The 56771-nt window shown below is 60.0% G+C and carries 51 protein-coding genes and 1 pseudogene (1 of these 52 cut by a window edge); 20 read left to right on the forward strand and 32 right to left on the reverse strand.

The window, feature by feature from the left end:
- Positions 1–470: 470 nt before the first annotated feature.
- On the reverse strand, positions 471–1439 hold the full coding sequence (locus K0F88_RS16855; RefSeq protein WP_010463147.1) for a LysR family transcriptional regulator: 969 nt from the start codon (positions 1437–1439) through the stop codon (positions 471–473).
- Positions 1440–1626: 187 nt separating this feature from the next.
- On the opposite strand from K0F88_RS16855, the gene K0F88_RS16860 reads away from it, so the two are divergent.
- The 4 genes from K0F88_RS16860 to K0F88_RS16875 all read left to right on the forward strand — a co-directional run bounded on the left by K0F88_RS16860 (position 1627) and on the right by K0F88_RS16875 (position 6568).
- On the forward strand, positions 1627–3138 hold the full coding sequence (locus K0F88_RS16860) for an efflux transporter outer membrane subunit (protein WP_219095776.1): 1512 nt from the start codon (positions 1627–1629) through the stop codon (positions 3136–3138).
- A 175-nt stretch (positions 3139–3313) separates the two neighbouring features.
- Positions 3314–5506, forward strand: a complete 2193-nt coding sequence (locus K0F88_RS16865; protein WP_219095777.1) for an FUSC family protein — start codon at positions 3314–3316, stop codon at positions 5504–5506.
- Positions 5496–5696, forward strand: coding sequence for a DUF1656 domain-containing protein (locus K0F88_RS16870; RefSeq protein ID WP_007896379.1), 201 nt, complete (start codon positions 5496–5498; stop codon positions 5694–5696). The genes K0F88_RS16865 and K0F88_RS16870 overlap by 11 nt, the downstream gene beginning before the upstream one ends.
- Before the next feature lie 11 nt (positions 5697–5707).
- Complete coding sequence (locus K0F88_RS16875; RefSeq protein ID WP_219095778.1) at positions 5708–6568, forward strand: HlyD family secretion protein; 861 nt, start codon at positions 5708–5710, stop codon at positions 6566–6568.
- Positions 6569–6623: 55 nt separating this feature from the next.
- On the opposite strand, the gene K0F88_RS16880 is transcribed toward K0F88_RS16875, so the two are convergent.
- From K0F88_RS16880 to yaaA, 17 genes are all read right to left on the reverse strand, one after another.
- Entirely contained in the window at positions 6624–7295 is a 672-nt protein-coding gene (locus K0F88_RS16880) for a hypothetical protein (protein ID WP_219095779.1), read from the reverse strand.
- Between the two features lie 214 nt (positions 7296–7509).
- Positions 7510–7908, reverse strand: a complete 399-nt coding sequence (locus K0F88_RS16885; RefSeq protein WP_094469020.1) for a DUF4440 domain-containing protein — start codon at positions 7906–7908, stop codon at positions 7510–7512.
- 51 nt (positions 7909–7959) lie between these two features.
- Positions 7960–8784 (reverse strand): SDR family oxidoreductase, encoded by an 825-nt coding sequence (locus tag K0F88_RS16890; RefSeq protein ID WP_219095780.1) that lies wholly within the window; start codon positions 8782–8784, stop codon positions 7960–7962.
- 35 nt (positions 8785–8819) lie between these two features.
- On the reverse strand, positions 8820–9284 hold the full coding sequence (locus tag K0F88_RS16895) for a multidrug transporter (RefSeq protein WP_219095781.1): 465 nt from the start codon (positions 9282–9284) through the stop codon (positions 8820–8822).
- Positions 9285–9581: 297 nt separating this feature from the next.
- Positions 9582–11033, reverse strand: a complete 1452-nt coding sequence (locus tag K0F88_RS16900; RefSeq protein WP_219095782.1) for a mannose-1-phosphate guanylyltransferase/mannose-6-phosphate isomerase — start codon at positions 11031–11033, stop codon at positions 9582–9584.
- A 207-nt stretch (positions 11034–11240) separates the two neighbouring features.
- Positions 11241–11894, reverse strand: a complete 654-nt coding sequence (locus tag K0F88_RS16905) for an alginate O-acetyltransferase AlgF (RefSeq protein ID WP_131063359.1) — start codon at positions 11892–11894, stop codon at positions 11241–11243.
- Between the two features lie 14 nt (positions 11895–11908).
- Positions 11909–13084 carry an alginate O-acetyltransferase gene (locus tag K0F88_RS16910; RefSeq protein ID WP_219095783.1) on the reverse strand — a complete coding sequence of 392 codons (1176 nt, stop codon included), beginning with the start codon at positions 13082–13084 and terminating at the stop codon, positions 11909–11911.
- An 11-nt stretch (positions 13085–13095) separates the two neighbouring features.
- Complete coding sequence (locus tag K0F88_RS16915; protein ID WP_219095784.1) at positions 13096–14661, reverse strand: MBOAT family protein; 1566 nt, start codon at positions 14659–14661, stop codon at positions 13096–13098.
- Between the two features lie 291 nt (positions 14662–14952).
- Positions 14953–16086, reverse strand: a complete 1134-nt coding sequence (locus K0F88_RS16920) for a mannuronate-specific alginate lyase (RefSeq protein ID WP_219095785.1) — start codon at positions 16084–16086, stop codon at positions 14953–14955.
- Positions 16087–16097: 11 nt separating this feature from the next.
- The gene (locus tag K0F88_RS16925; RefSeq protein ID WP_219095786.1) at positions 16098–17546 is read right to left on the reverse strand and encodes an alginate O-acetyltransferase; all 1449 of its coding nucleotides are present in this window, start codon (positions 17544–17546) and stop codon (positions 16098–16100) included.
- Positions 17547–17556: 10 nt separating this feature from the next.
- Complete coding sequence (gene algG, locus K0F88_RS16930) at positions 17557–19146, reverse strand: mannuronan 5-epimerase AlgG (RefSeq protein ID WP_219095787.1); 1590 nt, start codon at positions 19144–19146, stop codon at positions 17557–17559.
- 26 nt (positions 19147–19172) lie between these two features.
- A complete protein-coding gene (locus tag K0F88_RS16935; RefSeq protein ID WP_219095788.1) occupies positions 19173–20660 on the reverse strand; it encodes an alginate export family protein in 1488 nt (495 codons plus the stop codon).
- A complete protein-coding gene (gene algK / locus K0F88_RS16940; protein WP_219095789.1) occupies positions 20657–22162 on the reverse strand; it encodes an alginate biosynthesis TPR repeat lipoprotein AlgK in 1506 nt (501 codons plus the stop codon). The genes K0F88_RS16935 and algK overlap by 4 nt, the downstream gene beginning before the upstream one ends.
- Before the next feature lie 14 nt (positions 22163–22176).
- Complete coding sequence (locus K0F88_RS16945) at positions 22177–23346, reverse strand: alginate biosynthesis protein Alg44 (RefSeq protein ID WP_219095790.1); 1170 nt, start codon at positions 23344–23346, stop codon at positions 22177–22179.
- 36 nt (positions 23347–23382) lie between these two features.
- Complete coding sequence (gene alg8, locus K0F88_RS16950; RefSeq protein ID WP_370654476.1) at positions 23383–24864, reverse strand: mannuronan synthase; 1482 nt, start codon at positions 24862–24864, stop codon at positions 23383–23385.
- A 188-nt stretch (positions 24865–25052) separates the two neighbouring features.
- Positions 25053–26369 carry a nucleotide sugar dehydrogenase gene (locus K0F88_RS16955; RefSeq protein WP_219095791.1) on the reverse strand — a complete coding sequence of 439 codons (1317 nt, stop codon included), beginning with the start codon at positions 26367–26369 and terminating at the stop codon, positions 25053–25055.
- 809 nt (positions 26370–27178) lie between these two features.
- Positions 27179–27958 carry a peroxide stress protein YaaA gene (gene yaaA / locus K0F88_RS16960; protein ID WP_219095792.1) on the reverse strand — a complete coding sequence of 260 codons (780 nt, stop codon included), beginning with the start codon at positions 27956–27958 and terminating at the stop codon, positions 27179–27181.
- 265 nt (positions 27959–28223) lie between these two features.
- Here yaaA and K0F88_RS16965 point away from each other — a divergent pair, with 265 nt between their 5' ends.
- The 6 genes from K0F88_RS16965 to K0F88_RS16990 all read left to right on the forward strand — a co-directional run bounded on the left by K0F88_RS16965 (position 28224) and on the right by K0F88_RS16990 (position 33577).
- A complete protein-coding gene (locus K0F88_RS16965; RefSeq protein ID WP_094469004.1) occupies positions 28224–29348 on the forward strand; it encodes a polysaccharide deacetylase family protein in 1125 nt (374 codons plus the stop codon).
- A gap of 348 nt (positions 29349–29696) precedes the next feature.
- Positions 29697–31091, forward strand: a complete 1395-nt coding sequence (locus tag K0F88_RS16970) for a PhoH family protein (RefSeq protein WP_219095793.1) — start codon at positions 29697–29699, stop codon at positions 31089–31091.
- A 236-nt stretch (positions 31092–31327) separates the two neighbouring features.
- Positions 31328–31801, forward strand: a complete 474-nt coding sequence (gene moaC / locus K0F88_RS16975; protein ID WP_219095794.1) for a cyclic pyranopterin monophosphate synthase MoaC — start codon at positions 31328–31330, stop codon at positions 31799–31801.
- The gene (moaD, locus tag K0F88_RS16980) at positions 31798–32040 is read left to right on the forward strand and encodes a molybdopterin converting factor subunit 1 (RefSeq protein ID WP_094469001.1); all 243 of its coding nucleotides are present in this window, start codon (positions 31798–31800) and stop codon (positions 32038–32040) included. The genes moaC and moaD overlap by 4 nt, the downstream gene beginning before the upstream one ends.
- Before the next feature lies 1 nt (position 32041).
- Positions 32042–32494, forward strand: coding sequence for a molybdopterin synthase catalytic subunit MoaE (gene moaE, locus K0F88_RS16985; RefSeq protein WP_219095795.1), 453 nt, complete (start codon positions 32042–32044; stop codon positions 32492–32494).
- A 306-nt stretch (positions 32495–32800) separates the two neighbouring features.
- A complete protein-coding gene (locus K0F88_RS16990; RefSeq protein ID WP_219095796.1) occupies positions 32801–33577 on the forward strand; it encodes an ABC transporter substrate-binding protein in 777 nt (258 codons plus the stop codon).
- 114 nt (positions 33578–33691) lie between these two features.
- On the opposite strand, the gene K0F88_RS16995 is transcribed toward K0F88_RS16990, so the two are convergent.
- The 5 genes from K0F88_RS16995 to K0F88_RS17015 form a co-directional block, all read right to left on the reverse strand.
- Entirely contained in the window at positions 33692–34318 is a 627-nt protein-coding gene (locus tag K0F88_RS16995) for a transcriptional regulator (protein WP_219095797.1), read from the reverse strand.
- A gap of 89 nt (positions 34319–34407) precedes the next feature.
- On the reverse strand, positions 34408–35535 hold the full coding sequence (locus K0F88_RS17000; RefSeq protein ID WP_219095798.1) for an FAD-binding oxidoreductase: 1128 nt from the start codon (positions 35533–35535) through the stop codon (positions 34408–34410).
- Positions 35536–35672: 137 nt separating this feature from the next.
- Positions 35673–36620 (reverse strand): ornithine cyclodeaminase family protein, encoded by a 948-nt coding sequence (locus tag K0F88_RS17005; RefSeq protein ID WP_219095799.1) that lies wholly within the window; start codon positions 36618–36620, stop codon positions 35673–35675.
- Between the two features lie 127 nt (positions 36621–36747).
- Complete coding sequence (gene rhlB / locus K0F88_RS17010; RefSeq protein ID WP_219095800.1) at positions 36748–38235, reverse strand: ATP-dependent RNA helicase RhlB; 1488 nt, start codon at positions 38233–38235, stop codon at positions 36748–36750.
- 85 nt (positions 38236–38320) lie between these two features.
- Positions 38321–38977 (reverse strand): alpha/beta hydrolase, encoded by a 657-nt coding sequence (locus tag K0F88_RS17015; RefSeq protein WP_219095801.1) that lies wholly within the window; start codon positions 38975–38977, stop codon positions 38321–38323.
- Between the two features lie 468 nt (positions 38978–39445).
- On the opposite strand from K0F88_RS17015, the gene K0F88_RS17020 reads away from it, so the two are divergent.
- The 4 genes from K0F88_RS17020 (at position 39446) to K0F88_RS17035 (ending at position 43607) form a co-directional block, all read left to right on the forward strand.
- A complete protein-coding gene (locus tag K0F88_RS17020) occupies positions 39446–40477 on the forward strand; it encodes an amino acid ABC transporter substrate-binding protein (protein ID WP_219095802.1) in 1032 nt (343 codons plus the stop codon).
- A gap of 65 nt (positions 40478–40542) precedes the next feature.
- Entirely contained in the window at positions 40543–41724 is a 1182-nt protein-coding gene (locus tag K0F88_RS17025; protein WP_219095803.1) for an amino acid ABC transporter permease, read from the forward strand.
- Positions 41725–41734: 10 nt separating this feature from the next.
- Entirely contained in the window at positions 41735–42832 is a 1098-nt protein-coding gene (locus K0F88_RS17030; RefSeq protein WP_219095804.1) for an amino acid ABC transporter permease, read from the forward strand.
- 10 nt (positions 42833–42842) lie between these two features.
- Positions 42843–43607 (forward strand): amino acid ABC transporter ATP-binding protein, encoded by a 765-nt coding sequence (locus K0F88_RS17035; RefSeq protein WP_219095805.1) that lies wholly within the window; start codon positions 42843–42845, stop codon positions 43605–43607.
- A 154-nt stretch (positions 43608–43761) separates the two neighbouring features.
- Here K0F88_RS17035 and K0F88_RS17040 read toward each other — a convergent pair whose 3' ends face one another.
- The gene (locus tag K0F88_RS17040) at positions 43762–44220 is read right to left on the reverse strand and encodes a transposase (protein WP_219095806.1); all 459 of its coding nucleotides are present in this window, start codon (positions 44218–44220) and stop codon (positions 43762–43764) included.
- Between the two features lie 210 nt (positions 44221–44430).
- Between K0F88_RS17040 and K0F88_RS17045 the strand changes: the two genes are divergently transcribed.
- Both K0F88_RS17045 and K0F88_RS17050 read left to right on the forward strand, forming a co-directional pair.
- A complete protein-coding gene (locus K0F88_RS17045; RefSeq protein ID WP_094468989.1) occupies positions 44431–45090 on the forward strand; it encodes a FadR/GntR family transcriptional regulator in 660 nt (219 codons plus the stop codon).
- Positions 45080–46381 carry a CynX/NimT family MFS transporter gene (locus K0F88_RS17050; protein WP_219095807.1) on the forward strand — a complete coding sequence of 434 codons (1302 nt, stop codon included), beginning with the start codon at positions 45080–45082 and terminating at the stop codon, positions 46379–46381. The genes K0F88_RS17045 and K0F88_RS17050 overlap by 11 nt, the downstream gene beginning before the upstream one ends.
- A gap of 102 nt (positions 46382–46483) precedes the next feature.
- On the opposite strand, the gene K0F88_RS17055 is transcribed toward K0F88_RS17050, so the two are convergent.
- The 6 genes from K0F88_RS17055 to K0F88_RS17080 form a co-directional block, all read right to left on the reverse strand.
- Complete coding sequence (locus K0F88_RS17055; RefSeq protein ID WP_094468987.1) at positions 46484–47104, reverse strand: DUF1120 domain-containing protein; 621 nt, start codon at positions 47102–47104, stop codon at positions 46484–46486.
- A gap of 82 nt (positions 47105–47186) precedes the next feature.
- Positions 47187–48329 (reverse strand): DUF1120 domain-containing protein, encoded by a 1143-nt coding sequence (locus K0F88_RS17060; RefSeq protein WP_094468986.1) that lies wholly within the window; start codon positions 48327–48329, stop codon positions 47187–47189.
- A 10-nt stretch (positions 48330–48339) separates the two neighbouring features.
- Complete coding sequence (locus K0F88_RS17065; RefSeq protein ID WP_094468996.1) at positions 48340–50805, reverse strand: fimbria/pilus outer membrane usher protein; 2466 nt, start codon at positions 50803–50805, stop codon at positions 48340–48342.
- Positions 50806–50922: 117 nt separating this feature from the next.
- Complete coding sequence (locus tag K0F88_RS17070; RefSeq protein ID WP_219095808.1) at positions 50923–51639, reverse strand: fimbria/pilus chaperone family protein; 717 nt, start codon at positions 51637–51639, stop codon at positions 50923–50925.
- Positions 51640–51690: 51 nt separating this feature from the next.
- Complete coding sequence (locus K0F88_RS17075; protein ID WP_094468984.1) at positions 51691–52311, reverse strand: DUF1120 domain-containing protein; 621 nt, start codon at positions 52309–52311, stop codon at positions 51691–51693.
- Positions 52312–52377: 66 nt separating this feature from the next.
- Positions 52378–53007 carry a DUF1120 domain-containing protein gene (locus K0F88_RS17080; protein ID WP_094468983.1) on the reverse strand — a complete coding sequence of 210 codons (630 nt, stop codon included), beginning with the start codon at positions 53005–53007 and terminating at the stop codon, positions 52378–52380.
- Positions 53008–53361: 354 nt separating this feature from the next.
- Here K0F88_RS17080 and K0F88_RS17085 point away from each other — a divergent pair, with 354 nt between their 5' ends.
- The 4 genes and pseudogenes from K0F88_RS17085 to K0F88_RS17100 all read left to right on the forward strand — a co-directional run bounded on the left by K0F88_RS17085 (position 53362) and on the right by K0F88_RS17100 (position 55951).
- Entirely contained in the window at positions 53362–53994 is a 633-nt protein-coding gene (locus K0F88_RS17085) for a response regulator transcription factor (protein ID WP_094468982.1), read from the forward strand.
- A gap of 110 nt (positions 53995–54104) precedes the next feature.
- The gene (locus K0F88_RS17090; RefSeq protein ID WP_219095809.1) at positions 54105–54575 is read left to right on the forward strand and encodes a nuclear transport factor 2 family protein; all 471 of its coding nucleotides are present in this window, start codon (positions 54105–54107) and stop codon (positions 54573–54575) included.
- 40 nt (positions 54576–54615) lie between these two features.
- Positions 54616–54927 carry a GIY-YIG nuclease family protein gene (locus tag K0F88_RS17095; protein WP_094468980.1) on the forward strand — a complete coding sequence of 104 codons (312 nt, stop codon included), beginning with the start codon at positions 54616–54618 and terminating at the stop codon, positions 54925–54927.
- 88 nt (positions 54928–55015) lie between these two features.
- Positions 55016–55951: pseudogene (locus K0F88_RS17100) on the forward strand (glutathione S-transferase family protein).
- A gap of 163 nt (positions 55952–56114) precedes the next feature.
- On the opposite strand, the gene K0F88_RS17105 reads toward K0F88_RS17100, so the two are convergent.
- A complete protein-coding gene (locus K0F88_RS17105) occupies positions 56115–56465 on the reverse strand; it encodes a glutaredoxin family protein (RefSeq protein ID WP_094468978.1) in 351 nt (116 codons plus the stop codon).
- On the reverse strand, positions 56465–56771 hold the final stretch of the coding sequence (gene yejK, locus K0F88_RS17110; RefSeq protein WP_219095810.1) for a nucleoid-associated protein YejK. 698 nt of this gene lie beyond the right edge of the window; the window shows 307 of its 1005 coding nt (coding positions 699–1005); its start codon lies off the right edge, out of view; the stop codon is at positions 56465–56467. Before yejK ends, K0F88_RS17105 begins: the two co-directional genes overlap by 1 nt.

Raw genomic sequence — 56771 nt, forward strand, 5'->3', positions numbered from 1 at the left:
TTGCGCGCGGCAGGGGATCTGAGTGCGGCGGGGATGAGGAAATGATCCAGTGCGCGCTCGGCGGCATCGTGGAGTTTTTTGGAATCGAGGGATTCATACGGGGAAACGTCGTCTGTTCCCGGGGGATTCGGAGTTTCTTTAATCATTGGCAAAGATCCTTAGAGTCGAGGAGCTGCCACTTTTCGTTTTCCAGACGAAGGGGTGGCAGCTGTACGCGGACTGGAAAAACCGAGAAAGGATCAAACCCGGCAGACCCGGAGGTCTCCCACGCACAGCCGCCATAACTCAGATCGCGGTGCTGAAAAAGCGCCGCATTATGTCATGTGCATTGATCCTTCTTCGGGTTTTCCAGACCCGATCGCTGAAATGCCAGCGACCCACAAAGCCTACCCATTTCCCGTCTGACCCAACAACCGACAGAACCCGTCGGAAACATTCCCCAAAATCACCGCGTCTGTAGGACCGTGAAATCAGTTCGCCACCCGAACCCCGCCCAGACTCCCACTCAATTCATACGCCACCAGTTCCGCCTGATGCGCCGCCAATATTTCCGGCAACGACCCGCGCAGGTACTCGACCCAGGTCTTGATCTTCGCGTCCAGGTACTGCCGCGACGGGTAGATTGCATACAGATTCAGTTCTTGCGAGCGGTAGTTCGGCATCACCCGCACCAGCGTGCCGTTGCGCAAGCCTTCAATCGCCGCGTACACCGGCAACACGCCGACGCCCATGCCGCTGATGATTGCGGTTTTCATGGCATCGGCCGAGTTCACCAGGAACGGCGAGCTGTTGATGGTGACCATTTCCTGGCCTTCCGGGCCGTCGAAGGTCCATTTCTCCAGCGGGATCACCGGGCTCACCAAGCGCAGGCACGCGTGGTTGAGCAAGTCGCTGGGTTTGTGTGCGCAGCCGTTGGCTTTCACATAGGCCGGCGAGGCGCAGACGATGCTGTAGGTGATGCCCAGGCGCTGGGAGACGAAGCCCGAGTCTGGCAGTTCGCTGGCCAGCACGATGGACACGTCGTAGCCCTCGTCGAGCAGGTCCGGCACGCGGTTGGCCATGGTCAGGTCGAAGGTCACGTCCGGGTGGGTCTTGCGGTAGCGGGCGATGGCGTCGATCACGAAGTGCTGACCGATGCCGGTCATGGTGTGCACTTTGAGCTGCCCGGCCGGACGCGCGTGGGCGTCGCTGGCCTCGGCTTCGGCTTCTTCGACGTAGGCCAGGATCTGTTCGCAACGCAACAGATAGCGTTTGCCGGCCTCGGTCAGGGCGATGCGACGGGTGGTGCGGTTGAGCAGGCGAGTTTGCAGGTGGGCTTCCAGGTTGGAAACCGCGCGCGAGACGTTGGCCGTGGTGGTGTCCAGTTGCACGGCGGCGGCGGTGAAGCTGCCGGCCTCGGCCACGTAACTGAAGGCGCGCATGTTTTGCAAAGTGTCCATGGGGTGCTCTCGGGTGCGATGGCAAATTGTGACACAAGGTTTCAGAGACTGAGACCCCGACCAAGGGATTATCGCGTTAACGGTAACAAAGATTCACAGGATTCCCAGCTTATCGCCACTAAGACCCACCCCTAGAATTGCGCCCACCTCCTACAGGGGGCCTCTCCCACCTCAGGAATTTTCAGCAGTGCCGCGTCGCATCAACAGAGCGCTTCAGACGCTCAGTGTTCTGGCTTTATCCCTGACCCTCAGCGGCTGCATCGGAACCGGAGGAATTGCCCCGCAGGGCAAGGCACTGGAGGCCGATTCACTGGCCACCGACGACGCCATCCAGAGCGCCGCGCAGGACGCTCACTGGCCCACCGCGCAATGGTGGCAGGCCTATGGCGACCCGCAACTGAACCGCTGGATCGACCTCGCCGTGCAAGGCAGCCCGACCATGGCCATGGCCGCCGCGCGGGTGCGGCAGGCCAGGTCCATCGCCGGCATCGCCGAGTCCGCCGAGTCATTGCAGGTCAATGGCGAATCCACCCTCAAACGCCACAACTGGCCCACCGATCAGTTCTACGGGCCGGGCGAGTTGGCCAACACGACCACCTGGGACAACAACGCCGCGCTGGGTTTCAGCTACGCCCTGGACCTCTGGGGCCGCGAAAGCAACGCCACCGAGCGCGCCGTGGACTTGGCGCATATGACGGTCGCCGAAGCGCGTCTGGCCCAGCTCGAATTGCAGAACAACATCGTGCGCGCCTACATCGAACTGTCGTTGCACTACGCGCAGCGGGACATTGTCGAGGCGACCCTGAAACAGCAGCAGCAAATTCTCGATCTGGCGCAAAAACGCCTGAACGGCGGCATCGGCACCCATTTCGAGGTCAGTCAGGCAGAAACGCCCTTACCGGAAACCCATCGCCAGATCGATGCGCTGGACGAAGAAATCGCCCTGAGCCGTAACCAATTGGCGGCCCTCGCCGGGAAAGGCCCGGGCGATGGCGGGCAGTTGCAACGACCCACATTGTCATTGGCCGCGCGGCTGAAACTGCCGTCGGCGCTGCCCGCACAATTGCTCGGTCAACGCCCGGACGTGGTCGCCAGTCGCTGGCAAGTCGCGGCCCAGGCGCGTGGCATTGATGTTGCCCATGCCGGTTTCTACCCCAACGTCGATCTGGTCGGCAGCCTCGGCTACATGGCCACCGGCGGTGGGGCGCTGGAGTTTTTGACCGGCAAGAAACTCAACTACAGCGTCGGCCCGGCGATCTCGTTGCCGATCTTCGACGGCGGGCGCTTGCGTTCGGAGCTGGGCGAAGCCTCGGCCGGGTATGACATCGCTGTGGCCAGGTACAACCAGACGCTGGTCAACGCGCTGAAAAACATCTCCGACCAGTTGATCCGCCGCGAGTCCATGGACAAGCAGCAAACCTTCGCCGCCGAGTCGGTGGCCACTGCGCAGAAGACTTATGACATCGCGATGGTCGCGTATCAGCGCGGGCTCACCGATTACCTGAACGTGCTCAATGCGCAGACCTTGTTGTTCAAGCAGCAGCAGGTTCAGCAGCAGGTTCAGGCCGCACGCCTGAGTGCCCATGCCGAATTGGTGACCGCGCTGGGTGGCGGGCTGGGGGCGGGGACCGATGTGCCGACGGACAGCCAGACCCAGGCGCCGAAAACCCCGGCCCTTTTAAAGAGCCTCTCGAATTGAACACGATGTTCCAGGTTCATCCGCATTTGTGGCGAGGGAGCTTGCTCCCGCTTGAGTGCGCAGCACTCACAAAATGTGAGGTGGCTGCCCGAATATTGGGGCCGCTACGCAGCCCGGCGCGAGCAAGCTCGCTCGCCACAGAATCTCTTTTGCCTCACGTGCTTCCAGGATACTCATGACTCCCACGCCCGCACCTCTGCGCTGGCTGTATTCCCTTGAATGGCGCCGGGGTTTCTTTGACTGGGCACGCAGCGACGGCGTGACCTGGGTCTACATTTTCAAAGTGCTGTTCGCCGCGTTCCTGACCCTGTGGCTGGCAATGCGTCTGGAGTTGCCGCAACCACGCACGGCGATGATCACCGTGTTCATCGTCATGCAACCGCAAAGCGGCCAGGTGTTCGCCAAGAGTTTTTACCGCTTCCTGGGCACGCTGACCGGGTCGGCGGTGATGGTGGCGCTGATTGCCCTGTTCGCCCAAAACACCGAACTGTTCCTCGGCTCGCTGGCGATTTGGGTGGGCATTTGCTCGGCCGGTGCGGCGCGTTATCGCAACTTTCGCGCCTACGGTTTTGTACTCGCCGGGTACACTGCCGCGATGGTCGGTTTGCCGGCGTTGGCCCACCCGGACGGCGCGTTCATGGCGGCGGTCTGGCGCGTACTGGAAATCTCCCTGGGGATTCTCTGCGCCACCGTGGTCAGCGCCGCGATCCTGCCGCAGACCGCCAGCGCGGCGATGCGCAACGCCTTGTATCAGCGTTTCGGCGTGTTCGCTTTGTTCGTCACCGATGGCCTGCGCGGTCGCAGCAAACGCGAGGCTTTCGAAGCGAGTAACGTGCGCTTTATCGCCGAGGCTGTCGGGCTGGAAGGGCTGCGCAGCGTCACCGTGTTCGAAGACCCGCACATGCGCCGGCGCAACGGACGACTGAGTCGCTTGAACAGCGAGTTCATGGGCATCACCACGCGGTTCAACGCCTTACACCAATTGCTCGAACGCTTGCGCAGCAGCGGCGCTGACCATGTGGTGGCGGCGATCAAACCGGGGTTGCAGGACCTGGCAGAATTGCTCGACGGCTTCAGCGGTCGCGCCTTGACCAGCCCCGACGCCGCGCGCCTGGCCAGCGCATTGGCGACCTACAAGGAGAACCTGCCGGCGCGGGTTCGCAGCCTGCGGACGACCTTTCAGGAAAGTGATCCGAGCGACGCCGAGCAGCTCGATTTCCACACCGCCTACGAACTGCTCTATCGCTTCGTCGACGAGTTGCACAGTTATGCACAGACCCACGCGTCACTGGCCGATCACAGTCATGCGCGCGAGCAATGGGACGAGCCGTTCACCCCGCAAACCAACTGGATGGCCTCGGCGGCGTCGGGGATTCGGGCGGCGTTCATTCTGCTGGTGCTGGGCAGTTATTGGGTGGCGACGGCATGGCCGAGCGGGGCGACCATGACGCTGATCGCGGCGGCTACCGTCGGCCTTTCAGCCGCGACACCGAACCCGAAACGCATGGCTTTTCAGATGGCGTGCGGGACGTTCCTCGGGGCGCTGATCGGCTTCGTCGAGATGTTTTTCATCTTCCCGTGGATCGACGGTTTTCCGTTGCTGTGCGTGATGCTCGCACCGGTGATCGTCCTCGGTTCGTTCCTCACATCGCGGCCGCAATACGCCGGTGTCGGCCTCGGGCTGCTGATCTTCTTCAGCACCGGTTCGGTGCCGGACAACCTCACCGTCTACAACCCTTACGCGTTCATCAACGACTACATCGCCATGGTGCTCGGCATGCTGGTGTGCGCGGCGGCCGGGGCGATTATTCTGCCGCCGAACAGCCGCTGGTTGTGGCGCCGGCTCGAGCAGGATTTGCGCGGGCAAGTGGTGTATGCGATCAGCGGAAAGCTCAAGGGCCTGGCGTCGAGTTTCGAAAGCCGGACCCGGGACTTGCTGCATCAGGCTTACGGCCTCGCAGTGGGTCAGCCGCAGGTGCAACGGGACTTGCTGCGCTGGATGTTCGTGGTGCTGGAAGTCGGCCACGCGATCATCGAGTTGCGCAAGGAACAAGCGATTCTGCCGGTGCATCCGGCCTACGCCGAATCCCAGCCGTGGCGCCAGGCAATCCGCGTGATGGGCCGCTCGCTGGTGCGGCTGTTCCTGCAACCGAGCCAGAGCAATCTGGAGCGCGGCTTGATCGCGGTCGACCATGCCATCAGTCGCGTGCAGGCCACCGACGAACCGTTCGCGCCGCACTTCGACACCTCGGCTTTGCGTCGGGTGAAGAGTTATCTGCACTTCATCCGCACCTCGCTGCTGGACCCGCAATCACCGCTCTCCGCCTACGCCAGCACTTCGCCCCAAGGACTTGAACATGCCTCGTGAAATCGCCTTCCACGGCGTGTACATGCCGACCATGACGCTGATGTTTTTCATCGCTGCGGCGCTGGCCTGGGCGCTGGACCGGTTTTTGTCCGGGTTCGATCTGTACCGTTTCTTCTGGCACCCGGCGCTGCTGCGCCTGAGCCTGTTTACCTGTCTGTTCGGCGCCCTGGCGCTGACTGTCTACCGTTGAGAACGCTCCTCATGAAAAAGCTTTTCAGCCTGCTCGCCACCCTGCTGGTGCTGGCCCTCGCGATAGGGATCGGCCGCACCCTCTGGGTGCATTACATGGACACGCCGTGGACCCGCGACGGCCGGGTGCGCGCCGACATCATCAACGTCGCCGCCGACGTCACCGGCGAAGTGGTGGATGTGCCGGTGCGTGACAACCAACAAGTGAAGAAGGGTGATCTGCTGATGCGCATCGACCCCGAGCACTACCGCATCGCGGTCAAACAGGCGCAGGCCCTGGTGGCCTCGCGCAAGTCAACGTGGGAGATGCGCAAGGTCAACGCCCATCGCCGCGCCGACATGGACGCCTTGGTGATCTCGAAGGAAAACCGCGACGACGCCAGCAACATCGCCGACTCGGCCCTGGCCGATTACCAACATGCCCAGGCACAACTGGAAGCCGCTGAACTGAACCTCAAACGCACTGAGGTCCGTGCTGCGGTGGACGGCTATGTCACCAACCTCAACGTACATCGCGGCGACTACGCGCGCATCGGCGAAGCGAAAATGGCCGTGGTCGATATGAACTCGTTCTGGGTCTATGGCTTCTTCGAGGAAACCAAACTGCCGCACGTGCGGGTGGGCGACAAGGCCGACATGCAGCTAATGAGTGGGGAAGTGTTGAAGGGGCATGTGGAAAGCATCTCCCGTGGCATCTACGACCGGGACAACCCGGAGAGCCGCGAGCTGATTGCGGACGTGAATCCGACGTTCAACTGGGTGCGCCTGGCGCAGCGAGTGCCAGTGCGGATTCACATTGATGAAGTGCCGGAAGGTGTTCTTTTGGCGGCGGGGATCACGTGTACGGTGGTGGTAAAGCAGGGTTCCGAGTAACACAGATTTCGGCGAGCCATGGCTCTGGATTAAGGTGCCTGCACCTCACTTGCCGTCAGGCTTTGCGCAACGCATCGAATTCGGTGTCTGCATTTTGGCCATTGACCAGGAGGATTCCGGCAGTACCGAACTTTGAGCTGAGTGTCCCGTCCGGGTTCAGCATTGCCACAAAACCGTGTTTCATTTCGCCCTGCGCCAGCGCATGGCCGGCAACCAGGATCCGGCCGCTGGACAGGATGTGGCAATCGTTCAGAGCGGTGGAGGTTGTTGCATCGGGCAGTTTTATTTCAACCCGTCCCTCTTTTCCGAACGTTTTTACCGGGAAGCCCAATGCGTCAAATTTGAGAAGCGTCGCTGTTTCGACATCAGGCACGCCTGTCACGTAATTGGCCCCAACGATAATGCTTCCACCGGCAAGGGTGTTTATCACTGGCGATCCGCCAATGCAGGGATGGCGACCGCTTGTGTTTTTGACGATGACTCGCCCATTGTCACCGAAGTTTTTGTCCCAGCTTCCGCGGCTATCTATGCACAGAATCGCTATGTGTGGAGCCAGGCAGTCAGGTGATGTTGACCAGCCAACCATAAAGACCCGGCCATTGGCCGCGGCAGTTTTAACACCCCCGGCATTGCCTGGCGCAGCGAATTTAAGCTGGTCCGGGTTCCAGGTTTCATAACGGTCTTGCGCTTTATCGCTGGGAACATCGGGTAGGGACTGGGCCATCATGTCGACTCCCTCCTGCATCAAGGGTTAGTTGCCGGGGCGTAAATTGATCTCGGATGACTAATGGCGTCGAGCCCCAGGCCCTGTCCTCATTACTCACCTGTTTTCAGTGCCTCGACTTTGTGCTGACCTGATGGAGGTTGTCTACTGTCAACTCTGACAGTAGACAGGGGCTAAATGTTGTGTCTGAAGGGTGTGGTCCGACGCGACCCGCGTCTTACTCCTTGCAAAACGTCTCATGCAAATGCCGCCAGATTACTGGACCGGATGCCTGCTTTTCGAACACCACCGTTGATCGCCGATCCGAATGCAACCCCGTCGCATCCGTCTGCTGCTCGCGATAGCTCACCACCGCGCCACCGTCGTACAGCGCAATACCTCGCAACTCACTAAGCTCGATCCTGAAGCCGAGCTTCTTCCCGCCGGCCAGCAGGAACAACTCGCTCAATGCCTCAAAATCCAGCACCCGACCGAGGGGCGAGATCATGGAAAACTGCGGCGAAAATCGGGTCAGCAGGCGTTCAAGTGCGGACTCGTCCTGGTCCTCGGCCAGCCATTGTTCGATGGCGACGTGGGCCTGGATCACTTCGTCGAAGTACTCGGTGTAGTCGGTCATGGTTGTTTCCTGAGTTTTTGCGAGCCTGCTCGCGATAGCGTCGACTCGGTCTTAGAGTGACCCCTTCAACCCGAACCGCTTCATCAACCCCGCCTCCAACAATCCCTTAGGCAGCAACCCCGCCAACAACGGCAACGCCCGGCTGCCATTGCCCAGGCGAATCAGCCGCGGTGGTTTGCTTTGTTGCACAGCCTTGAGCAAACCAACGGCAAACTCTTTGGCCGGCGTCGGTTTGTCCTGTGAGGCCTTGGCCCGCGCACGAATGCCTTCACGCAGCGGAAACCACGGCGATTGCTCGGTGATCAACTGCTCCGCCTCATGCCCGGCATTCTTGGCGAAGCTGGACTCGATCGCGCCTGGCTGCACCTCCATCACACGGATACCGAACGGCGCCAGCTCCATGCGCAATGCATCGCTCAAGGCATGGACAGCGGCTTTCGAGGCGCAATACGCGCCGGCAAACGGTGTGACCAACACCCCCGAAACGCTGCCGATGTTCACCACGATCCCTTTGGCCCGACGCAGCACCGGAAACAGTGCGCGGGTCACACCGACAATCGCAAACACATTGGTTTCGAACTGCCGCTGCATCGCCGGCACACCGCCGTCCAGCAGCGGCCCCATGGCGCCATAACCGGCGTTGTTGATCAGCACATCAAGGCCGCCATGTTGCTGGTTGATTCGCTCGCTCAACTGTTCAAGCGCCGCGCCGTCGTTGACGTCCAGCTGCACGGCCGTGAAACCGGCGGTGGCTAATGCGGCCACATCTTCAGCCTTGCGGGCGCTGGCCCAGACTTCGTAGCCGGCACCTCTGAACACATCGGCGAGGGCGCGGCCAATGCCGCTGGAGCAACCGGTAATCAACGCAACGGGCATGGCGCGGTCCTTGTGCAAAAAGAAGTAGGGGGGGATCAGTCGGAGAAACTACCCTGCAAACGCTCGGCGCGAAACTCCAGGGTTTGCGGGCGATAGCCAGGGCGCAGTGGCGGCAGGGGCAAGCAGTCTTCCCAGTTGGCGCCGGCTTGCAGTTCGCCGGGGCCGCGATAGCGCGGGGCGGCGTATTGATTGTCGGCCAGATTGACCGTATCGCCCGGCGCATATGCGGCGACGCGCCAACGCAACTCGGTCAGTGGCACGTCGTTGCCGTTGTTCATGGTCAGCTTCAACGGTCGATCCGCCGGGCAGTGTTCCGGCGCGTAGGTGATGCGCAACTCCAGGCGCGCCAGTTGCTTGACCTCGCGGTTATCCAGCCAGATCACCCACGTGGCCACCAAACCCAGCCCGATGGCGGCCGCCACAGAGACGGGCAAGGCCTTGGCCGGGTAGCGCAGCAACAGGATCAGCCAGGTGATGACCAGCAAGACGCCGATGAACATGACGCAAAACCTCGGAAAGGGATGCGAGCATCCTACCTAAGCCTGGATGAGGTGGCGATGGGATTGATGCTGGCGGTGTTCTGACTGGCTCCATCGCGAGCAAGCTCGCTCCCACAGTGGACCGGAGTCGGCCCCAAGATCTGTGACTCACCGAAAACCCTGTGGGAGCGAGCTTGCTCGCGATGAGGCCAGCCGAGGCAGCGAAAAAACCAGACAAAAAAAAAGCCCCCGACCCACCCGCTGCGGATAGGGAAAACGCAGCGGACTGGACGGGGGCTTTTTGTTTTTACTTAACGCTTACTGCGCGATGGTTTTCACCGACACGCCACGTTCGATCGGGGTAGAGCGACCGTAGATATCTTCGAACCGCTCGATATCGTCTTCGCCCAGGTAGCTGCCCGATTGCACTTCGATGATCTCGAGTGGAATCTTGCCCGGGTTGCGCAGACGGTGAACCGAAGCGATCGGGATGTAGGTCGACTGGTTTTCGCAGAGCAGGAACACGTTTTCGTCGCAGGTCACTTCGGCGGTGCCGCTGACCACGATCCAGTGTTCGGCGCGGTGGTGGTGCATTTGCAGGGACAGGCACGCGCCCGGTTTGACCGAGATGTGCTTGACCTGGAAACGGCCGCCCATGTCCACCGAGTCGTAGGAGCCCCACGGACGATAGACTTCGCAGTGATTCTGGGTTTCGCTGCGGCCCTGTTCGTTCAGGGTGTTGACCATCTGTTTCACGCCTTGGACCGAGTCCTTGTGGGCGATCATCATGGCGTCCTTGGTTTCGACGACCACGATGTTTTCCAGGCCGATCACCGACACCAGTTTGCCGTTGCCGTGGATCATGCAGTTTTTGCTGTCCTGGATGACCACGTCGCCTTTGGTGACGTTGCCGTTGAGGTCTTTTTCATTCACTTCCCACAACGACGCCCAGCAACCGACATCACTCCAGCCGGCAGTCAGCGGTACGACGCAGGCGCGCTGGGTTTTTTCCATCACCGCGTAGTCGATGGAGTTGTCCGGGCAGCAGGCGAAGGTGGCTTCGTCGAAGGTGATGGTGTCGGCATCTTGCTCGCTGCGCTCAAGGGTCAGCAGGCAGGTGTCGTAGATGTCCGGATCGTGTTTTTTCAGCTCTTCCAGGAAGCGGCTGGCACGGAACAGGAACATGCCGCTGTTCCAGAAGTAACCGCCGGACTGGACGAACTCGGTGGCGCGTTTCACGTCCGGTTTTTCGACGAAGTGCGAGACACGGCTGACGCCTTCGGGCAGCAGCGAGTCGGCGGTCGATTTGATGTAGCCGTAACCGGTTTCCGGTTTGGTGGCCGGTACGCCGAACAACACCATTTCGCCGTTTTCCGCAGCGACGGTGGCCAGTGCCAGTGCGCGTTGCAAGGCTTTCTGGTCATCCAGCACGTGGTCGGCCGGCAGCACCAGCATCAATTCGTCACGACCTTCGTTGACCAGCATCATCGCGGTCAGGGCCACGGCCGGCGCGGTGTTGCGACCGAACGGTTCCATCAGGATGCGCTGCACTTCGAGCTTACGGGTGCTCAGCTGCTCGTTGACGATGAAGCGGTGGTCCTTGTTGCAGACCACGATCGGGGAGTCCATGCCTTCGAACACCAGGCGTTCCAGGGTTTGCTGGAACAGCGTGTGTTCGCCGGTCAGGGCGAGGAACTGTTTAGGGAATTGCTTACGCGAAAGCGGCCAAAGACGTGAGCCGCTACCACCTGACAAGATCACCGGAATCATGTTGTTACTCCTTGAAAATCGTATGGGTCAGAGCTACTGCGTTCTGTCGTTTCACTCTTGTTCTTATTCCGTGTCCGGATGACCTCGGTCCACTGTGGGAGCTGGCTTGCCTGCGATGGCATCACCTCGGTGCATCTGTTGCACCGAGTCGTCTGCATCGCGGGCAAGCCCGCTCCCACATCGAAACGGGTCAGCCGGACAAATGTGTTAGCGCGTCGAAACCGGGCGTTTTACCCAGACTGGCGACAAGCTGCTGCCTTTACCGGTGACGTACAGCACGGCGGCTTCACCGCGTTCCAGGGCAACCGGTTTCACGTCGCCGACTTTGGTCGCGCCGTCGTACAGGGCCAGGCTGACTTTGACCGGGTTGATTTCACGTTCGCCACGGCCTTTGGCCGCCACGGACGGGACCACTTCGGTCTTGCCGTCAGCGGTTTTCAGGGTCAGGGCCTTGTCGCTGAGGTTCTGCACGCGAACCAGGGATTTCTGCTTGTTCTTGAACGGCGGTTCTTCGATCAGTTGCGGCGCGCCGCTGGCGTTGTTGACCAGGGTGTAATAGTGGTCACCGGCCAGTTTCACCGGCAGGGTCTGGCTGCCGACCTTGGCGCTGTAGTCGCCGCCCGGCATGAAGCTGAAGTCAGTGCTGGACAGCGGCGCGACTTCGGCCAGGTTGGTGGTGCCGACGGTGGCGCTGACTTCAGCGTTACCGGCGTTGTAGACACGCACGAAGCTCGAACCTTTTGGTGCAGTCGGGCCATAGAGTGCGGCGTCGCCAGCGAAGGCGGACATCGACAACACGCTCATGCCTGCAACGAGTGCGAAGGTCTTGGCGAGACGGCGAGGAGTAGTAGTGAAAGTCATGGTGTACCTCTCTTTCAGTTTTGCGCCCGGTCGGGCGTCTCGGATTTAGTGTTTGCGGCTACGTTTTGTTGGCGGGCGCCGGCTTCTTTGAGCTCTGCGACCCACTGCGGGTCGGCGTCGCCGATTTCGTTGTTCACAGGCAGATAACGTTCAGGAAACTCCCAGATCAGCACCTGTGGCGGGCTGTTCTTGAAAGCATCACTTTTCAGGTAGCTGAGCATCGGCAGAATCGGGCCGTGGCCGTCTTCGGCGTAATTGACCACGTCGCTTTGCAACGCTTGTTTCAGCGCCCCGACGAAGTTCCAGTTAGGGTTGGCGCTGTAGCTGGTGCCGATCAGGGCCACCGGCACTTCGGTGTTGGCGAATAGCGCGTCATCACCGGCAGGCTGGTCTTGCGCCACCACGGTGTTGCGCTTTTGTAAAGGTTCAGTCTTCGGCATCAGGTTTTCGAACAGCGGGTCCAGCGGCAGGAACAACCGCAGGTCGCCCTTGTGCGTGACCTTCTCCGCAGGTTCGGTGACGAAGCGTTGCGGCTCGCCGCTGAGCGGAGTTTTCTCGGCAATGGTTTTGGCCAGGGTCTCGGCGGCGATTTGTGCGCCTTCCGGGGTCCAGTGGGTGTCGGTGCGCAAGAACACTTGCTGACCGTCCAGCTTGGCTTTCAGCATCGGACCGAACAGGTCGGGCGCGATGATCTTGTTGGCCGCCACGCGAGCGTGGAAGTCTTCATAGAGGTTGGCGTGAATGCTCGAAGGCTTCACTTCGCCCAGGTGTTCCGGGTACAGACGCGTCTTGGCCGGCACGATCGCCATCACCAGTTTCACGCCTTTGGCTTTGAGCTCCTGGCGCACGCCTTCGACCAGCGCGTAGTTGCCTTGCAGATTCAACTCTTCGTTGACGATCGGGTTGAATTCTTCATCGCTGTACAACCACTGATCGCGACCGAGCACCACGCCCGGACGACCCTCGTTGAACAGTTTAAAATCCAGCGCGGCCCAAAGGTTGGTGCCCAGGCGCTTGATCGGGAACTCTTCGTCGTAATGGGTTTCCACGGCTTTGGCCCAGCGGCCATTGAGCACCGTCGCATCGGCGTTGGTGCTGAAGCCGAAGAAGCTGCGCGTCGACCACAGCCCCAGCACCAGCAGGGTCACCATGAACAGGGCGATGTAGAAGATACGTAATGAGCGGGTCATGGTCAGATCCCTCAGAACTGGAAGTAAAGGAACGGCGAGAAGCTTTGCGCCGAGAGTTTGAAAATCGAGGCGATGAACAGCACCAGTACCAGCGTGCGCATCACGTAACGCGACCAGTCCGCCGTCCAGTAAGCCGGTTGCACAGTCGCTTCAACGCCGACGGTGTAACCAGGCTCGTGGATGCTGCCCGGGTTGTCGCCCGGCACGGCTTTGATCATTCCAGGCGTCGCGGTGGCCGGGCCATCGGCCTCGACGTTCACAACAGGCTTGGTCTTTTCAGGCGGCAGGTTGCTGTAGAAATCGCGGATGCCGAAGAACGCCAGGGTCATGTAAGCCACCACCAGGGTCGCCACTTGCAGGCCGGTGAGGCTGGCCGCGTTGAGTTCCGACAGTGACCATTCGCCGAAGCTGAACATCGCGCCGTACATGCGACCGGCGACGTGCAGGTTTTCCGAGCGGAAGATCACCCAGCCCATGACCACGAGCAGGAAAGTCAGGGCCCAGCGGATCGGGTTGATGCTGCGTGGCGAGGTGTTCAGGCCCAGGGCCTTTTCGATCGCCAGCCACATGCCGTGCCACGCACCCCAGACGATGTAGGTGATGTTCGCGCCATGCCACAGACCACCGAGCAGCATGGTCAGGAACAGGTTGCGATAGGTCATCAGCGTGCCTTTACGGTTGCCGCCGAGGGTGATGTACAGATAGTCACGCAACCAGGTCGACAGGCTGATGTGCCAGCGACGCCAGAACTCGGTGATCGACTGGCTGATGTACGGCTGCTTGAAGTTTTCCATGAAGCGGAAACCCATCATCAAGCCCAGGCCGATGGCCATGTCGCTGTAGCCGGAGAAGTCGAAATACAACTGCGCGGTGTAGGCGAGGGCGCCCAGCCAGGCGTCGCCCGTGGTCGGGTTCTGCAAGGCGAAGCAATGGTCGGCCACCACCGCGAGGGTGTCGGCGATGAAGACCTTTTTGATGAAACCCTGCATGAACCGCGTGGCACCTTCGGAGAACTTGTCGAGGGTGTGGGTGCGGTTGTTGAACTGGTCGGCGAGGTCGCGAAAACGCAACACCGGGCCGGCGATCAAGTGCGGGAAGATCGCCACGAATGCGGCAAAGTCGATCAGGTTGCGCGTCGCCGGGGTGTCACCGCGGTAGACGTCGATGATGTAGCTGATGGACTCGAAGATGTAGAACGAGATCCCGATCGGCAACAGCACGTGGGTCAGGATGAACGGCGACAGACCGACCGACGTCATCATCGCGTTGATGCTGTCGACGCCGAAGTTGGCGTACTTGAAGTAGCCGAGGATGCACAGGTCGACGGCCACGCCCAGGAGCAACCAGCGTTGTGCCGGTTTGGTCCGAACGCCTGCTGCACCGACTTTGAGGCCGATCCAGTAGTTCCACAACGTGACGGCTGCGAACAGCGCAAGGAAGTCCACACGCCACCAGGCATAGAACAGGTAGCTGGCGAGCAGCAGCAGCAGGTTGCGATAGCGTATTCCGCTCAAGTAGTACATGCCGAGAAAGATCGGCAGGAACAAAAACAGGAACACGTTGGATGAAAATACCATCCCGGTCTCTCCATGTTTAACCACAGTCAAGGGCCGCAGCCCCCCCAAACCCCCCATCGAAATCGAGGGGTAAAACGATGTTTCCTTGAGGGTGTGGTTGGCCTCAAGACCAACCCCTCACCCCCCGCCCTCTCCCTAGAGGGGAGAGGGCGCCTGATCTCTGTCGTTTTCAGAACCAGAGATCGACTCGATATTTCAGGTCGCCGGTACTCGAACAGACATCACGGTCAGTCCCCTCGCCCCTCCGGGGAGAGGGTTAGGGTGAGGGCTGGTTTTCAGCCCCACCACAACTCACGAACCTTTTTTGCCTTTTTCGTTGGCCGGGTCGTAGACCTTGGTCAGGTCACCCCCGAGGCGGAAGGTCTTGAACGGCTGCATCTCGTGTTTTTTCTCGAGCACATCCGGCGAGCAGGTGTAGAGCGTGCAGAACGGTTCGAGCCAGGCGAATTTCGAATCGACCTTGAGGTCGGTCATGTCCTGTTCTTTACCGTTCTTCTTCTCGAATTCGTCCGGGTCTTCTACCCCCGATAGCACTCGATCACCCAGGCGTTTCAGCGCGCCGTTGTTTTCCTGGCGCAAATCCACACCGTTGACCTGGGCGAAACTGGCGATCATCGCCAGCGGCGGCAGGGCGTAGTTGTGATAGGCGAGGGCGCGTTGCTGGCGCTTGAGTTCGTTGGGCAGGAAACCCTGGGCGTCAATTTGATTGGCGGCGACCTTGAATTCCTTCACCGACCAGTCGAACAGGTCGCGGCGGTTGGTGGCGATGGACGTTGCCATCACCGACCAGGCGGACCAGTACGAGTGGTTGTTGGTTTTTTCCAGCGGCAGGTTGTCCCAATCACTGACCACCTGATCCGCCATTTTGCTGAACCAGGCTTCGATCAATTGCGACTCTTGCTGATGGTTCGCCAACGGGTGCGAGTCAGAGAACTTCAGGCGAATGTACGACGAGGCCATGCTGCCCAACGCCCATTTGCGCATGGACTTGCCGGTGTGGTTGAAGTCCTTGGACATCAACGCATCGGCCTTGGCCCAGGCGGTCAACCAGTTCAAAGTGCATTCCAGTTGTTCCGGACGACCGTCACGCATGTACTGCATCACGCGCTTGCTGGTGCCGCGCTCAATCTTGGTGATGTCGGCGGTGGTGTCGCGGAAAGCTTTTTCCGAGGCTTCGTTCAGGGTCGAACGGGCCTTGTCGGAGCCTTCGTACTTGCTGCGAAATTGCAGCGAGCCGGTGTATGGCGTCGGCACCGCATCACAGCCTTCGCTCTTGTCGCCGGTTTTGACTTTTTCAATCGGCGCGAAGTAACCCTGTGGCGGACGCAGTGGCGCGGCGGCCTGGGTGGCGCCGGCGAACATCGCCAACGTCAGCAGGGAGGGCGCGAGTAACTTTTTCAAAGTTCGGGTTTGCATGCATGTCATAAGAGGTTGCCTCATTGCCCGGCTTGAGCGGTACGCTGCCCAGCGCCAGGGAATACATTGCGTTTGCAGATTTTCGCTTCGACTTTCTGTGGCGTGGCACCTGCTTCAGGGCCCTGGATTTCGACGGCCAGCAGATTCTGCGTGGCCCAGTCTTCGTCCGTGCGCAACTCAAAGGCAAAGCGCCCGTCGGTGTCGGAAGTTTCCGGTTTTTCGATTTTGATGTCCTCGTGGCGACCGTTCATGTACCAGAGGGTGGCTTGCAGAGTTTTCACCGATGGATCGGCGAAGCGGATGTCGACCTGGTGGCTGCTGTTCTGCAGGTTCAGGTTCTTGCTGTTGACCATCAATTCGTTCTTGCCCGGTTTCAACGTGGTGCTGCCGGTCATCTGTGCATCCTTTCCTTCGCAACCGTTGTCCAGCAGCGCCATCATCTGGCGGTAGATGGTTTCCTGGTCGAGGCGATAGAGCGGCGAGAATTCCCAGATCAGAATCTTCGGCGGCTTGGTCTGGAACTCTTCGCTGCCCAAATACTGCAGCATCGAACCTTCCAGGCCACCGCCGGGGAACGCCACGTTGAGGATGTCGGCGCCGATGGCCTCTTCGAGGAAACCGGCGAAGTTGTAGTTCTTGCCACTGTGGCTGGTGCCGACCAGGGTGATCTCGGGATTGCCGGAGTCACTGAACAGGTCGCCGTCGGCCGCTTCGCCCTTGGGCTCGGTGGTGAACTGATCCATGTACTGGATCGCGTAGCTGGTGCCACAGAGTTGACCGGCCATGTTGTGTAATGTTCCGGTCTTGCCCATGCGACCCGACTTATGGCTCTCGAATTCGCGCTTGGGAATGTCAGCGAACTCAGGCAATTGCTTGATTTTCTCGCCGACGATTTTCGCCGTGCGCTGGGCGCCATACGGCGTCCAGTGTTGGTCGCCGCGGAAGTAGAAATCGTGGGCCGGCAAGGTGTCGGGCAGCGATTCGTTGGTCAGCGGCGACAGGTCCGGAACCACGTAGCCCATGGCGGCGAAACGCCCGAGCATGGTCTTGTAGTTCTTCAGTGCCTTGTCGAAATCGAACTTGGCTTTGTCTTCGGGATTGAGCTTGTTGCGGTTCACCAGGCCACGGGTCGGCTGGTAAACGACGACCAGTTCTATGCCTTTGCTCTTGAACGCATCGTGCAGCTCTTTCATGCGTTTGTAGCCGGCGGGCGTGGTGTCGAATTCGGTGCGCAAGTCTTCCTGGGTACGGAACAGCCAATCGCCCTGAGCCTGCACCAGCGTGGTGAAGTTCTGCTGATAGCGCGTGGTGTAGTTCTTCGCGTCGTGGGCTTCGGGGCACAGGTTGCAGCACGGCTCGGCGCTGAAGCTCGGGGCTTTGACTTCATCGGCACGGACGCCGGCGCTGGCCGCGAGAATGCCAGCGGTCAGGGCCGACAGGCTGAGTAATTTGATCAAGTGTGGGTGCATAAAATTATCCTCAGTCCTGCATTTCGGTCTGGCGTTCGACAGGGTCGATCAGCACGGCTTTCTGCTGGCGCACCAGCAGGTCGAGAATTTCATCCTGACGCTCGCCAAGAATCCCGTTGAAGCTGATGCCACTGGATTTGGTCGGGGCGAGCATGGACACGCGGTACAACTCGACGCTCAGCGGCGAGTCGATGGACAGCGGTCCGCTGCCGTTGCCGGCCAGTTCGCCACCGACGATGATCAGTGAGACCTGGGCGTCGAACGGGTCGAGCTTGATGTCCCGGTCGGTGTCGGTCAGGTCCTTGATGTGGCCGTAGACGCCCGTCAGGCCGTTGGCCATGGCGAGGTTTTCGTAGAGGCGAATGTTCACGCTGTTACGAATACGGATGCCGTGGCGACGGTTGCTGATCACCTTGTTGCCGTAAATCAGATTGTCGCCACTCTCGTAGAGGGTGATGCCGTCCGTGTGGTTCTTGTAGATCTCGTTGTAGGCGATCAGGTTGTTCACGCTGTTACGGTCGATCACCAGGCCCGACAACTTGTTGTCGTAGCTGCGGTTGTTGAAGATGAAGCTGTTGTTGACCTCACGGGAAATAATGATCCCGTGCTTCTTCTTGGTCCCGTACACCGTGTTGTCGGCAATGATCAGACCGTGGGAGCGGTCATGCGGGTCGATGCCGTAGACGATGTTGTCTTTGTAGGTGTTGCCCTTGACCACGAAGTCTTGGGTTTCGTAGCAGTAGAAGCCGTACCACATGTCCGAGAACTCGGAGCCGACGATCCAGCCCGTCGGTTCAGGACGCTTGAGTACCTTGGCCATGTTCGGCGTGTACTGGGAAATACTCACGCCGTAGGACTTACTGTTGGCGTAGCCGAAACTGGCGATCTTGCTGTTGGCGATGTAGGTCTGGGTGCCGCCCCAGGACAGCAGGAACGGACGGAATTCTTTTGGCGACTTGAAGGCCGCCGGGCCGTTTGCCTTCTCGCTCCAGCCAGTGATTTTGGTATCACGCACGAATAGCTGACCGTCGTTGACCAGGAACGAACCGGACTCTTGGGACAGGCGCAATTCCTGGGTCTGCTTGTCGATTTCCAGGATGCCTTTCTCACCCACCACGATCGGCAACTTCGCCAGGAACACACCCGGCGAGGTTTCGCTGAAGTACTGCTTGGGTACTTTCTTGGCCAGGTCCTTGAGGTTCATGTAGCCGTCGTCGACGAAGATCGCCTGCGGGATACCGTGCTGACGCACCACCCATTCAGCCATTTTGTTGTCGCCGCCGATGAAGTCCTTCAGGGCGTTTTCCTGCATCATCCGGCGCACGCTGATTTTGCCGGCCTTAGTGCGCACGACTTTCGCGGCGATGGCTTCGGCGGTGTAGCCGGAGGTGTCCGGCAGTTTCGGTTTTTCCAGTTCCAGCGGTGCGGTCGGTGCGCTGCTGACGGTGTAGGTCTTGGCCTGTTGCAACCCTTTGGCAATGGTCGCCGGTTGCCCTTTTTGAACGGGCGAGGCCGGCTCCACTGTGGCGAAGGCTGCCGTGCTGGCCAGCAGCATCGCGCCGGCCAGCAAGGTTATCGAGCCTCTCTTCGGACTGTTCATGTCAGGAACTCCCTTAGCGGTTCGCATCAGAAGCGCCAGATCACGTCGATAAACGCGCGGTGCATGTACGAGTCAACGCCTTTGCCATACGCATCGCCTGGCTTGAACACACCGCCACGCAAACGCACGAGGGCCGAAGGCTCATCGATCGACTGACTGAGGGAGGCCGGCAGCAGGCCTTGCTTGAAGTACTTGGTGACGACTACGTCCATTTCCTGGCCGAGGTCCTTGCTACCGTCTTCCAGCGGCAGAGAGGTGCTGGAAAGAATCGCTCCGGTGCCGTCGTCGGTATTGTTCTCGACGGCGTTGATGCCGTTGCTGCCGACCGGCTTGTTACCGTCGACACGCCAGAATTTGTGGTAGATCACGCTGGCGTCGTATTCGTCGTTGAGCATCCACGAACCGAACAACGTAGCGGTCTGCATGTTTTGCATTTCGCCACGGAAGGCTTCGCCGAAACGGTGAACCCGCGAACGCGTACCGGTGTAGTTCGAACGGTTGCTTTCCAGGCCGTTCTGTTCGTAATCGGCGCTGGCGCGGGCATACGCTGCACCGACTTGCCATTGCGGATCGAGGCGCAGACGCACGCCCAGGTCAGTGGCCCAGCCATCAACGTTGCCGCTGGTTTTGGCTTGTGCCGGCGCGGTGCCGTCGGCGTTCAGCGGGTTCACCTCGTCGCGGTCGCCACTCATGCCGGTGACGCTGCCCCAGTAATTGACGGTGTTGGTGTTGCGCCAGTTGTAGGCATCGCTGTCGGCGGTCAGGCCGATCCAGCTGATATCGCCGTTCTGTTTCTTGTCCAGAGAATCGGCAGGAACACCCGGCTGCGCGTAGTCGAGTTTGCCGTCATCGTGGGTGTGATGACCGCGAATACCCACCCAGTTGCCCGGCGTCCACTGATACGCCGCATCGGCGTAGGCGTGCAGGCGATCCTTGTCTTTCGGCGCCAGCTCGGTGAGGTCGGTGCGGTATTCGCTGAAGCGTTCGGCCACACCGGCGTTGGCGCGCAACAGGGTGGTGTCGAAGGTCCAGTTCAGGGCTTCGATGTTGGTGTCGCGCCATTGGCCGTCGTCGTTGCGCAGGCGCTGGCGACCGAGCTTGAGGATCTCGCCGGGGTACGGCGTCAGGCCGCTGTAGCCGACCCAGAACTCGCGCATCGCCAGGTAGTTTTTCTTGCTCTTGCGATCACCGTTGTCGGTGGCCTGGGTGCCGTCGCTGTCGGACTGCTGCAGGGTGTCGGTCTCGATGATGTCGGTGGACGTCACGGCCTGACCCATGGCGTAGCCGCTCCACGCGCCGCTCTCGCCATAGATCCATGGACGCAGGTCGAGGCCGACGCCGTTGACGTCGCCGCCGCTTGCGGTACCCAGGTCGGTGTCGTCTTCGGACTGGGCAGTGATTTTCACGTCAAGGCCGTAGTTCTGGTTTTCGGTCAGGGCCGCCAGGGTCGGGCACGACCACAAGAGGGCGAATGAGAGGCCGATACCGGCCTTCACGAATGGATTCAACTTCATAGGGATTCCTCGCCGTCTTCTTCTTGCAGGGCATGCAGTTCCAGCGTGTTCTGGCTCAAGGCACCACGAACGTCCTGTTCTTGTTTCAACAGGCGTTTGGCCTCGGCGAGCTGGGCAGGCGGCAGTTGGGCTTCGAGTGTTTGCGCAAGCTCGGTGGCTTGCGGGGTGTTCTGCGCCTTGGCCAATTGGCTGAAGACGTAAGCGTTAAGCGGGTCGGGCCTGGTGCCCTTGCCTTGGGAAAACAGTTGGGCAATGGCGAAGTCGGCGCTGTTCTGGCCGTTGCGCGCAGCCTTGAGCAGGTGGTCCAGCGCTTTCTGCGAATAGACCTGGCCCAGGTAACCGCGACGGTAGATCTGGCCGAGGTAGTAATCGGCGGCCACTTCTCGGTCGACGGCTTTCTTGAAATGTTCTTCAGCGGCCTTCGCGTCGGCGGGCACCATTTTGCCTTCGTAGTAGAGCTTGCCGAGCAACAGTTCGGCACGTGGCTGGTCGGCGGCGCGGCCGTTGTCCAGGTACTTCATCATCGTGTCGACGTCACCCAGTTCGGGGAAGTCGTAGAGCAATTGTGCGAGGCTGACCCAGGAAGCGGGGTAGCCCGGAGCGATGCCTTCGAGCAGCGACTGAGCGGTTTTCTCGTCGGTCTTGCCCAGGCTCGCATCACCCAACACGCGAGCCACACTGTCCACGCGTTGAGCGGTGACGGTGCCGCGAGCATGAGCGGCTTGCATCTGCTTGATCAGTTCGGCCTGTTGCTCAGGCTTGGCCTGTTTCTGGTAGACCGTGGCCAGTTCGACGTAGCAGATGTCGGTGGTGTTCAACGCGGCTTTGCAGATGGTTTCCACTTCGTCCAGGTGCTGGTCGTAAGTGCCCTGGGTGCGATAGAGCAGCACTTGGGCCAGACCCGCTTCCGGTTTGCCCTCGGCGCGCCATTGGCTGATCTGCTGCTGGGCGTTGACGTTCGGGAAGCTATGCGGATATTGCAGGTACAGCATCGCCAACGGGATCAGGGTGTTGCCTTCGCCAGCGGCCGAGGCTTTTTTCAACAGGCCTTCGGCTTCGTGCTGTTCGGCTTCGGTGGAACCCGGTTTGGCCACCAACAGGCGACCCAGGCGAGCCTGGGCTCGCGGCGAGACGCTGGCCGCGGCGCGATAAGTCGCCTCGGCCTGTTTGATCTGCGCCGGGTCACGGCTATCGACCTGGATATCGGCCAAGCCAACCTGTGCTTCGCTGTAGCCCAGGTCTGCCAGTTGCTGGTAATTCTGCGCCGCCAGCGCGGTGTCGCCGCGCTTGAGGGCTTCGTTGGCCAGACGTTGGTCGGGCAGGCCGGCGCAACCGCTGAGGCTGACTGCCAAAGCCAGTGCGCAGAACGCATAACCAGTGTGGGAGCGAGCTTGCTCGCGATGCAGGCTGCTCGGTGCATCAGACAGACCGCGCCGATCCCATCGCGAGCAAGCTCGCTCCCACAGGGTATGCGGTGTGCTGAGGATATTTGGAGTCGTCACGGGCATGTCCTCTGTTAAAGACCGGAAGCCATGGCTTTGTCGATCAGCCAGTTCAGGTTCGGACCACGGGTGGCGTTGACTTCAACCGGGCGACCGGCGAACTTGCTGTCGAGTGGCTCGTCAGGCTGGATCAGTACGCGGATGTCGGAGGAGAGGTCGGCGCTTTTCAGGCTGGTGCTGCTGACGATCTTGCCGCTGCGGGTTTTGTCTTCGCCGGCGATCTGGAAGCTGACTGCGCTGCCTGGCAGCACATCACCGAACTGGCGATAGGTGAAACGTGCTTCAACGTTGGCTTCGCTGTTGCGCGGCACCAGTTGGAAGATCACGTCGCCCTTGCTGGCGTACTGACCGTTGGCGACCAGTTGCTGGGCCACGGTGCAATCGCACGGCGAGGTCAGGGTGCCGGTCATTTGCTTGCCGAACAGCTCTTCAACCTTGGCCGGTTGCAGTTGGTTGTCGTCAAGATGGCCCTTGAGCACATCGAGCATGCTGGTGCTGAACGTTGCGAGCGGGGCGCCTTTGGCGGCGACGCCGTCGGCCTTGATCAGGCTCTGCACGGTGCCGTCGCGCGGCATGGTGATGTTCATGCCTGCCACGCTGACCAGGCCCGCCTGGGCGTGGCTGACGAAGTACATGCCGTACACCGACTTGAAGATGAAACCGAACGCCGCCAGGCCGACGAGGAAAATCGCGAAGCTGAACGTCACGGCACGCAGACGACCGAACGCGGTCATGCCGTGGCCGCCGTCCTTCATCTTGCGCGCCTTGGTGAAGTTGTCGCGCTGCAGGGTGGCCAGCACTTCACCCATGCTGACGATGTCGCCGGCCAGGTGTGAGGTGATCAGGTGACGCAGGGTCGAAATATCCTGGGGTTCCAGGTTCTGGAACTGGCAACCGATGCGGCCGGTCTGGCGGTCGATGGAGCGGATCAGCAATTCCACGTCCATGGCCAGGCCGAGGTTATCGATGACGAATTGCAGGCGAGCCTTGTACACGTCGCCGACTTTCAGCGGCAGCTGACCGGCGTTGAAGGCCAGGCCGCCAGCGGAGAGGTCGATCACTCGAGCTTCCATCGGGGTCCGGTCGGGACCGAAGAAACGCAGCTTGGCCGGGATTTTCACTCGGGCGTGTTGGCGCTGGGCTTCTGACTCATGCACTACGTTGGCGTTGACGGCGGTATTCATAGGGGCAATTTCCTGGTTAATTCAATAAGGGGGCGGTCAGACCATCATCAGCAGCACGGCAACAAAAATGCTGCCGGCGGAGAAGGTCATGGTCCGAGACGACCAGGTGTTGAACCAACGTTGAAAGCTGGCGAGATCACGGGTCAGGGAAGTGGGCTGGCGAGTCCATGACTGTTGGTCGAGGCGGAAGAACACGTAGATCTTCACCAGCGCGCCAACGATCTGGTTGTAATAGAGAATTGCCGGGTAGGCCGGGCCGATCCGGTGACCGGACAACGACAGCAGCACGGTCAGGATCAGGCGGGTAATGCCGATCCACAGCAGGTACACCAGGATGAACGCGGTGCCGTACTTGAAGCTGGCGATCAGCGCGACCGTCAAGCCCAGCAACGAGGTCCACATCGACACGCGCTGATCGAACAGCACCACCGAGGTGAACAGGCCGAGGCGTTTAACCCCCAGGCCCAGGGCGCGGGCGTTCTGGCGCAGATTGTTGCCGTACCAGCGGAACATCAGTTTGCGGCTGGCCTTGATGAAGCTTTTTTCCGGCGGGTGTTCCACGGTGTGGATCGCGGCATCCGGCACGTAGAACGTGTCGTAGCCCAAGCGCATCAGGCTGAACCAGCTCGACTTGTCGTCACCGGTCAGGAACTTGAAGCGGCCCAGGCGCCAGTGTTGCAGCGAGTCGCTTTCCACGTCGGCGATGAAGTCCGGGTTGGTGACCACGGTGGCGCGAAACACCGACATCCGGCCGGTCATGGTCAGTACGCGCTTGGACAAGGCCATCGAGCACATGTTGATGTGGCGCTGGGCGAATCGCAGTTTGTGCCATTCGCTCATGATGTAGCCGCCGCGCACTTCGCAGAACTCGTTGGTGGTCAGGCCGCCGACATTGCCGAACAGCTGGAACCACGGCACGGTCTTGAGCACGGTGCCCTCGGCGAGCACGGTGTCGCCATCGATCACTGCAACCACTGCGCGGTCGTCCGGCAGGTGGCGGGAGATGGCGCGGAAACCGTAGGCCAGGCCATCACGCTTGCCGGTGCCGGGAATGCGCACGAAGTCGAGCTTGACCCGATCCGGCGGATTCATCTTCGTCCAAAGGCTTTTAACCAGCTTCTCATCGGACATTTCGACGATGGAGCACACCATGGTGGTCGGCAGGCCACAGTCGATCGCTTCACGAATGACGGAGGCGTAGACCTGTGCGGTGGTCAGCGCATCGATACGGAAACTGGTGACCATCAGAAACACATGGGACGGGTTTGCCGCGTCACCCAGCTTGCGCACTTTGCGCCGCAGGTGCGGGTAGACCACGTACAGAAACAGCATCCCGCGCACAAAGTGCGTGGCGCCCATCGAGTAGCGCCAGATGCCGATGAAACCGATGAGGAAGATAAAGTCCTTCGAATCGGAATCGAATGTGGACGCAGGCAACGCCATGGCGATGCCCATCAATAAACTTAGGTAAAACAGCCAACCGGCGGCCTGAAGTAGGCCGTGCTTTAGCCTGTGCATAATCTGCATCCGTCTCTATCTCGGGCGAGCCTGTAGGGTGGCCCGATGGGGTTAAGGCAGGCGAAAAGGCCGAAGGTTGTGGCGTCCCGGGGGACGCTATCGCCAGCAAGCCGGCTCCTACAGGTGTGCGTTGAATGTGTAGGAGCCGGCTTGCTGGCGATCAGCGCGAAGCGCTTACAACCCGCCGGTTACCAGCAGATGCCTTCGGTACGACCGCTGACGCTGGTGGCTTTGGACATGAAGCCAACCAGGTCGACGACTTGCTTGCCGTGTGGAGCGTTCTGCGCCAGGGCGCGGAATTTCTCGTCACGGTTGCCGAGGATGATCACGTCGGAGTTGGCGATCACGTCGTCAAAGTCGGCGTTGAGCAAGGACGAGACGTGAGGGATCTTCGACTCGATGTAATCCTTGTTCGCGCCGTGGACACGGGCGTATTCGACGTTGCTGTCGTAGATGCTCAGGTCGTAACCCTTGCCGATCAGCATTTCCGCCAGATCCACCAGCGGGCTTTCGCGCAGGTCATCGGTGCCGGCCTTGAAGCTCAGGCCCAGCAGGGCGACTTTGCGTTTGTCGTGGCTGGAAACGATGTCGAAGGCGTTCTGCACCTGGGACTCGTTACTGCGCATCAGCGAGTTCAGCAAAGGCGATTCCACGTCCAGGGCACCGGCGCGGTAGGTCAGGGCACGCACGTCTTTGGGCAGGCAAGAGCCGCCGAACGCGAAGCCAGGGCGCATGTAGTACTGGGACAGGTTCAGTGTCTTGTCCTGGCAGACCACTTCCATCACTTCGCGACCGTCGACGCCGCACGCCTTGGCAATGTTGCCGATCTCGTTGGCGAAGGTCACTTTGGTGGCGTGCCACACGTTGCAGGTGTACTTGATCATCTCGGCGACAGCGATGTCCTTGCGGATGATCGGTGCGTCGAGCTCTTCGTACAGCGATTGCAGAACGTCACCCGAGGCCTTGTCGAACTCGCCGATGACGGTCATTGGCGGCAGGTCGTAGTCGGCGATCGCGGTGCTTTCACGCAGGAACTCAGGGTTCACCGCAACGCCGAAATCAACACCGGCTTTTTTGCCGGAGCAGTCTTCGAGGATCGGGATGACAACGTTTGCGACGGTGCCCGGCAAAACGGTGCTGCGAACCACGATGGTGTGGCGGGTGGTCTTGTCACGCAGGACAAAACCGATCTCGCGGCACACGGCTTCGATGTAGTTCAGTTCCAGGTCGCCGTTCTTCTTGCTCGGCGTACCGACGCAGATCATCGACAGGTCGGTGTCGCGAATCGCTTCGGCGAAGTTGGTCGTGCCGCGCAATTTGCCCGTCTCGATACCCTTCTTCAGAAGTTCGCCCAGACCCGGTTCAACGATCGGCGAACGGCCGGCGTTGATCATATCGATTTTGTCTTTGGCAACATCGACGCCAACGACGTCATGGCCCCGTGCAGACAGGCAACCGGCACATACTGCGCCGACGTAACCCAAACCAAATATGCTGATGCGCATCGCAATTACCTCTGTGTTTTATCAAGCCATTACATGGCCGGAGTTAATGGTGTTCAGCGGTATAGTGCACTCGCAAGTGCGGCCTTACAGGCGCCGCAGTGCCGCGTGCAGGCATACAAAGTTCCGAGTGTCTAAATAAGTGCACTCAAGATGTGCGCAACTAGGCCTTATTATTCTGATGTGCCCTGTTATGCAGCCGATCTTCTGATCAGAAGACATTCGTGCAATGGTCTTGCGCGCTCAATGTCAGGCATAAGCCCGTAAATCAAGCGGTTGGGTGCTCAGATGAGCACGTTTATAGGGGCGCAGCCTTGGCCTTGAAGGGGATATTGATGAGCGTATCTCCTGTCCTTAATGTGTTGCCCAAATTAGAGGCCCAGTCTGCAGAAGTTAATGTGACAACTTCGATACGTGACGCTCTTCTCTGCGTAAGTTATCTCGTACATGCATTGAGAAAATCGTTACCGGTGGTATGAGCTACGCATTTGGACATAGTTCCTGTCCGCCCATCGCGAATTCTGAAATTTCTTGAAATATTGAGAAAGATGGCACTGCTCTCATATTGATAGCACTTGCCGTTTGGCCCTTTATATATAGGCCGAATATCGGGTTGGATAGTTTTGTGCCACTACCGATAAAAATTTTCAGTGCCACTACTGAAAAAAATCATCAAAGTCGAGTGAAACAATAGTTAGAAAATTGAGCGGTGGATTTTTGGCGCCAATAAGTCGGCGAATAAGGCGGGGAATTGTTGGACGATCAGACGGCGGCGCACGACCAATTTTTGCTGTCGTGCACCGAACGGGTGCTTACTCTGGCGCGTGATCGCGCAGGAACACCAAATGGTCCGGTTTAGACTGCTCGACGCTGTAGCGATAGCCTTGAACGTCAAATTTTTTGAGCTCTGCCGGGTCGTTGACGCGCTCTTCAATGACAAAACGACTCATCATTCCGCGCGCTTTTTTCGCGTAGAAGCTGATGATCTTGTATTGGCCGTTCTTCAGGTCCTTGAAGTCGGTATTAATGATGCGCGCGTTCAGGGCATTGCGTTTGACCGCCGAGAAGTACTCGTTGGAGGCCAGGTTCAGCAACACGTCGTCGCCCTGGTCGGCCAGGGCTTCGTTCAGCCATTCGCTGATCCGGGTGCCCCAGAACGCATACAGATCCTTGCCACGGGCATTCGCCAGTTTGGTGCCCATCTCCAGACGATACGGTTGCATCAGGTCCAGAGGGCGCAGCAGTCCGTACAGGCCTGAGAGCATGCGCAAGTGCAGTTGCGCGTAATCGAAATCGGCTTCGCTGAAGGTTTGTGCGTTGAGGCCGGTGTACACGTCACCCTTGAAGGCGAGCAACGCCTGCTTGGCGTTTTCCGGTGTGAACGCCGGCGTCCAGCTGCCGAAACGCGCGGCGTTGAGGCCGCCGATCTTGTCGGAGACGTGCATCAACTCACTGATCTGCGCGGGCGTCAGGTCGCGCAGCTGCATGATCAGCTCTTGGGAATGGTCGAGGTATTGCGGCTGGGTGAAGCGCTGGGTCGCCGGCGGTGTTTCGTAGTCGAGGGTCTTGGCGGGGGAAATCACCATCAGCATGAAGTCGTCTCCTTTAATCGTGGGGGCGATTCTAGGGGGTTGGGCCGGTTGACTCCAGCTATGGGTGTCATAGGTGATCGGTGGTGCTGCGCAAAAACCTGTGGGAGCGAGCTTGCTCGCGATGACGGCCGCTCATCCAGCATCAATGTCATCTGATTTACCGCTATCGCGAGCAAGCTCGCTCCCACAGGGGGTCGGTGCTGCTGCGGGAATGTGGGCCGGATCAGCTATAGTGCCGCGCGGGTTTTGTTATGGAGACATCCCATTGCGTATCGTTTTTCTATTATCGGCCTGGCTGTTGAGCTTCGGTGCCATGGCGGCGCCGGGCGATGTGGCGACGCTTGATCGCAGCACCTGGCCGGAACAGCTCAGCAGCCCAACGCTGTTCGACGTCGCATCACGCGCTGAAATCCTCATGTTCGCGCGGGTGCTGCTCGCCAGCGAATCGCTGGATGAGGCGAGCCTGGCCCAGCGTCTGGGCCTGCGCAAGATTAATCTGGAGGCGGTCAACAACCTGCGCCAGCGCTTGTGGCAGCGCCTGCTCACCAACTACAACTTCGCCCAGCAGAGCTGTGATCAGGATGCCTCCTTTTGTTTCCTCGTCGAGGACATGGACACCCTGCGCCAGCAAGCGGCCAAGTTTCAGGTCAGCGATGACAGCTATTACACCAAGTGGTCGGAGCCGAGCCGGTTGTTCCACGCCCAGTATCTGGACGAGCAACTGCGCAAGGCGGCACTGTCTCCACAGAGCAGCAGCGAAGTCGATCGTTTTGGCGACTATGAGCGCAACGGCGACGAGATGCATGACCGGTTGTTTTTGCTGACGTTCGACAGCGCCGCCAATGTCACGCCGGACAACACCGGCTGGGTCGCGGAGTACCTGCGCAAATCGAACATGAGCGGCACTTTCTTCGTGCTGGGCAAAGACATTCAGGCGCGTCTGGCCGAGCGCTCGGTGTCCAGTCTGCAAGCGACGTATTCAACGCAGTGCATCGGCGTGCAAGGCTGGGAGTTTCGCTCCCACAGCCACTGGCAGGACTGGCAGGATTCGGTGCGCCGTAGCGTCGACCTGGTCAAGAGCAAACTGCCGGAGAATTACGTGCCGCTGTTCCGCCCACCGGATGGTCAGCGTCGTTCGGATGCCGAAGGCTTCTTCAAGGCTCAGGGTTTGCAAGTCGCCTTGTGGGACATCGATGCCCAGGATGGCGCCGGCAAGCTCAAGGGCAACCCGAGCGCCCAGCGCGTGTTGACGTTGATGCTGCTGTGGCGACACGGGGTGATCAACTTCAATGTGAAGCAGGATGCAGTCAAAACGGCGATGCCCTGGCTCATTTCGCAAACGGCGCAAAGCGGGATCGGTTGGGAGGACTGTCAGGACGCATTTCGCTGAAACCGTGAAAAGCCCGGAATCATTGGGGAGGAGGGTACGTCGGGGTGATTTTCGAGCAGATTTCGATGCAGGCGGACTTCCGACTTTAACGGGGTGATGGCCATCCGCCTAGTGCTATTGGTCACTCTGAAAAATAAACTTCAAAAAAACGTCAAAGTACTTTTTTCTGTCATGGGTTTTGGAGTATTACGAAGACAGACCGCCGAAACCTGCAACACAGGTGGCGTCTCCCAAGACCCCGCTATGGATGCAGTTCACTTGAGTCCCCGCAGGTGAATTCGGTAGTCACTTCGAGGCGCAGCACCGCCAAGGTATTGCGTCGAATGGCTCCCACAAAGGTGACCGAGTATGGATGATCACGGACGTAGTTCTTCCTCCAACCAGCCAATCCTTTATGTACTCGATACCAACGTATTGATTCACGATCCAAACGCCCTGCTTAACTTCGAAGAACACCACGTTGCCATTCCGATGACCGTGCTTGAGGAGCTGGACAAGCTCAAGAGCGGGCATCACAGCGTGGCTGCGGAATGCCGTCAGGCGATTCGCCTGATCGACAAGACGTTGGGCGACGCCAGCCCAGAAGACGTCGAGCTAGGTGTGCCGATCCAGCGCGGCAAGAGCGGGCCCAAGGGTTTGCTGTCAATTCTGATGAGCAAGCGTGCCGAACCGAACATCATTCTTCCCGAACACCTGAACGACAACATCATCATCAACCAGTTGATTGACCTGCACGCGCGCGAGCCGAAACTGCCCGTGGTGCTGGTCACCAAAGACATCAACATGCGCCTCAAGGCCCGGGCGTGCGGGATCGCGGCCGAGGACTACAGCACCGACCAACTGGTCGATGACGTTTCGTTGCTGCCCAACGGTTACCACAACATGACCGGCTCCTTCTGGGACCGGGTGAGGAATGTCGAAACCCGTCAGGACCACGGTCGCACCTGGCATCAGGTGCAATTGATCGACAACCTGCCGGCCGTGCACATCAACGAGTTCATCATCGACGAACAGGGCTTTGTCGGCTGGATCAAGGAGATCGAGGAAGACCGGCTGCTGATCCTTGACCTGCACCAGGAACCGCTGCTCCACCAGGAAGCCTGGGGCCTGAAACCGCGTGACATCTATCAGAGCCTGGCGCTGTACGCCTTGCTTGACCCGGACATCCACCTGGTCAACCTGACCGGTGCTGCCGGTTCCGGTAAAACCATCCTGGCCTTGGCCGCAGCGATTGAGCAGACCATGGTCAGCAAGCGCTACCGGCGGATCATTGCGACGCGCAGCGTGCAGGGGCTGGACCAGGAAATCGGTTTCCTGCCCGGCACAGAAGCGGAGAAAATGGAGCCTTGGCTGGGCGCCATCACCGACAACCTCGAAGCCTTGCACATGGATGACGAAAACACCCATGGCAGCGTTGATTACATCCTCAGCAAGGTGCCGTTGCAGTTCAAATCCCTCAACTATATTCGAGGCCGCAGCTTCCAGCAGAGTCTGATCCTGATCGATGAATGCCAGAACCTGACACCGCACCAGATGAAAACCATCATCACCCGTGCCGGCGCCGGTTCCAAAGTGGTGTGCTTGGGCAACCTGGCGCAGATCGATACCCCTTACCTGTCCGCGACCAGCTCCGGATTGACGTACCTGACCGAGCGCTTCAAGGATTTCCCCAACGGTGTGCACATCACCCTGCAAGGGGTGCCTCGTTCGATTCTGGCTGAATACGCCGAAACGCATTTGTAATCCCATCACCAGAACCGGGCGGCCCAAAACCGCCCGGTTTTTTTATGCCCAACACAAATCCCCTTGCAGGAGCGAGGCTTGCCCGCGAAGACGGCGGCACATTCAACACCAATCTGTCTGACACGCCGCCTTCGCGGGCAAGCCTCGCTCCTACAAGGGCTATCCATCAAATAATCAAACGTGCGGAAAATTGACCCGCAGGTTTACAATCGACGCTCCTGATCAGGAGTAATTCTGTGCTGACTCATCTCGATTCCCAAGGTCGCGCCAACATGGTCGACGTCACCGAAAAAGCCGTGACGTTCCGTGAAGCGACCGCTCAAGCGCTGGTGCGCATGCTCCCCGAAACCCTGCAGATGATCGTCAGTGGCGGTCACCCCAAGGGGGATGTGTTCGCCGTGGCGCGTATCGCCGGCATTCAGGCAGCGAAGAAAACCAGCGACCTGATTCCCCTGTGCCATCCGCTGATGCTCACCGGCGTCAAGGTCGAGCTGAGTGCCGAAGGCGATGACACCGTGCGCATTGTCGCGCGCTGCAAGTTGTCCGGGCAGACTGGCGTCGAGATGGAGGCGCTGACCGCTGCCAGTGTCGCCGCGCTGACGATCTACGACATGTGCAAGGCCGTGGACCGTGGCATGACCATCGAAAACGTGCGGCTGCTGGAAAAACTCGGCGGCAAGAGCGGCCATTTCCAGGCAGATCAACCATGAACGTCACCGTGAAGTTTTTTGCCCGCTACCGCGAAGCGCTCGGCGTGGACTCGATCAAGATTGAAGGCGATTTCGCCACGGTCGACGATGTGCGTGCGTTGCTGGCTCAGCGTGACGGTGCCGAGGTGTTGAGCGAGCAGAACCTGATGTGCGCCCGCAACGAGGACCTCTGCCAGCTCGACGAACCGGTGACTGACGGTGACGAAGTGGCGTTCTTTCCGACCGTGACCGGGGGCTGACATGGCGATTCGCGTGCAGTCCACGGCGTTCGATCCGGGGGCGGAAGTCAATGCCATGCACGCCGCCAATGTCGGCGTTGGGGCGGTGGTGAGTTTTGTCGGCTACGTGCGCGACTTCAATGACGGGCTCGATGTGGCCGGGATGTTTCTCGAGCACTATCCGGGCATGACCGAAAAAGCCCTCGGCAAAATTGCCCTGGAGGCTGAACAGCGCTGGCCGCTGCTCAAGCTTGAAGTGCTGCACCGGATCGGCGCCCTGGAACCGGGTGAACCGATCGTCTTCGTCGGCGCCGCCAGCGCCCACCGCCAGGCGGCGTTCGACGCCTGCGCCTTTGTCATGGACTACCTGAAAACCCGTGCGCCGTTCTGGAAGAAGGAAAACACCAGCGACGGGCCGCGCTGGGTGGAAGGGCGTGACAGCGATCATGCGGCGGCGGATCGCTGGAAACAGTGATTCCTGCGGCGTCTGCCAGTACGCCTTCGCGGGCAAGCCCGCTCCCACAGGTTTTGTGTAGTACACAGATTATGTGAACAACGTAAAACCTGTGGGAGCGAGGCTTGCCCGCGAAGGGGCCATCCGCAACACCGAAAATCCCAATGACCACCGCCCGACCACCGGCCCGCACATCCTCCATCGCCCCGATTGACGATTTATACATAAAAGTCCAGTATGGAATTATAAGTACAAAAAAGGCGTTTCCCCCGTTACAGCTCTTTCTTCTGTCTTGCCAAACCAACAACAACCCGCGAGAGAACGAACATGAAGAAATTCCCCCTCATCACCGGTCTGGCGCTGAGCCTGTTGGCGTGCAGCACGCTATTCGCCGCCGACAAAACCCTGCGCATCGGCATCGAAGCCGCTTATCCACCCTTCGCGTCGAAAACCGACAAGGGCGAGATTGTTGGTTTCGACTACGACATCGGCAATGCCCTGTGCGCGCAGATGAAGGTCAAGTGCGTGTGGGTCGAAGGCGAATTCGACGGTCTGATTCCTTCCCTGAAAGTGAAGAAAATCGACATGGCGCTGTCGTCCATGACCATCAACGAAGACCGCAAGAAATCAGTGGATTTCTCCCACAAGTACTACTTCACTTCATCGCGTCTGGTGATGAAGGAAGGCGCGGCCGTGGATGACCAGTACGCCAGCCTCAAGGGCAAGACGGTCGGAGTGCAGCGCGCCACCACCACCGACCGTTACGCCACCGAGGTGTTTGAACCGAAGGGCATCAACGTCAAGCGATACGGCAACAACGAAGAAATCTACATGGACCTGGCAGCCGGTCGCCTCGACGCCATTTTTGCCGACACCATCCCACTGAGTGACTTCCTGGCGATGCCGCGTGGCAAGGGCTATGCCTTTGTCGGGCCGGAGTTGAAGGATCCGAAGTACGTGGGCGAGGGCGCCGGGATTGCAGTGCGCAAGGGTAATAGCGAGTTGGTTGCCGAGTTGAACACGGCCATTGATGGGATTCGCGCGAGTGGCGAGTACCAGAAGATTTCCGAGAAGTACTTCAAGGCTGACATCTACGGCGATTGATCTAACGCCTTCGCGAGCAAGCCCGCTCCCACATTAGTCCTGCGAACACAGGGCAAAATGTGGGAGCGGGCTTGCTCGCGAAGAGGCCGGATCAACCAATACACATCGTTGGGCTCAGCCCTTCAATTCCTTCAAATGCTTGTAAACAGTCGCCCGCCCCATGTTCAGCACATTGGCCACATAGTTCGAAGCGCTTTTACCCTTGAAGGCCCCTTCGGCGTGCAACGCCAACACCAGTTCGCGTTTGTGGTCGCGCGTCAGCAGGTTCAGGCTCAGCTGACGTTCGCGCAGCCAGGCGTGCAGGAAGGTATTGATGCGCTCCTGCCAGTCATCGCGAAACAGTGAGTCCGGCTGCGGAATCAACTTGCTTGGCGACAGGAACAGGTCCAGCGCGGCCTTGGCATTTTCGAACAGCGAGATGTTCAGGTTGATGCACAGCACCGCCAGTGGGTGGCCGTCGTTGTCGCGCAAGACACTGCTCAGGCTGCGAATCTTCTGGCCATCCCAATTGAGCTTTTCGTATGGCCCGATGTTCCGTTCGCTGACATCGTCGCTGAGCATGTCCTCCAGTGCCGCGTCATCGCCCACTTCCCGTTTGGACAGATTGTTGGCGATGTAATCGATTTTTTGCGTGCGCAGATCGTGCAGCACCACCTCGGCATGAGGGAAGAACAACGTAGCGATCGCATCGGCGATTGCCCGATAGTTGTCCAGGGCCGGGTCTTTTTCAGGTGCGTTCATACAGTGGAGCTCCAGGCAGCTTAGCGCCCTGCAAAAAGGGCGCTGGAAGTGTGCCGCAATCGTGTCGACACGTCACCTGAGGAGGAAAATCAGCCCAGGCGGGCAGGGGAAAGCATCTCGGCGTCCAGGCCGAAACGGCTGAGTTGTTCGGGCAAGGCTTCACCGCGTACCAGCGCTGCGCTGGCCTGGCCCATGGCGGGTGACGTCTGGATGCCATAGCCGCCTTGCGCCGCGACCCAGAACAGCCCTGGCACGTGCTGGTCGAAGCCGCAGATCAGATCTCCGTCCGTTACAAAGCTGCGCAGACCGGCCCAGGTGCGGGTCGGACGGCGGATGGTCAGGGTGGTGGCTTCTTCGATCTGGTAGATGCCCATCGCGATGTCCAGCTCTTCGGGCTGCACGTCGTGCGGCTCCACCGGGTCGGCGTTAGCGGGCGAGCCGAGGAACATTCCGGCGTCGGGTTTCATGTAGAACGATTCGTCGAGGCTGACCAGCATCGGCCAATGGTGGATGTCCACGCCCTCGGGGCCGGCGAAAATGAACGCCGCGCGCCGTTTCGGCTGCAGTCCCAACGACTTGGCGCCGGCCAGCTCGCCGATCTTGTCGGCCCACGCGCCTGCCGCGTTGATGATGACCGGTGCGCTGAAAGTCTGGCTATTGGTTTGAACCTGCCACAGGCCTTCGGCATTGCGGTTCAGGCTCAGCACTTCGCTGTCGGTGTGGACTTCGCCTTTGTTGCGGCGGATACCGCGCAGGTAACCCTGATGCAGGGCATCGGTGTCGATGTCGCTGGCGCTGGGGTCGTAGATCGCGCCATGGACTTTTTCACGGCGCAGGATCGGCAGGCGCGCGCAGGCTTCGTCGGCGCTGAGCAGTTGCATTTCCGCCACCGTGGCCTTGGCGCTCAGGTATTGATTGTTCAGCTCGGCGGGGTCACCAGTGAAATCCACGGTCATCTCGCCACGCGGGGTCAGCAACGGGTGTTCGCAGAAACCGGCTGGCGGTGCGTCGAAGAAGTCGCGGCTGGCCTGGGTCAGCGCCCGAACCTGTGGTGTGCCATACGCCGCGGTGTAGAGCGCAGCCGAGCGTCCGGTGGAGTGATAGGCCGGATGGGATTCGCGTTCAAGCACAATCACCCGGGCGTGCTGCGACAGCCAGAAACCGGTGGAAGCGCCGGCAATCCCGCCGCCGATGATGATGAAATCTGCCTGGCTCATGAACGTCTCCTGTCGAGCGCAAATAAAGATCTCCTGTAGGAGCCGGCTTGCTGGCGATAGCGTCGCCGCGGTTTTTTTCTGACGGACCGCGGCGTCTGCATCGCCAGCAAGCCGGCTCCTACAGGATGGGTGTGGTGTCAGGGTTGTAGGCGGTAGATGGCATTAGCCAGTGCGATGTCTTCCAGGCCCAGGCCGATCGAACGGAAGAACACATGACGGTCGTAGTCGGGACGCGGGACTTTTGCGCTGAGCAAATCGGGCAGGTCACCGACAATCGCGCGCTTGTCCCAGCCATGTTGTTCCCCTGCAATCAGCATTTCTCCCGCCGAACCCGGGGTGGTCAGACGATAGTCGCAGAACACCTGCATGTCATTGAGGCTCTGCGGCGGGACTTCATGGGCGCGCGGGGCGTTGGTGCTGATGGAGGTGATCAGCGCCGGTTTACCCAAGTTGGATGGATCGATCACCGGGCTGGCGGACGAGGTGCAGAGCATGATCACGTCGGCGTCCTGAATCGCCGCTTCGCGACTGTCGGCGATGGTCAGGCGTGGATCGAGGCGTTTGAGCTGTGCCAGTGTTTCAGGATTTTTATCGCTCAGGCTCGGGGAATAGAGGCTGATGCTTTGCCAGTCACGCAGATCCTTAACGTAATGCAGATGTGCCTGAGCCACCTTGCCGCTACCGATAATCGCCAGGCGCTGCGCCTTCAACGGGGCGAGGGCATCGACGGCGACGGCGGTGGTCGCGGCCGTGCGTGCGGTGGTCAATTCGCCGGCATCGCACAGCAGCAACGGTTGGCCGGTCTGCATCGACATCAACAACGTCCAGGCAGTCACCAACGGACCTTGCTCGCGCACGATGTACGGCGACGTCTTGACCCCGTACACGCCGTCTTCAGCCAGCACACCCAGGTAGTTGATGAAGTCGCCGGCGCCCTGAGGGAATTCCACCAGTTGCTGCGCCGGTTGCACCGCTTGCCCGGCCGCCAGATCGCGGAACAACTTGCGCAGGATCTGCGGCACGTCGATCTGTGCCAGCAACTCGCGGGCCTGGGGTTGGGTGATCACGTAAGGCGTACTGGACATGGTCGGCTCCGAGCGCTGTAAATAAACTAATTTGTCCATTATGGACTTTTAGTTGTATTGGGCAATATCGGGGCGAAAAAAAAGCGCAGTCCGTTTCCGGCTGCGCCTTTTTCAGCAAGGGCCCGAGTTACGGACGCTTGCGCTCAACTGCCCGCAGTAGATGCGTCGGCGGCGTTTCACAGCTGATTTTCCGACCCAGCAACGCCTCGATGGACGGTAGCTGGTAGGAGTCATCTTCACCGGCAAAACTGATGGACACGCCATCAGCGCCTGCGCGACCGGTACGACCGATACGGTGCACGTAATCGTCCGGAACTTCCGGGAGAGTGAAGTTGATCACGTGGCTGATGCCGTCGATGTGGATACCACGACCGGCCACGTCGGTGGCGACCAACACGCGGATCTTGCCTTCGCGGAAACCTTCCAGGGTCTTGATGCGCTTGTGCTGCGGCACGTCGCCGGACAGTTGCGCGGCGTTCACTCCGTCACGCACCAGGCGCTCTTCGATGCGCCGCACTTCATCCTTGCGGTTGGCAAACACCATCACCCGCTCCCAACCGTTGTCGTTGACCAGGTTGTAGAGCAGTTTGTATTTGTCGGCACCGGCAACGGCGTAGATGTGTTGCTCGACGTTTTCGCTGGCCACGTTCTGCGATTCGATCTCGACGATCGACGGGTCGGTGGTCCATTGCTTGGCGAGGTTCATCACGTCTTCGGTGAAGGTCGCTGAGAACAGCAGCGTCTGACGTTCGTTCTTCGGCGGCGTCTGGCGAATGATCTGGCGCACTTGCGGGATGAAACCCATGTCGAGCATGCGGTCGGCTTCGTCCAGCACCATGACTTCGACCATGTCCAGATGCACGTCGCCGCGCTGGTTGAAGTCGAGCAGGCGGCCCGGGGTGGCCACGAGGATGTCGCAATGACGGGCTTCGAGGTGCTTGAGCTGCTTGTCGAAGTCCATGCCGCCGACAAACGTCATGACGTTGAGGCCGGTGTACTTGGTCAGGTCGGCGGCGTCCTTGGCGATCTGCACCACCAGTTCGCGGGTAGGCGCGATGATCAGCGCCCGCGGTTCACCCATGTAGCGTTCCTTGGGTGGCGGGGTTTCCAGCAGTTGCGTGATGATCGAAATCAGGAAGGCAGCGGTTTTGCCGGTGCCGGTCTGGGCGCGGCCGATGGCGTCTTTGCCCGCGAGGGTGAAGCCCAGCACTTGCGCCTGGATTGGCGTGCAATACGGGAAGCCCAGGTCCTGGATGGCGTGCATCAGTTCCGGGGCGAGTTTGAAGTCGTGGAAACGGGTTTTGCCTTCCTGGGGTTCAACGGCGAAGTCTTCGAGTTTCCAGGGAATGACTGGCGCTTTCGGTTTCGGTTCGCGACGCGGCTTTGCCGGTTTCGGCGTTTCGCTGCGCGGTGGCTCGGCGGCGACAATCTCGACAGGTGGGGCGGCCGGTGTGGTCACAGGCTCGTGTTTCGGTGCCGCTACGGTTGCGGTCCGGCCAGGCTGATCACCGTCGGTGCGGTGGCTGGGGATATGAGACGGAGCGCTGGGAACTGGCGCGAGCTGCTCAGTCTCGCTTTTACCGAACATTTTTTTGAGTGCTTTGAGCACGGTCATCTCATCAATTGGTTAAGGAATATACGCCGGCCAGTGTAATGCAAGAATCGGGCGCGGCGTAGTGGGATGGATCAATGGGTAGCTTTTAGCGTAAACGCTCGGCCAGCCACACGCCGATGTCGCGAATTTCTTCGGGTAACACTTCGTGCCCCATTGGGTATTCCTGCCATGTCACGGTGACACCACGCTGCTTTAAATACTCGTGAGCGGTGCGGCCCATGGCGTTTTGAACGACGTCATCGTACTGGCCATGCAAAGACAGTACGGGAATGCGTTGCTGGCTGGCCGAAAGCTCCATTTGATCGCTGAAGGTCGGTGCGTACGTCGAGAGGGCAAGTACGCCACCCAGCGGCCCCTGCCACTTCAGGAAAGCGGTGTGTAACACCACGGCGCCGCCCTGGGAAAAACCTGCCAGAAAGATGCGCGAGGCGTCTATTCCGATAGCTCGCTGCACTTCGATCAAATTAACCACTCGCTGCGCCGACTCTTCCAGCTGCTCACGGTTGATCGCGCGCGCCGGGCTCATGGCCAATATGTCGTACCAGCTAGGCATCTCGTAGCCACCATTGATGGTCACGGCGCAGGTCGGTGCCTGGGGGAGAACGAAGCGCGTAGTCAGCAGGGTTTCCTGCAACGCCTCGGCCACCGGCAGGAAGTCGTAGCGGTCGGCGCCCAGGCCGTGCAGCCATATAACGCAGGCGTCTGCGGGCTTTACGGGTTGAAGAATCAGGGGCTCGGTCATGGCTGCTCCAATTTTGTGCGTGCGCTCTCATTAAGTGCGTGACTAGAGTGCGCGTCAGGTTGATCCGTTAAGAAGATGTCGCAAGGCTACAAGTTTTGCTATTGACCTGTCCCTTAACCGCATCGGCAAGCGGTCTGGTACGGGCTTTGCTATGTGAAAGCGGTGCAACCCATCTCGCGCCTTGCGGTAACACTATCAGTGTACTGCTGGCAGCGGGATAGCAAAGAATCCGGTGATGGATGTTCGCCAGTGGCCGCTACGGGCTTCGCGAACGTGAAAGGGCTACAGCCCGTTCGGCCGATTGGTGAGAAGTGAGTTGTCCATGATGTGGATTTTCTCTTACTAGACTCATAGCTAAGGTCTTTACGTCGGTTGACCCCAAAAAAAGCCAACACGGGTCGACTACGCCTCATAAGGGTGCGACTGGACTCACGCTCCGACACAACAAGAGCAAAACTGGAGGTTTGAATGAAGATGTTGAAATCCACCCTGGCCATCGTGACTGCAGCTGCAGTGCTCGGTGTCAGCGGGTTCGCTCAGGCGGGTGCAACCCTGGATGCAGTGCAGAAGAAAGGTTTCGTACAGTGCGGCGTCAGCGACGGTCTGCCGGGCTTCTCGGTTCCGGATTCCACCGGCAAGATCGTGGGTATCGATGCTGATTACTGCCGCGCTGTGGCGGCTGCCGTATTCGGCGACGCGACCAAAGTCAAATTCAGCCAGCTGAACGCCAAAGAGCGCTTCACCGCGCTGCAGTCGGGCGAAATTGACATTCTGTCGCGCAACACCACCATGACCAGCTCCCGTGACGCGGGCATGGGCCTGAAGTTTCCAGGCTTCATCACCTACTACGACGGTATTGGCTTCCTGGTAAACAACAAGCTGGGCGTCAAGAGTGCCAAAGAGCTCGACGGTGCGACCATCTGCATCCAGGCCGGTACCACCACCGAGCTGAACGTTTCCGACTACTTCCGCGGCAACGGTCTGAAATACACCCCAATCACCTTCGACACCTCCGATGAAAGCGCCAAGTCGCTGGAATCCGGTCGTTGCGACGTGCTGACCTCCGACAAGTCCCAACTGTTCGCTCAGCGCAGCAAGCTGGCTTCGCCAAAAGACTACGTGGTTCTGCCGGAAACCATTTCCAAAGAACCACTGGGCCCGGTCGTGCGTAACGGCGACGACGAGTGGCTGGCCATTGTTCGTTGGGTAGGCTACGCCATGCTCAACGCTGAAGAGGCAGGCGTCTCGTCGAAGAACGTCGAAGCCGAAGCCAAGTCCACCAAGAACCCGGACGTCGCACGTCTGCTGGGTACTGACGGTGAATACGGCAAAGACCTGAAAGTGAAGAAGGACTGGGTCGTCCAGATCGTCAAGCAGGTTGGTAACTATGGCGAAGTGTTCGAGAAAAACCTCGGCAAAGGCACTCCGCTGGAAATCGACCGCGGGCTGAACGCCTTGTGGAACGCTGGCGGCATTCAATACGCACCACCAGTGCGCTGATGGTTCAATCACCCGGTGGGCCAACCACCGGGTGATGTTCTGTTCCATTACATCCGGGGCACTTCATGCAAAATTCAATCGGCGCACCAAAGCAGAGGCTCAGCCTCAGCGATCCTAAAGTGCGTGCGTGGCTATTTCAGATCATCACCATTGTGGCGGTGGTCTCCATGGGCTGGTATCTGTTCGATAACACCCAGACCAACTTGCAACACCGGGGCATTACCTCCGGCTTCAGCTTTCTGGAGCGCAGTGCCGGTTTCGGCATCGCTCAAACTCTGATCGACTACACCGAATCGGACAGCTATGCCCGGGTGTTTGTCATTGGCCTGCTCAACACGCTGCTGGTGACCGTTATCGGTGTCATCCTGGCGACCCTCCTTGGTTTCATCGTCGGCGTTTCACGGCTGTCGAAGAACTGGATCATTGCCAAGCTGGCGACTGTTTATGTGGAAGTCTTCCGCAACATTCCGCCGCTGCTGCAAATCCTGTTCTGGTACTTCGCGGTGTTCCTGACCATGCCGGGGCCACGCAACAGTCATAACTTCGGTGACACCTTCTTCGTCAGCAGCCGCGGCCTGAACATGCCGGCCGCGTTGGTGGCGGACGGTTTCTGGCCGTTCGTGGCGAGCGTCGTCGTGGCCATTGTCGCCATCGTGATGATGTGCCGCTGGGCCAATAAGCGTTTCGAAGCCACTGGCGTACCGTTCCATAAATTCTGGGTCGGCCTGGCGCTGTTCCTGGTGATCCCGGCGCTGTGTGCACTGATCTTCGGCGCGCCGGTGCACTGGGAAATGCCCAAGTTGCAAGGCTTCAACTTCGTCGGTGGCTGGGTGCTGATCCCGGAACTGCTGGCGCTGACCCTGGCCCTGACCGTGTACACCGCGGCGTTTATCGCCGAGATCGTGCGTTCGGGTATCAAGTCGGTCAGCCATGGCCAGACCGAAGCGGCGCACTCGTTGGGCCTGCGCAACGGTCCGACCCTGCGCAAGGTGATCATCCCGCAAGCCCTGCGCGTGATCATTCCACCGCTGACCAGCCAATACCTGAACCTGGCGAAGAACTCCTCGCTGGCGGCCGGTATCGGTTATCCGGAAATGGTGTCGTTGTTTGCCGGTACGGTGCTGAACCAGACCGGGCAGGCGATCGAGGTGATTGCCATCACCATGAGCGTGTACCTGGCGATCAGTATCAGCATCTCCCTGCTGATGAACTGGTACAACAAGCGCATTGCGCTGATCGAGCGGTAAGGAAAAGCGCATGAGTACTCATACTTTCAAACCCGACATGCCACCACCGAGCAAAGTCTTCGGGCCGGTGGCGTGGATGCGCGCGAACATGTTCTCCAGCTGGCTGAACACCGCGCTGACCCTGTTCGCGTTCTACCTGATTTACCTGGTGGTGCCGCCGATCCTGCATTGGGCGATCCTGGACGCCAACTGGGTCGGCACCACGCGCGCCGACTGCACCAAGGAGGGCGCCTGCTGGGTGTTCATCCAGCAGCGCTTCGGCCAGTTCATGTACGGCTACTACCCGCCGGAAATGCGCTGGCGCGTAGACCTGACCGTGTGGCTGGCGGTCATCGGTGTCGCACCGTTGTTCATCTCGCGCTTTCACCGTAAAGCGGTGTATGGCCTGAGCTTTCTGGTGCTGTACCCGATCATTGCCTACTTCCTGCTGCATGGTGGCCTCTTCGGCCTGACCACCGTGGCGACCAGTCAATGGGGCGGCTTGATGCTGACCCTGGTGATCGCCACCGTCGGTATTGCCGGTGCGTTGCCGCTGGGTATTGTCCTGGCGCTGGGCCGTCGTTCGAACATGCCGGCGATTCGAGTGGTCTGCGTGACCTTCATCGAATTCTGGCGTGGCGTGCCGTTGATCACGGTGCTGTTCATGTCGTCGGTGATGCTGCCGTTGTTCCTGCCTGAAGGCATGAACTTCGACAAACTGCTGCGGGCGCTGATTGGCGTGATCCTGTTCCAGTCGGCCTACGTCGCCGAAGTGGTGCGTGGCGGTCTGCAAGCGATTCCTAAAGGTCAGTATGAAGCGGCTGCAGCGATGGGCCTCGGTTACTGGCGCAGCATGGGCCTGGTGATTCTGCCGCAAGCCCTGAAGCTGGTGATCCCCGGCATCGTCAACACCTTCATTGCGCTGTTCAAGGACACGAGCCTGGTGATCATCATCGGCCTGTTCGACCTGCTCAACAGCGTCAAACAAGCCGCCGCCGACCCGAAATGGTTGGGCATGGCCACCGAAGGCTATGTGTTCGCGGCCCTGGTGTTCTGGATTTTCTGTTTCGGTATGTCGCGCTATTCCATGCATCTGGAACGCAAGCTCGACACTGGCCACAAGCGTTAGGAGTTCTGTAATGAGCGAAGCAATCAAAAAGCCTGTGAGCCCTGAAGGCATTATTCAGATGCAGGGCGTGAACAAGTGGTACGGCCAGTTCCACGTGCTGAAAGACATCAACCTGAACGTCAAGCAGGGCGAGCGAATCGTCCTGTGCGGCCCGTCGGGTTCCGGTAAGTCGACCACCATCCGCTGCCTCAACCGTCTGGAAGAACACCAGCAGGGCCGCATCGTGGTCGATGGCGTGGAATTGACCAACGATCTGAAGCAGATCGAAACGGTCCGCCGTGAAGTCGGCATGGTGTTTCAGCACTTCAACCTGTTCCCGCACCTGACCATCCTGCAGAACTGCACGCTGGCGCCGATGTGGGTGCGCAAGATGCCCAAGCGCCAGGCCGAAGAAATCGCCATGCATTACCTGGAGCGCGTCCGCATTCCGGAGCAGGCGCATAAATTCCCGGGGCAACTGTCTGGTGGTCAGCAACAGCGCGTGGCGATTGCCCGTGCCTTGTGCATGAAACCGAAAATCATGCTGTTCGACGAACCGACTTCGGCACTCGACCCGGAAATGGTGAAAGAGGTTCTGGACACAATGATCGGCCTGGCCGAAGACGGCATGACCATGCTCTGCGTGACCCACGAAATGGGCTTTGCGCGCACCGTGGCCAACCGCGTGATCTTCATGGACAAGGGCGAAATCGTCGAGCAGGCTGCGCCGAACGACTTCTTCGATAACCCGCAGAATGAGCGGACGAAGATGTTCTTGAGCCAGATTCTGCATTGATCGACGCCAGGCAGTGAAATAAACCCGGACCGTGTCCGGGTTTTTTTTGCCCAATCAAACGCTCCACCTGATGCCCGCTAACCCTGCAGGAGCCGGCTTGCTGCGGGCGGCGTTCCGACGATGGCGGCATAACAGCCGCCACCGAGTACTCCGGCTATAGCCATTTGGCATCCCACAGTGGGTAATCGTGCACGCGTGTGACAAGCCCCGCACGCAATGGATTGGCAACGATGTATCTGGCAACCGCTTGCAGATCCTCTTCACGGCGAATCGTACGGTCGTGGAAACCTCGCTGCCATACCATCCCTCTGCGCTCCAGCCGCGTGTTTACCGCCCGCGCGCTGCGCGATTTGGTTGCCAGCACCAACGCCGACAACGAGTTGTTCTTCAGTTCTACCAGCCAATGCAAATGGTCGGGCATCACCACCCACGCGAGGGAATCAACCCATTCTTCTGTATGTGCCTGACGAAAGTGGTTTACCACCAGACGTCCTGCCCGCCAGTCAGTAAAAAACGGGGTGCGATTCCTGGTGACAGCCGTCAGCAGATAGATTTGGCCGGTTTGGGAATAGCGGCCGGCGCGCAATCGATTGGCATGGGGAAGATCTGGCATTCCATTGCCCTCCTTTGTTTTGAGAGAAACAGAAGGCTAGTGCGCAATAGTGAGAGGCGTTGCCAACGTTCAGTTCTGAATGTGTCGGCACGATCGCCATCGCCAGCAAGCCGGCTCCTACAGATTTGCGGTGGATCCGTTGCCTTGTCCGGCTAAGCTGACTAACATGTCAGAAAATTCATCCTATGATTGGATGAAAGGGCGAATCCTATGTCAGACATTTCTCCACTCGTTAAACGATCCCTGGTCGATCAGGCCCTGGATCAACTGCGCCAACGCATCAACAGCGGCGCCTGGCAGGTCGGCCAGCGTTTGCCTACCGAGCCAGAGCTGTCCGCCGAGTTGGGCATCAGCCGCAACACCGTGCGTGAAGCCATGCGTGTATTGGCGTTTTCCGGTTTGATCGAAATCCGTCAGGGCGACGGTAGCTATTTGCGGGCGGTGATCGATCCGCTGGATACCATGAAGGCCCTGTCCCGCTGCTCCCACGAACAGGCCCGCGAGACCCGGCACATCCTTGAAGTCGAAGCCATCGGCCTCGCGGCCTTACGCAGAACTGATGAGGACCTGGTGGCCTTGCGCGAAGCGCTGGGCGTCAGCGGCAGCCACTACCACGGCGATCTCGACAGCTACATTGCCTGTGATCTGGTGTTCCACCGCCGTCTGGTGGACGCTGCGCATAACCCGACCCTCAGCGAGCTGTATCGCTATTTCTCCAGCATCGTCGGCGCGCATTTGCGCCAGACCTTGAACATCACTCCCCGACGCCAAGAGGTGTTCGACCTGCATATCGAACTGCTTGATGCCGTCGAGCAACGCGACCCGGAACGGGCCAAAGCCCTGTCGAGGCAGTTGATCAATGAACCTTGAAACCGAGAATGCCATGTCTAGCCACACCACTACTCAACCCAAGCGCACGGCAGAACTCGAAGAGCTGCTGATCGACGCCGAGGCCGATGACGAAGAGGTCCAGCAGCGTCCTCCAATCCTGCGTCGTCCGTGGCTGTTGCTGCTGGGTTTGATTCTGGTCGCGCTGAACCTGCGCCCGGCGTTATCGAGCATGGCGCCGATGCTCAGCGAAGTCTCGAAGACGCTCGGCTTGTCGGCGGCTCAGGCCGGGTTGCTGACGACGTTGCCGGTCCTCTGTCTCGGCTTGTTTGCTCCACTGGCGCCCTTGCTGGCGCGACGTTTTGGCGCCGAGCGCGTGGTGCTGGGCATTCTGCTGATGCTGGCCGGCGGGATCATCCTGCGCAGTTCGTTCGGTGAAATCGGCCTGTTTGCCGGCAGTGTGATGGCCGGTGCGAGCATCGGTGTGATCGGTGTTTTGTTGCCGGGCATCGTCAAGCGCGATTTCCCGAAACAGGCCGGGACCATGACGGGCGTGTACACCATGGCCCTGTGTCTGGGTGCGGCAATGGCGGCCGGCGCGACGGTGCCGTTGAGCGAGCATTTCGACAAGAGCTGGGCCCTGGGCCTTGGTTTCTGGGTCGTGCCCGCGCTGGTCGCGGCGGTTTTCTGGTTGCCGCAAGTCGGGCAGAAACACGGCGCACACAACGTCGCGTATCGGGTTCGCGGCCTGTTACGTGATCCGCTGGCCTGGCAAGTCACGTTGTACATGGGCCTGCAATCATCCCTGGCGTACATCGTCTTTGGCTGGTTGCCATCAATCCTGATTGGTCGCGGCCTGACCCCGACCCAGGCCGGTCTGGTGCTGTCGGGTTCGGTGATCGTCCAGTTGGCCAGTTCTCTGGCGGCGCCCTGGCTGGCGACGCGCGGCAAGGATCAGCGACTGGCGATTGTGGTGGTCATGCTGCTGACCCTCGGCGGACTGTTCGGCTGTCTCTATGCACCGATCAAAGGCCTGTGGGGCTGGGCGATTCTGCTCGGCCTGGGGCAGGGTGGTGCATTCAGTCTCGCGTTGACCCTGATCGTGCTGCGCTCGCGCGATTCCCACGTGGCCGCCAACCTGTCGAGCATGGCCCAGGGCTTCGGTTACACCCTGGCGTCCATGGGGCCGTTCGCGGTCGGTATCGTGCACGACTGGACCGGCGGATGGACCGCGCTGGGCTGGATCTTCGGCGTGATCGGTCTTGGCGCCATCGTTGCCGGCCTCGGCGCCGGGCGTTCGTTGCTCGTTCAGGTGGTCAGCGAAAAGGTCTGACGACAGGTCAACAACCTCCAGTGTCGCTGAACCGTCGTTGCGCTGTTTATGGTGGGCGGCATCGTCCTTGCCCGAAGCGAGACCTCGGGCAAGGTGCACGGCTTACAGGTACTTCATTTCAAATGTGGCTGAACCGTCGATGGTGACATCGTCGGTTAAGGTGAGGCTATCGGCGCGGGCAATGAAGGTGTAGATCGTCAGTTCCATCGTGAGGTCTTTCACGGAGATTGGAGTGAGAGTGCCGACAGCGCTTATCGATGTGAGGTTATCCTTCAGGATCTGATAGATGCGTGTCCAACTCGCACCGTTATCAGTTGATCTGATCGAGTGCACAGGTTGTCCGTCCGCAAGCGCGCTTTGGATCGATGGCGTGAAATAACCTATTTTTTCGTTATTGCTGGTCAGGCCCAATCCGAAATACAGGTTGGACGATGATGTTCCGGCTTTGTTATCAATACCGTTAAGTGCAAATGGCGTTGACGCGTCACACGCGACTGTCAGCTGTATCGGATGACTGCCTACTATCGTGTCACTTGTCAGGTTGAGGTCTTTTGCCTGCACCTGGCCGACGTCGACCATTCCTCCATCGGACAACGAAGGAGTGCAAGCTCTCGGCGTGATGAGACCTGTGACAGTCAGGTCAATGCTCGAAGCCGCCACTGCATAAGGCGCAACGCCAATCAGTGCGGTGGCGGAGAGTGCTGCAAAGTACATTTTGATCATTGTTTACTCACTTCTCAGGTTGTGCCCTGACTGCCCCGAGACGCGCAAGTGCGTCCCGGATCCAGCAGGATCGGGTTGGGTGTTACAGGTAAATAATCTCGATCGTCCCAGCGCCATTGATGTCGATGGCGTTGCTCATATCCAGGCTGTTGGTGGGAGTGATGACAGCGTCGACGGTCACCGTGGTGCTGAGGTTCTGGATGAGCACCGGGCCGGTGCCGCTGCCAGCGTTGTCGGTGAACGCCAGGTAACGGCTTTTGCCGATGGCGATCGGGTTGGCGCTGCCTGTGCTCCAGGCCGTGCCGGCGGTGCTGGAGTCGGTTCGATAGAGGCGGGCGAAGCCGTCGGCATTGGCGTCGGCCGGGTCCACGCGCAGTGAAAAACGGCCAATCCTGTTGCCGCGGCTGTCCTTGCCCAGGCCATAGTCGATCTCGCTGTCGAGCGTCGCCGAGCCTGAGCGGTTGTCATGCATGATCAAGGCGAAGGACGCCGGCGCGTCGCAGCCGACCATCAGCGTCAACGATTTGGGCGGCAGGCGTGTGTCCTTGTCTGCGTGCAGGTCTTTTTTCGACAGGGTGCCGAAGTCGACTACACCGCCGTTGGACAGCACCGGCTCGCAGGCCGCCGGAGCGAAGCGGGCGCGCAAGGTCGCCTCGCGGGTGCGTCCGGCGGCGACGGCGTCGAACACCCCGAAGGCTTCCCAGGTCACCGCGTCACGCACCTGCATGCCTTGCTCTTGAACCCAGGCCGTCAGCTCAAGCTGCGCCGAGAAACTGCGCCCCTGCACCGGCACGCCGGCCTGCACCGGGACGACCCCGTGCTTCGGTCGCCAGATCAGGCTCGAAGCCGTCTCTGCCGGCGGCTGACCGACCCCGGCAATTAACCCGATATCGACCGATTGGCCATCGAGCACGGCATCACGAATACGCATCTGATAGCTGCCGCGTTCGGCAAAGTGAAAGCGTTCGGCGGTCGCGGCCATCGCCCGGTAGAACAGGCTCATGTCGATGGGCTGCGCACAGCTCAAGGTCATGCTGAGTTGGCGTTCACCGAGGTTGCGCTCCGGTGCGGCATCAGGCCGTATCGCCCGGTTCATCAGCCCGTAATCGAGCACCGGCTGGCTCAGGTTGAACTGGCAGTCGTCCGTGGACGCCGAAGCCAGCGGCGTGAACCCGCTTAGTGCCAGGAGCGCGAGGGTCAATAGCAGATAGCGCAACAGGTTCATGAAATCATCCTCAGAGGGCTCGGCACTTGGCGGGGGCGGTTTCGTAGTACACGTTGGCGTCGGCGTCGGTTGGCAGATCGAAGCGCAGTTCGCAGCGCTCCAGCCCCGGCGCGCTGATCCACAACGCACGGCGGTCGAGAGCGTTGGGCAAAAACACCAGGCCGCCGTCCTGCACCAGGGTCACGAACTCACCATCCGCGGTGTTCACGGAGGCACCGCGCGGCAGGGGCGCGCCGTTGGCGGTGGTGGCCTTGAGCAAGGCGCGGCGGGTCATCGTGATGCCGAATTCAATGTTGTCGACCGCGCCGCGACCGGCCGAAATCACCGCCAGCCCGTTGTGAATGTCAGCGTTGCGCGGCAGGGTTTTGGTGTCGACTTCCACCGGGCTTTTGCCGTAAGCCGTCACTTGCGGGATCACCGCCTGACCTTGCCAGTCGGTCCACACCGGGCCGCTGGGGGTCGACACTTTGATCGAACCCATGTCACCGACCGACAGCAACGCAAAGGTGTCGCTCACCGGGTACGGCGACAGCGTCACGCCACCGCCGTGCAACACCGCGCCACCGCGAGCGCTGGCCTGATAGCTGGACCGCTCGGCGTCGGCGCGGGTGTAATTGAGATCGAGCTGGGTGTAGCGCGGCAGCAGCGAAACGCCGGCTGTGGATTGCACCTGTTTGTCGCGCGTGTCGTGTTCGACGCCCACCCGGTAACCCAGCTGATCGTTGACCCGTTCACTCAAGCCCACGCCGCTGCGGTATTCGCCAGCGGAACGGCGTACCCAACTGCGTGCCCGGCGGTTCTCGCCCAGCGGGATGCTGAGGTTCAGGTAGACGCTGTCATCGTTGCCGTTCGAACCGCTGAGCTGCCATTCGGCGGTCGCCGAGACGGATACGCCAGCGATGTTGGTGCCCCAGGACGCGAGGGCGCGGCTGCTGCTTTGGCCGTCGAACGAACTGGAGCGGCTGAAACCGCTGCTGAAAGCGCCGAGCCATGGATGCGACCATGACAGGGCCGCGCTTTGCTGATCGCGGTAAAGGGACTGGCTGTTGTCGGACGTGTTGGCGAACACCGCCTCTTCCAGTTCCCGGTAGCCCGGGGTTCGGTAAGAACTACCGGCATTGATCGCCCACTGCTCGCTCAACCGATGCGAGACGCTCAGGTCAACTTGAAGCCCCTGACTTGAATGTCTACTGCTGGCGTCCGCGCCAGTCAGCGTGGCTTGCACCTGGGTGACAGGCGAGGGCAACAAGCCGACGCCGGCGCCCGCCGCTCGATAGTCGGCGGCGCCGGTCAGGCCGGCGCTGAGCAACACTTGCGGGGTGAGCGCACCGCTCCAGCCGCCGCTGATGACCCAGGGATCGCCACCCTGCGCGTCACCGACATTGCGCACCTGACCGGCGCCCAGCGAGTAACCGGGCGCAGGCAAACTGACCCCCAACATCGCGGCCGGCACGGTAAAACTGCGCTCGCTGCCATCGTCCTCCTTGATCGTGACTTCCACGTCGGAACGCGTGTTGAGCCGCCGCACGTTGGTGAGTGCGAACGGCCCGGCCGGCACCACCGTGGAATGAATCAGCGAACCGTTCTGGCGGACTTCGACCTGGGCCTGACTGTTGGCGATCCCTTCGATGACTGCGCTTTGCCCTTCGACCTGCAGCGCTTGCTCGTTCAGTACTTGCACGCCGGTGATCTGCGCACCGGCGAGCACGGGGTTGTAGAGGTTGATCTGACCCGCCTGCAGCACCGCTTCCTGGCTGGCGAAAGTCCGCTGGGCGTAGGCCGCGATATGAGTCGTTGTGGGCACGTCGCCCTGCCAGGTCTGCACCTGACGACTGCGCACGATCCAGTCACCGGCATTGAAGCCGAGTTCGGTGTTGGCCGAGGCATAGCGGCTGGTATTGTCGCCGGAACGGCTGTGCAAACCGGTGACGTCGTAGTTGATCAAACCGGCGACACCACCGGTTTGATAGCCAGAAAAATCCCGGGCCGTGGGACGTATCGCGTCAGTCGGTACGATCAACGACAGGGCCAGGCTCGCGGGGTCCGGTTCGATGACGGTCTGCGGCGCGCTGCCAAGAAAATCGTGGCATGGGCCATCGTCCAGCAAACGAGCGGGCACCTTCAGGTTCGCCGCATCGAGCAGCGCGGGATCGAAGCACAGCGCACCTTCGCGATCGAACGTGATATCGACCCGGCCATGACGCTGGCCGTTGACGGTGAGCGTGACCGGGTGACGGCCGGACGTGAACTGCGGCGCCTGCATCAGCAGCGTCGCCAGCGCTGGATCGATGCCGCGCTGCAGTAACGTGTCTTTGTCGAACGACGCTGGCATCGACACCTCAGCGTGGGCGTCTAGCATCATCAGCGCATTACTCAGCAGCACCGCCAATGTGGTTCGCCGCCATGGATGAGGGCGAGCGCCGTCCCGAGTAGCGGGCACGGCTTCGCCATCACGGTAATTCGATACTGTGTTCATCAGGATCACTTGGGTTATTGCGGCGTGCGGTTACAGGCGCGCCTGTGGCAACGGCCAGGTAGCCGTCGCCTCGAAACATGGGCGCTCATCGTTCCTTGATGACGCCGTCAGGGTGGTTCAGGACTGGATGGGCGCCTCGTAAAGTGGCACTGCAAAGCCATAGACCGTGGCCGGTTGAAAACGCACCTGCGTGGCGGCGCCTTCGGGCACCTTGATGCTGATGTGCTCACCGGGTAGCACGTAGGTTTTCGGCAGCATCGCGCTGCCCGCCGCCGGCAACAATTGCACTTCCTGGCCCAGGCGCACCACATAAGGCGTGTCGTTGCGCACGGTCAGTTGACCGTCCTTCAGCGACCATTGCAGGTCGGTCCACGGCGTGCGATTGGGCGCCAGGCCTTTGGGGTGCAGGATCACCGGCAAGTTCTGGCGCACCGTCACGCCGACACGGGCCTGACCTGCCTCGACGGGCGATTTGCCTTGGGGGATGCCTTCGAAGATCACCCGCTTCAAACGCTGAGTGAGCAGGGGCTTTTCCGTTTGCAGAATGAACCGCACCAATTGAGTTTTGCCCGCTTCGACGCGTGCCAGGGGTGGCGTCACGAACACCAGGGACTCACGGTCTTCGGCAATGTCTTCGAGGGTGACGTGCATCAACGCCAGGTTGGCATCGGTGTTGGTCACGGACACGGACGCTTCGCCATCGGCCTCGTTGACGATGACCACCGAAGTGTTCGGCACCATGCCGTCGGCTTGGGCGTGTGCGGTCAGCAGCAGGGCGAATGCGCCGATACCCGAATGGAACAGATGACGGGTGACACTGGAAAACATCGTCATGACATGTCTCGTTGAATGTTCGAAAAAAATGGAGCCGGGAACACCGGTCGATCAGTAGTTCAGTTGCACGGTGACGTGCCCATCGATGGGGATTTCGTCGGTCAGCGTCAGGTCGTTCGCGCGAACGATGGTGGTGAACGCCGTGAGCCGTGCGCGCAAATCCTTGATGGCGATCGGTGTGCCGAGGTCGTTCAACGCCGCGAACGCGGTCCGGCCGGCGTGCCCCAGGTAGGAGGACACTCGCCAGGAGGCACCGTCGTTGAGGGAAATGATGGTCTTCACCGCAACCCCATCGGCCACCGTATCGAACAGGCCCAGCGCAACACTGCCCAGGTTCTGGTCGTCGTTGACGACGCCCAGCCCGTGACTGTTGGGGTGGAAGGCGGAAGTGCCTTCGCGGTTGTCGATCGTCGTCAGGGTAAACGGCGTGGCGGCATCGCAGTTCACCTCCAGATACAGCGTGCCGTTCTCCAGAGCCGTGGGCTGGTCCGGTCTCAGGTCTTTCAGCGTGACTTTGCCGTGGTCGACGATGCCGCCGCCGGACAGGCTGGGTGTGCAGGCGCTCGGGGTGATCAGGCCGGTGACGCTTAAGTCTGTGCTGCTGGAGGCGAAGGCCATGGGGGCGCAAGCGATCAACAGTGGGGCCAATAGAGTGAAGGAGCATCGTTCCATGATGGGTCGTCCTTTGAGTGGGCGGGCAATGCTGTGTGTCGGGCGTTGCCCGTTGATGACGGAGGGTTACAGGTACTTGATCTGGAGGGTTGCTGAGCCGTCGAGTGTGACTTCGTCGGTCAGGGTCAGGCTGTTGGTGGGGGCGATACCGGTACGCACACGTAACTCAAGGCTCAAATCCTTCATCGCGATGGGAGCAATGTCGGCACCCAGAGCACCGACACTCCAGATGTTGTTGACCCCCCAGAATGCTGTCGACCCTTCCTTGAGCCAGGTCTCGCCGCCATCAGTGGAGAGAATGGCTTGAGCGTGGGTGGCGTCCGCCATCACATTGCGCGGAATAACGCGAAAGTGGCCCAGCTTTTCGTTGGTATTGATCAGCCCCAGGCCAAAGTAATTGGCCGCAGTGCCTGTGCCAGCACGGTTATCAATCGGGTTTATGGCAAACGACGTAGCCGCATCGCAGCTCACTGTCATTGGCATGATTATTTCTGGCAAGTAAGTGTGTTTGTCGGGATGGAGGTCTTTTGCGGAAAACTTGCCGTGATCGGCGATGCCGCCACCGGCCAGTACGGGTGTGCATGCATTCGGAGTAATCAGACCTTTCACGGTCAGGTCCGTGCTGGAGGTGGCAAAAGCGGACGAGGTTCCGGTCAGCAGCAAAGCAGCGGTCAGGAGGGATAAATGTTTGTTCATGTGCTGGCTCTTCCTTGATGAAAGATTGTTGGGAATTTGCCCTGTACGGACAGGGCGCAATCTATCGGTCGAAGTAGCCAGGCGGAATGCAACTAATACGAAAACGGAGGGGCCGGTGTATGAAAGCGTGTTGCGGACTACAAATCGCTCTCCTGTGTCGCGTTGTCTGTAGTCCTTCTGTGCGGCCGATGTAGCTTGTAAATGTAGGGCGGTTCTTTTTGTTGCATAGGAGAAAGACCAGGCCCCCGATTACATTGGGTGAGGTGGTTTTACGCACGGGAAAGGGCGTTGTCGTAGAACCCGGACAGCGCTATTTTTCGCGCATTCCGGTCACCAAACAGGATAAATCCGACAATGCGCGTAATCATTGCTGACGACCATCCGGTCGTTCGTATCGGCATGCGAATGCTCGTCGATCTGAACCGGACATGTGTGGTGGTAGGGGAGGCGGATGGTCCCGACAGTCTGTTGAGTCTGCTGTGCACGGCGCCTTGTGATCTGTTGATCACCGACTTTTGCATGCCGGGCAACTTGCAGGCCGATGGGCTGAAGATGCTGAGCCGGGTGCGACGTGGCTACCCGACGATGCAGGTCATTCTGGTCACGATGTTTGCCAGCGTGACGACGTTGAGGGCGGCGTTCGCACTAGGTGTGGTGGCGATCATCGACAAAGGCGCGTCGGCAAAGGAACTGCCCCTGGCGATCAAATCGGTGGGTGAAGGGCGCCGTTATATCAGCCAGTCGTTGCGCACCGCGCTGCTTCAGGCCGACGCGCAGGGTCAGTCGAGTTCCGCTGTGCTTTCCGCAAAAGAGCACGAAGTGGTCAGAATGCTCGCCAGTGGCATGACCGTCAGTGAGATCGCTGTTCACTTCAAACGCAGCGTTTCGACCATCAGTAAACAGAAAAACATGGCGATGCAGCGTCTGGGCATTTCCACGGATGTCGACCTTTTTGCCTATGCCCGTGAGAGTGGCATGGTGCATTAGGTTCGCAATGCACTCGGGCAGTCCCGATATTCCCGCCACGAATGCCCATGGTCTTCCCCGTGTTTGCAGACTATCGTGCTGGCAATCCTTCAAACGTCCGGAGCCTGCCCATGAGTGATGCCAACCGCGCATTGATCACCCAGTTCTACCAAGCCTTCCAGCGGCTGGATGCCGAGGCCATGAGCGCCTGCTATACCGACGATGTGCTGTTCAGTGATCCGGCATTCGGCGAACTTCGCGGCCGCGATGCCGGCGACATGTGGCGCATGCTCACGACTCGGGCGAAGGATTTTTCCCTGACGTTCGACAACGTTCGAGCCGAGGACCTCACGGGCGGCGCGCATTGGGTTGCGACCTATCTGTTCAGCCAGACCGGCAACACAGTGGTCAATGATATTCAGGCGCAGTTCGTGTTTCGTGACGGCAAGATTTGCGAGCACCATGACAGCTTCGATATGTGGGCCTGGTCGCGCCAGGCGCTGGGTTTCAAGGGGCTGCTGCTCGGCTGGTCGCCAGCCGTGAGAAATGCCGTTCGCGCTCAAGCCTTGAAGGGGCTGAAGGCATTCCAGGCCAGTCGCTGATAAGATCGCGGCTTGTTTCCTCTCAAGCCTTGATCGTTACGTGACTACCCTCAGCGAAATCCCCGTCGACGCCGACACGCCGGTGAGCAAACCCTGGTTCGTCTACCTCGTTCGCGCGGCCAATGGTTCGCTGTACTGCGGGATCAGCGACGATCCTGTGCGCCGCTTCGCTACCCACCAACGTGGCAAGGGCGCACGCTTCTTCCTCTCCAGCCCTGCTGTGGCCCTGGTCTACACAGAAGCCTGCCGCGACAAAAGTGAAGCCTTGCGTCAGGAGCGCTTGATCAAAAAACTCAGGAAAAGCGCCAAGGAATGTCTGGTCGCAAGCGCCGCCGCAGGCTTATCAACCTGACTGATAAGTGCCCATCAGGCAGATCTGTAGGCTGCCCCCGGATTGCGCGCTAAGCTGCGGATTCACTATCCGTGCGGCGGAGCCGAGCATGTCCGAGTTGATTCTCCATCATTACCCAACGTCCCCTTTCTCTGAAAAGGCCCGTTTGCTGCTGGGTTTCAAGGGGCTGTCCTGGCGCTCGGTGAAGATCTCGCCGATCATGCCAAAACCTGATCTGACCGCCCTGACCGGTGGCTACCGAAAGACACCCGTATTGCAGATTGGCGCGGATATCTATTGCGACACGTCGCTGATTGCCCGTCGTCTGGAGCAGGAGAAAGCCTTGCCGGCGTTCTTCCCGGAAGGTCAGGAAATGATCGCCGCGACCTTCGCCGCCTGGGCCGATTCAGTGGTGTTCCAGCATGCCGTGAGCCTGGTGTTTCAACCGGAATCGATAGCGGTGCGTTTTGGCAGCCTGCCGCCGGAAGCGATCAAGGCGTTTCTGGCTGATCGCGCGGGACTCTTCAGCGGCGGCAGCGCGACAAAGTTATCCACCGAGCAAGCCCGTCACCAATGGCCGACCCTCATGGCACGCCTGGAGCAGCAGCTTCAACGCGAATAGGGCGACTTCCTGTTCGGCGAGCCGTCGATTGCCGACTTTGCGCTGGCCCATCCGTTGTGGTTTCTCAAGGCCACGCCCGTGACTTCACCCTTGGTGGATGCTTATCCGGCGGTGTCGGCGTGGTTTGGACGGGTGATGGGGTTCGGGCATGGTGCGTTCAGCGAGATGACCTCCGAGGCAGCGCTGGACGTTGCGCGACATGCCACACCGGCCGCGTTACCAGATGAGCAGTTCGATGAGCCGAACGGGTTTGAGGCTGGCCAGCAAGTGGTCATCGCGGCAACGGACTACGGCGTTGATCCGGTGGCGGGTGAGTTGCTGTTTGCGGGGCGAGAGGAATTGATTCTGCGTCGGGAAGACGAGCGGGGCGGTGTGGTGCATGTGCATTTTCCGCGGTTTGGGTTCCGCATCGAAGCGAAGTAGCCTGCTTCATGAATGGTTGCACTGGCTTGAACCTGTGGCGAGGGAGCTTGCTCCCGTTGGGCTGCGTAGCAGACCCAAACTCTTCGCGATGCCTGTTTTGTGAGTGCTGAGCACTCAAGCGGGAGCAAGCTCCCTCGCCACAGGGGTAGAGAGAGGCAATGGGTTACTTCAGGGCAGCGAGGATTTCGTCGGGGTCATAGCCGCGAATTAACGTCCCGTTCACATCGATCAACGGAATCCCGCGTCCACCCAGCGCCTCATAAGCCTTGCGTGCCTCGGCGTCTTTCTCGATATCAAATTCCTTGTACGGAATGCCTTTTTGATCGAGAAAGCGCCGGGTCAGTTTGCAGTAGCCACACCAATCGGTCGCATAGAGCACGACGCTGGCCTTGGCCTGGGTCTGCTCGGACACCACTTGGCTCGGATTGAACACCCGCTCGATCTTGCCCCAGTTCTGGTAAACCACGACCACCAGCAGGATCAGCAGGAATTTCTTCAGAATGCCGTTCAGCATCAGTTGCGTCGCTTGAGCTGATCGGTCAGCTGCGTCGGCAGGCCCTTGATAATCAGGGTGCCGGCCTCTTCGTCGTATTCGATCTTCGAGCCCAGCAGGTGCGCTTCGAAGCTGATGGACAGGCCTTCGGCGCGGCCGGTAAAGCGACGGAACTGGTTCAAGGTGCGCTTATCCGCCGGGATCTCCGGAGACAAGCCGTAATCCTTGTTGCGGATGTGATCGTAGAAGGCTTTCGGGCGCTCTTCGTCGATCAGTTCGGAGAGTTCTTCCAGGCCCATCGGTTCGCCGAGCTTGGCCTGGCTGCTG

The sequence above is a fragment of the Pseudomonas sp. UMAB-40 genome (genome assembly GCF_900095275.1).
GTDB classification, from domain to species: domain Bacteria; phylum Pseudomonadota; class Gammaproteobacteria; order Pseudomonadales; family Pseudomonadaceae; genus Aquipseudomonas; species Aquipseudomonas mandelii_B.

What these genes read in the sequence shown, in the direction of transcription:
- K0F88_RS16855 (WP_010463147.1), bottom strand. Translation starts at nt 1,439, where the DNA reads ATGGACACTTTGCAAAACATGCGCGCCTTCAGTTACGTGGCCGAGGCC.
- K0F88_RS16865 (WP_219095777.1), top strand. Translation starts at nt 3,314, where the DNA reads ATGACTCCCACGCCCGCACCTCTGCGCTGGCTGTATTCCCTTGAATGG.
- K0F88_RS16870 (WP_007896379.1), top strand. Translation starts at nt 5,496, where the DNA reads ATGCCTCGTGAAATCGCCTTCCACGGCGTGTACATGCCGACCATGACG.
- K0F88_RS16875 (WP_219095778.1), top strand. Translation starts at nt 5,708, where the DNA reads ATGAAAAAGCTTTTCAGCCTGCTCGCCACCCTGCTGGTGCTGGCCCTC.
- K0F88_RS16880 (WP_219095779.1), bottom strand. Translation starts at nt 7,295, where the DNA reads ATGATGGCCCAGTCCCTACCCGATGTTCCCAGCGATAAAGCGCAAGAC.
- K0F88_RS16885 (WP_094469020.1), bottom strand. Translation starts at nt 7,908, where the DNA reads ATGACCGACTACACCGAGTACTTCGACGAAGTGATCCAGGCCCACGTC.
- K0F88_RS16890 (WP_219095780.1), bottom strand. Translation starts at nt 8,784, where the DNA reads ATGCCCGTTGCGTTGATTACCGGTTGCTCCAGCGGCATTGGCCGCGCC.
- K0F88_RS16895 (WP_219095781.1), bottom strand. Translation starts at nt 9,284, where the DNA reads ATGTTCATCGGCGTCTTGCTGGTCATCACCTGGCTGATCCTGTTGCTG.
- K0F88_RS16900 (WP_219095782.1), bottom strand. Translation starts at nt 11,033, where the DNA reads ATGATTCCGGTGATCTTGTCAGGTGGTAGCGGCTCACGTCTTTGGCCG.
- K0F88_RS16905 (WP_131063359.1), bottom strand. Translation starts at nt 11,894, where the DNA reads ATGACTTTCACTACTACTCCTCGCCGTCTCGCCAAGACCTTCGCACTC.
- K0F88_RS16910 (WP_219095783.1), bottom strand. Translation starts at nt 13,084, where the DNA reads ATGACCCGCTCATTACGTATCTTCTACATCGCCCTGTTCATGGTGACC.
- K0F88_RS16915 (WP_219095784.1), bottom strand. Translation starts at nt 14,661, where the DNA reads ATGGTATTTTCATCCAACGTGTTCCTGTTTTTGTTCCTGCCGATCTTT.
- K0F88_RS16920 (WP_219095785.1), bottom strand. Translation starts at nt 16,086, where the DNA reads ATGACATGCATGCAAACCCGAACTTTGAAAAAGTTACTCGCGCCCTCC.
- K0F88_RS16925 (WP_219095786.1), bottom strand. Translation starts at nt 17,546, where the DNA reads ATGCACCCACACTTGATCAAATTACTCAGCCTGTCGGCCCTGACCGCT.
- algG (WP_219095787.1), bottom strand. Translation starts at nt 19,146, where the DNA reads ATGAACAGTCCGAAGAGAGGCTCGATAACCTTGCTGGCCGGCGCGATG.
- K0F88_RS16935 (WP_219095788.1), bottom strand. Translation starts at nt 20,660, where the DNA reads ATGAAGTTGAATCCATTCGTGAAGGCCGGTATCGGCCTCTCATTCGCC.
- K0F88_RS16945 (WP_219095790.1), bottom strand. Translation starts at nt 23,346, where the DNA reads ATGAATACCGCCGTCAACGCCAACGTAGTGCATGAGTCAGAAGCCCAG.
- alg8 (WP_370654476.1), bottom strand. Translation starts at nt 24,864, where the DNA reads ATGCACAGGCTAAAGCACGGCCTACTTCAGGCCGCCGGTTGGCTGTTT.
- K0F88_RS16955 (WP_219095791.1), bottom strand. Translation starts at nt 26,369, where the DNA reads ATGCGCATCAGCATATTTGGTTTGGGTTACGTCGGCGCAGTATGTGCC.
- yaaA (WP_219095792.1), bottom strand. Translation starts at nt 27,958, where the DNA reads ATGCTGATGGTGATTTCCCCCGCCAAGACCCTCGACTACGAAACACCG.
- K0F88_RS16970 (WP_219095793.1), top strand. Translation starts at nt 29,697, where the DNA reads ATGGATGATCACGGACGTAGTTCTTCCTCCAACCAGCCAATCCTTTAT.
- moaD (WP_094469001.1), top strand. Translation starts at nt 31,798, where the DNA reads ATGAACGTCACCGTGAAGTTTTTTGCCCGCTACCGCGAAGCGCTCGGC.
- moaE (WP_219095795.1), top strand. Translation starts at nt 32,042, where the DNA reads ATGGCGATTCGCGTGCAGTCCACGGCGTTCGATCCGGGGGCGGAAGTC.
- K0F88_RS16990 (WP_219095796.1), top strand. Translation starts at nt 32,801, where the DNA reads ATGAAGAAATTCCCCCTCATCACCGGTCTGGCGCTGAGCCTGTTGGCG.
- K0F88_RS16995 (WP_219095797.1), bottom strand. Translation starts at nt 34,318, where the DNA reads ATGAACGCACCTGAAAAAGACCCGGCCCTGGACAACTATCGGGCAATC.
- K0F88_RS17000 (WP_219095798.1), bottom strand. Translation starts at nt 35,535, where the DNA reads ATGAGCCAGGCAGATTTCATCATCATCGGCGGCGGGATTGCCGGCGCT.
- K0F88_RS17005 (WP_219095799.1), bottom strand. Translation starts at nt 36,620, where the DNA reads ATGTCCAGTACGCCTTACGTGATCACCCAACCCCAGGCCCGCGAGTTG.
- rhlB (WP_219095800.1), bottom strand. Translation starts at nt 38,235, where the DNA reads ATGACCGTGCTCAAAGCACTCAAAAAAATGTTCGGTAAAAGCGAGACT.
- K0F88_RS17015 (WP_219095801.1), bottom strand. Translation starts at nt 38,977, where the DNA reads ATGACCGAGCCCCTGATTCTTCAACCCGTAAAGCCCGCAGACGCCTGC.
- K0F88_RS17020 (WP_219095802.1), top strand. Translation starts at nt 39,446, where the DNA reads ATGAAGATGTTGAAATCCACCCTGGCCATCGTGACTGCAGCTGCAGTG.
- K0F88_RS17025 (WP_219095803.1), top strand. Translation starts at nt 40,543, where the DNA reads ATGCAAAATTCAATCGGCGCACCAAAGCAGAGGCTCAGCCTCAGCGAT.
- K0F88_RS17030 (WP_219095804.1), top strand. Translation starts at nt 41,735, where the DNA reads ATGAGTACTCATACTTTCAAACCCGACATGCCACCACCGAGCAAAGTC.
- K0F88_RS17035 (WP_219095805.1), top strand. Translation starts at nt 42,843, where the DNA reads ATGAGCGAAGCAATCAAAAAGCCTGTGAGCCCTGAAGGCATTATTCAG.
- K0F88_RS17040 (WP_219095806.1), bottom strand. Translation starts at nt 44,220, where the DNA reads ATGCCAGATCTTCCCCATGCCAATCGATTGCGCGCCGGCCGCTATTCC.
- K0F88_RS17045 (WP_094468989.1), top strand. Translation starts at nt 44,431, where the DNA reads ATGTCAGACATTTCTCCACTCGTTAAACGATCCCTGGTCGATCAGGCC.
- K0F88_RS17050 (WP_219095807.1), top strand. Translation starts at nt 45,080, where the DNA reads ATGAACCTTGAAACCGAGAATGCCATGTCTAGCCACACCACTACTCAA.
- K0F88_RS17055 (WP_094468987.1), bottom strand. Translation starts at nt 47,104, where the DNA reads ATGATCAAAATGTACTTTGCAGCACTCTCCGCCACCGCACTGATTGGC.
- K0F88_RS17060 (WP_094468986.1), bottom strand. Translation starts at nt 48,329, where the DNA reads ATGAACCTGTTGCGCTATCTGCTATTGACCCTCGCGCTCCTGGCACTA.
- K0F88_RS17065 (WP_094468996.1), bottom strand. Translation starts at nt 50,805, where the DNA reads ATGAACACAGTATCGAATTACCGTGATGGCGAAGCCGTGCCCGCTACT.
- K0F88_RS17070 (WP_219095808.1), bottom strand. Translation starts at nt 51,639, where the DNA reads ATGACGATGTTTTCCAGTGTCACCCGTCATCTGTTCCATTCGGGTATC.
- K0F88_RS17075 (WP_094468984.1), bottom strand. Translation starts at nt 52,311, where the DNA reads ATGGAACGATGCTCCTTCACTCTATTGGCCCCACTGTTGATCGCTTGC.
- K0F88_RS17080 (WP_094468983.1), bottom strand. Translation starts at nt 53,007, where the DNA reads ATGAACAAACATTTATCCCTCCTGACCGCTGCTTTGCTGCTGACCGGA.
- K0F88_RS17085 (WP_094468982.1), top strand. Translation starts at nt 53,362, where the DNA reads ATGCGCGTAATCATTGCTGACGACCATCCGGTCGTTCGTATCGGCATG.
- K0F88_RS17090 (WP_219095809.1), top strand. Translation starts at nt 54,105, where the DNA reads ATGAGTGATGCCAACCGCGCATTGATCACCCAGTTCTACCAAGCCTTC.
- K0F88_RS17105 (WP_094468978.1), bottom strand. Translation starts at nt 56,465, where the DNA reads ATGCTGAACGGCATTCTGAAGAAATTCCTGCTGATCCTGCTGGTGGTC.